The organism is Klebsiella sp. HMSC25G12 (assembly GCF_001807705.1).
GTDB classification, from domain to species: Bacteria; Pseudomonadota; Gammaproteobacteria; order Enterobacterales; family Enterobacteriaceae; genus Klebsiella; species Klebsiella variicola.
On the sequence record NZ_KV789908.1, the window covers coordinates 296130 to 351788 of the forward strand.

The following is a 55659-nucleotide window of genomic DNA, read 5'->3' on the forward strand; positions in this document are numbered from 1 at the left end:
AGCCTGCCGGTGTTAACACCGGCAGGCTTTTTCTGTGATGCGGTCAGGCTTACTTGCTGGTATCCAGCTCGTCGAAGCTTTTCACCAGATCGTCAATCGCTTTCATCTGCTTGAGGAACGGCTCCAGTTTATCCAGCGGCAGCGCGGACGGGCCGTCGCATTTCGCGTGGTCCGGATCCGGATGCGCTTCGATAAACAGACCGGCGATACCTACCGCCATACCGGCGCGGGCCAGCTCGCTCACCTGCGCGCGGCGACCGCCGGAGGCAGCGCCAAACGGGTCGCGGCACTGCAGCGCGTGGGTGACGTCGAAGATAACCGGCGAGTTGTTGGAGGCTTTCTTCATCACGCCGAAGCCGAGCATATCCACGACCAGGTTGTCGTAACCGAAGTTAGCGCCGCGGTCGCAGAGGATCACTTTGTCGTTACCGCCTTCGATAAACTTATCGACGATATTGCCCATCTGACCCGGGCTGACGAACTGCGGCTTCTTGACGTTGATCACCGCCCCGGTTTTGGCCATCGCTTCCACCAGGTCAGTCTGGCGCGCGAGGAAGGCCGGAAGCTGGATCACGTCCACCACGTCAGCCACCGGCTGCGCCTGGCTGGCTTCATGAACGTCGGTGATGATTTTCACGCCAAAGGTCTGCTTCAGCTCCTGGAAAATCTTCATCCCTTCTTCCAGACCCGGACCACGATAGGAGTGGATGGAGGAACGGTTGGCTTTATCAAAGGAGGCTTTGAAGACGTAGGGGATGCCAAGCTTCTGCGTAACGGTGACGTAATGTTCACAGATGCGCATCGCCAGATCGCGCGACTCCAGCACGTTCATCCCGCCGAACAGCACGAACGGCAGGTCGTTCGCTACGTTGATATCACCAATGCTAACCACTTTTTGTTTCATAAGTTCGCCTTATCAGGGTGTAACCGGAATGGTTCCAGACTAATGCAATGTAATTTGTTTGTGCGAAATCGTGTTGATCTGCGCGCGGATCATCTCACTGATCGGATCCTCCGGGCACTGCTCAACGAAATAGCTCAGATCCAACAGCGCCACGTGATCGCAGTCCAGCTGGGCGTATATCAGCCCGCGGTCGCGGATCTCATACGGATCTTCCGGGTTAAACTGCAGCAGCGCTTCGCTGGCGCGCAGAGCCAGCTCCATCTGCCGCTCTTCCATCAGCGCCGACTTCAGGGTGTCCAGCAGTTTGCGGATCACTTCGGCGTTGTCGGCTTCGTCGAGATCTTCATTAAACAGTTCCGCCACCGGCCCGATGTTGCCCTTCAGCCATACCTCCAGGGTATGTTCGTCGAGGGTCTCGCCGTTAAACGGATTAATCAGCCACATCTCTTCGCTGGTTTCCGGATCCGCGCGCAACAGCATTTGGGTCGGGAAGATCACCGGCACCACCGGCAGCGCCAGGCGCTGGGCGATCCACAGCAGGATCGCGCCTAACGACACCGCGCTCCCCTGACGGTTTACCAGCACTTTATCCAGCCATAGCGCGTCGGAAAGACGATAAATGCCCTGCGAAGCGCCAAAGCCCCACTCGTCGTAAAACAGCGCCAGCAGGCGTTCTATCTGGCGCTCCTGGTCCCACGACGGCGCAATCTCCTCCTGCGCGAGGCGCAGCAGCCGCTGCAGCTCTTCCTCGACAAAACGCGACGGAAAATCGTCGCGGACCTGTTCAGAAATGAGGACCATGCCATCACACAATGGCGCTTTGTTAAATTCGAAATCCGCTAATGACCCCATGCCCTACCCCAGTATCGGTATTCTTGTGATGGCGAGTTGAATGATAATAAACAACACCACCAGCGCCAGCAGGAACGCGATAAAACGGCTCTGCTGGCTGCGCGGACGACGGCGGCCCAGCGCGATAAAACCTAATGCGATGTAAATGATAACGCCAAACAGCTTTTCAGTCAGCCATGCGCCGTCTTCGGTAAACGGCAGGTAGTGCGTTATCGCCATTAAACCCGCACCGCTGAGAAACAGCAGCGTATCGCTGCAGTGCGGCGCAATTCGCACCCACCGCTGGTTCAGCAGCGGGCTCTGATGATACATCCACCAGTAACGTAAAACGAACAATCCTACCGACACCACCACGCTGGCGATGTGCAGGTAGAGGACAGCCGTGAATAAGTTCATCAGCCAACGTTCTCCATGTCGGGTAAACGTCCGAGAGTCAGACGTTCATTGTCGCCATAGTCGCGACAGGTCGCGACGTCGAGATAGCCCGCTTCGCGGAAGAGGGCGCGAACCGCCTCGCCCTGGGTCCAGCCATGCTCCAGCAGCATCCAGCCGCCGGGCAGCAGATACTGCCGTCCCTCGCGGATAATCTGCGCCAGATCCGCCAGCCCCTGATCGGCAGCGACCAGCGCCGTCAACGGCTCAAAGCGCACATCGCCCTCGGCGAGATGCGGGTCGGCGGCGTCGATATAGGGTGGATTACTGACGATCATGGCAAAACGCTGCCCGGCCAGCGCGGTAAACCAGTCGCTTTGCCGTATCGTCACGTTAGCGATGTCCAGATGAGCGGCATTGCGAAATGCCAGCGCCACGGCGTCCGGCATCACATCCACCGCGGTGACCTCGCAATCCGGACGCTCGCTGGCCAGCGCCAGAGCAATGGCGCCGGTCCCGGTGCCGAGGTCGAGAATACGGCACGGCGCGGCAGGCAGTCGCGCCAGCGCCTGCTCCACCAGACACTCGGTATCCGGTCGGGGGATCAGCGTCGCCGGGGAGACGAACAGCGGCAGCGACCAGAACTCACGCTGCCCAACCAGGTGGGCAATGGGTTCTCCGCGCTGACGTCGCTGCAGGAGCGCCTCCAGCGTCGTCGCCTCGTCAGCGGACAGCGTCGTTTCGCCGAAGGCCAAAATCCAGGTGCGCGCCCGGCCGGTAACATGTCCCAGCAGGATCTCGGCATCGCGTCGCGGGCTGTCGCTTTCACGCAGCCGGGCGATCGCCTGCTGCAGCCAGGCCTGAAAGGTCATCATTCCTGCTCGGACAGCGCCGCCAGCTGATCGGCCTGATATTCCTGAACAATTGGCTCAATCAGCATATCGAGTTTGCCTTCCATGGTTTCATCCAGACGATAAAGCGTCAGGTTGATGCGGTGGTCGGTCACGCGCCCCTGTGGGAAATTGTAAGTGCGGTTACGGTCGCTACGATCGCCGCTGCCCAGCAGGTTACGGCGCGTGGAGGCTTCCGCCTGCTGACGCTTGGCCACTTCGGCGGCGCGGATACGCGCCCCCAGCACTGACAACGCCTTGGCTTTGTTTTTATGCTGGGAACGTTCGTCCTGACACTCCACTACGATGCCGGTCGGCAGGTGAGTAATACGGATAGCCGAGTCGGTGGTGTTGACGTGCTGACCGCCCGCGCCGGAGGAGCGGAAAGTATCGATGCGCAGATCCGCCGGGTTAATGTCCGGCATTTCGGCTTCCGGCAGCTCCGGCATCACCGCCACGGTGCAGGCGGAGGTATGAATACGCCCCTGCGATTCGGTGGCCGGCACACGCTGCACGCGATGGCCGCCGGATTCAAATTTCAGCCGACCGTAAACGCCGTCGCCGCTGAATTTGGCGATCACCTCTTTGAAACCGCCGTGTTCACCTTCGTTGGCGCTGAGGATCTCCACCTGCCAGCGACGCGATTCCGCATAGCGGCTGTACATGCGGAACAGATCGCCGGCAAACAGCGCCGCTTCGTCACCGCCGGTTCCGGCGCGCACTTCCACGAAAGCGTTACGCTCGTCATCGGGATCTTTCGGCAACAGCAGCACCTGCAGCTGTTGCTCCAGCTGGTCGCCTTTTTCTTTGGCGTCACGCAGCTCTTCCTGCGCCATTTCGCGCATCTCCGGATCGTCGAGCATCATCTGCGCAGTTTCGATATCCTCCTGCACCTGACGCCAGTCGGTATAGCAGCGCGCCACATCGCTCAGTTGAGCGTATTCCCGCGACAACGCGCGGAATTTATCCTGATCGGCAATCGTCGCGGCATCGCCGAGCAGCGCCTGCACTTCTTCATGGCGCTCGTACAACGCTTCCAGTTTGGCAACAATAGAAGACTTCATAGGCGTGAATTCACCCTGTCCTGAAAATAAGAGAAAGGTGCGCTATTCCAGCCCGAGGCTGTTGCGCAGAATATGCAGGCGTTCGTCGTCCCCGTCACGGGCGGCCTGCTGAAGAGATTTGGTTGGCGCGTGGATCAGGCGGTTGGTCAGCTTGCGGGCCAGATCCTGCATAATTTCCTGGGCATCACCGCCCTGCTCCAGCGCGGCCAGCGCCTTCGCGGTCAGCTCCTCACGGACCTGCTCAGACTGAGAACGGTATTCGCGAATCGTCTCGCTGGCGCTCTGCGCGCGCAGCCAGGCCATAAATTCGCTGGTCTCCTGCTCGACGATCGATTCCGCCTGCACCGCCGCGGCTTTACGCTGCGCCAGGTTATGCTGAATGATGTTTTGCAGATCGTCGACGCTGTAGAGGTAGGCGTTGGCCAGTTTGCCGACCTCCGGTTCGACATCGCGCGGAACGGCAATATCCACCAGCAGCATCGGCTGGTTACGCCGCGCCTTAAGCGCGCGCTCCACCATGCCTTTGCCGATGATCGGCAGCGGGCTGGCGGTGGAGCTGATAATAATGTCGGCCTCTTTCAGCCGTTCGTCGATATCGCTGAGGGCAATCACCTCGGCGCCCACTTCGTCCGCCAGCGCCTGGGCGCGTTCGCGGGTGCGGTTGGCAATCACCATTTTGCGCACGTGATGTTCGCGAAGATGGCGCGCCACCAGTTCGATGGTTTCACCGGCGCCGACCAGTAACACGGTGACGCTGGAGAGCGATTCAAAGATTTGCCGCGCCAGGGTACAGGCGGCGAACGCGACGGAAACGGCGCTGGCGCCGATATCGGTTTCGGTACGCACACGCTTTGCCACCGAGAACGACTTCTGGAACATCCGCTCCAGTTCGCTGACGTTCAGATGACCGCGGCTGGAATCAGCAAACGCTTTTTTCACCTGGCCGAGGATCTGCGGCTCGCCCAGCACCAGCGAATCGAGGCCGCTGGCGACGCGCATCAGATGGCTGACGGCGTCGTTATCCTGGTGCCAGTAGAGGCTCTTACGCAGGTCTTCTTCGTTGAGGCCGTGATAGTTGCACAGCCAGCGGATCAGCGCTTCCTGCAGATTGTCCTGCTCTTCGACGCTGAGATAGAGTTCCGTGCGGTTGCAGGTCGACAGCACTACCCCACCCTGCACCATCGGCTGAGCCAGCAAGCTCTCCAGCGCCTGATCGAGCGTTTCCGGCGAAAACGTCACGCGTTCTCGCAGGTCGACCGGCGCTGTTTTGTGATTGATGCCAAGAGCTAAAAGGGTCATTGTGAGGGAGTAGTACCAGCGTTGCTAAGGTTAGTCTGAGTGCATCATACAGGATGCGCGTAATCAATAAAAGAGAGGCTCCCCTTTTGGAGTAATAGCCAAAGCAAGACCGCCATTAACGTTAATTTTTTGATTTCAGACAACTTGAACGTAGACGCTATCGCCCGGCGACGCTAGCATTAAGGGTTATAAATGTAACCTGCTACACAAATCGGCCCGCTATTCCCCTGCCGCCGTTTTTCCCTGTAGACATCAAGGATTTGTCATCATTATGAATCGACTGTTCCGCTTGCTGCCGCTGGCCAGCCTCGTCCTCACCGCCTGTTCTCTTCATACGCCGCAAGGGCCTGGCAAAAGCCCGGATTCGCCGCAGTGGCGTCAGCACCAGCAGGCTGTTCGCAGCCTCAACCAGTTCCAGACTCGCGGGGCGTTTGCCTATCTTTCCGATGAGCAAAAAGTCTATGCTCGCTTCTTCTGGCAACAGACCGGCCAGGACCGCTATCGCCTGCTGCTGACCAACCCGCTGGGCAGCACCGAGCTGTCGCTGACCGCGCAGCCAGGCAGCGTGCAGCTGATCGATAACAAAGGCCAGACCTACACCGCCACCGATGCCGAAGAGATGATCGGCCGCCTGACCGGGATGCCGATCCCGCTGAACAGCCTGCGCCAGTGGATCATCGGCCTGCCGGGCGACGCCACCGACTATTCGCTGGACGATCAGTACCGTCTGCGTGAACTTAACTACACGCAAAATGGCAAAACCTGGCACGTCACCTACGGCGGCTACACCAGCGATACCCAGCCAGCCCTGCCGTCTAATGTCGAGCTGAACAATGGCGCTCAGCGCATCAAGCTGAAGATGGATAACTGGATCGTGAAATGATGAGCCGCTGGCCCTCTCCTGCAAAACTGAATCTGTTTTTATATATCACCGGCCAGCGGGCCGATGGTTACCATACCCTGCAGACGCTGTTTCAGTTTCTCGACTATGGCGACACCTTGACCATCGAACCGCGAACTGACGGTCAACTGCGCCTGCTGACGCCGGTGGCCGGCGTGCCGGACGAGGAGAACCTGATCGTTCGCGCCGCGCGTCTGCTGATGCGTGCCGCCAGCGAAAGCGACCGCCTGCCGGCGGGTAGCGGCGCCGATATCAGTGTCGACAAGCGCCTGCCGATGGGCGGCGGTCTGGGCGGCGGCTCATCCAATGCCGCCACCGTGCTGGTGGCGCTCAACCATCTCTGGGGCTGCGGTCTCTCGGAAGAGGAGCTGGCGACCCTGGGCCTTCAGCTGGGGGCCGATGTGCCGGTCTTCGTGCGCGGCCATGCCGCCTTTGCCGAGGGAGTCGGCGAAATTCTGACACCGGTGGAGCCCGAGGAAAAATGGTACCTGGTGGCGCACCCGGGGGTCAGTATTCCGACGCCAGTCATTTTTCGCGATCCGGAGCTACCACGAAATACCCCGCGCCGGTCAATTAATACGTTATTAAATTGTGAATTCAGCAACGATTGCGAGCTTATCGCAAGAAAACGTTTTCGCGAGGTTGATGCAGCGCTTTCCTGGCTGTTAGAATATGCGCCGTCACGCCTGACCGGCACAGGGGCCTGTGTGTTTGCTGAATTTAACACCGAATCCGCTGCCCGTCAGGTGCTGGACACTGCCCCGGCATGGCTAAATGGCTTTGTAGCGCGCGGAGTTAACCTCTCGCCGCTCAAGCAGGCCCTGCTCTGAATCCTGCGCCGTGATGGCGCAACGATAACGAGTCAACCGGGGAAATTGAGTTACGGTGACAACGTCACCCTGTTCCAGACGTTGCATCGTGCTCTTTAAATACACCGACTGGATCGAATGGCGCCAGCCCGCACATTATTGGCCCACTCATCCACCACTGGACGCATGCCTGAGGTTCTTCTCGTGCCTGATATGAAGCTTTTTGCTGGTAACGCCACCCCGGAACTAGCACAACGTATTGCCAACCGCCTGTACACTTCTCTTGGCGACGCCGCTGTAGGTCGTTTTAGCGACGGCGAAGTCAGCGTACAAATCAATGAAAACGTACGCGGTGGTGATATTTTCATCATCCAGTCCACTTGTGCTCCCACCAATGACAACCTGATGGAACTGGTTGTTATGGTTGATGCTCTGCGTCGTGCTTCGGCAGGTCGTATCACCGCCGTTATCCCTTACTTCGGTTATGCTCGCCAGGACCGTCGTGTTCGTTCTGCTCGTGTGCCAATCACCGCGAAAGTGGTGGCAGATTTCCTGTCCAGCGTCGGCGTTGACCGCGTGCTGACCGTTGACCTGCACGCAGAACAGATCCAGGGCTTCTTCGATGTGCCAGTTGATAACGTGTTCGGCAGCCCAATCCTGCTGGAAGATATGCTGCAGCTGAACCTGGACAACCCGATTGTGGTTTCTCCGGACATCGGCGGCGTCGTGCGTGCCCGCGCTATCGCTAAACTGCTGAATGATACCGATATGGCTATCATCGACAAGCGCCGTCCGCGCGCCAACGTCTCCCAGGTGATGCATATCATCGGCGACGTGGCTGGTCGTGACTGCGTGATGGTCGACGATATGATCGACACCGGCGGCACCCTGTGTAAAGCGGCAGAAGCGCTGAAAGAGCGTGGCGCGAAACGCGTATTCGCTTATGCAACGCACCCGATCTTCTCCGGTAACGCTATCCAGAACATCAAAAACTCTGTGATTGATGAATTTGTCGTTTGCGATACCATTCCGCTGGCACCCGAAATTAAAGCGCTGGATAAAGTGCGTACTCTGACGCTCTCCGGTATGCTGGCTGAAGCTATTCGCCGTATCAGCAATGAAGAATCTATCTCTGCTATGTTCGAACATTAATCGAGCCGAGCATAAAAACCCGCTGCGGCGGGTTTTTTTGTCTCTGAATTTTTAATTCTTCCACAAAATCATTCGGCATGCGTCAAGGCGGCAAGTGAATGAATCCCCGGGAGCGTACAGGCAGTACGTGACCGGGGTAAATGAACGCAGCCAACACAGAGGCATCCCGAAGGATGACGTGGAAATGACCAATGCCTCCTTCACCTGCCATTTAGTTGACAGATGATGCGCTCATGGATGAAACATTATTGTGAACAGATTATTTTCCTCACATGTGATGCCTTTCCGCGCCCTCATCGACGCTTGTTGGAAAGAAAAGTACACCACCGCCCGCTTTACCCGCGATCTGATCGCCGGGATCACCGTCGGGATCATTGCGATTCCGCTGGCGATGGCGCTGGCGATTGGCAGCGGTGTGCCGCCGCAGTACGGCCTCTATACCTCAGCGGTGGCAGGGATTGTGATCGCCATAACCGGCGGGTCGCGCTTTAGCGTTTCCGGCCCGACCGCCGCCTTTGTGGTGATCCTCTATCCGGTTTCCCAGCAGTTTGGTCTGGCGGGGCTACTGGTGGCGACGCTGATGTCGGGGATCTTTTTAATTCTCTTTGGTCTGGCGCGCTTTGGCCGTCTGATCGAATATATCCCGCTGTCGGTGACTCTCGGTTTCACCTCCGGGATCGGTATCACCATCGGTACCATGCAGATTAAAGATTTCCTCGGCCTGCAGATGCCCCATGTGCCGGAGCATTACCTGCAGAAAGTGGCAGCGCTGGCGATGGCCCTGCCAACGATTAACCCCGGCGATGCCGCCATCGGCGTCGTCACTCTCGGCACTCTGATCCTCTGGCCGCGGCTGGGTATCCGTCTGCCGGGCCACCTTCCGGCGCTGCTGGCCGGCTGCGCGGTGATGCTGGTGGTTAATTTGCTCGGCGGCGATGTCGCCACAATTGGCTCGCAGTTCCACTATCAGCTGGCAGACGGCACTCAGGGCAACGGCATTCCACAGCTGCTGCCGCAGCTGGTACTCCCCTGGGATATGCCGGGTTCAAACTTTACCCTGAGCTGGGCCTCGCTGCAGGCTCTGCTGCCTGCCGCCTTCTCCATGGCGATGCTCGGCGCCATTGAGTCTCTGCTGTGCGCGGTGGTGCTTGATGGCATGACCGGTACCAAGCATAAAGCCAACAGCGAGCTGATTGGCCAGGGGCTGGGTAATATCGTTGCGCCGTTCTTCGGCGGGATCACTGCCACCGCGGCGATTGCCCGCTCGGCGGCGAACGTCCGCGCCGGCGCCACATCGCCGGTGGCCGCCGTGATCCACGCCCTGCTGGTGATCCTGGCGCTGCTGATCCTCGCCCCGCTGCTCTCCTGGCTGCCGCTGTCGGCGATGGCCGCCCTGCTGCTGATGGTGGCATGGAATATGAGCGAGGCGCATAAAGTGATCAACCTGCTGCGCCACGCACCGAAAGACGACATCGTGGTGATGCTGATGTGCATGTCGCTGACGGTGCTGTTTGATATGGTGATTGCCATCAGCGTCGGGATCGTGCTGGCCTCGCTGCTGTTTATGCGCCGTATCGCGCGCATGACCCATCTGGCGCCGGTCAACGTCGAGGTGCCAGACGATGTGCTGGTGCTGCGGGTGATTGGGCCGCTGTTCTTTGCCGCCGCCGAAGGCTTGTTCAACGACCTGGAGACCCGGATCGCCGGCAAGCGCATCGTGGTGCTGAAATGGGACGCGGTGCCGGTTCTCGACGCCGGTGGTCTGGATGCCTTCCAGCGCTTTGTGAACAAGCTGCCGGAAGGCTGTGAATTGCGCGTATCTAACCTCGAGTTTCAGCCGCTGCGCACGTTAGCGCGCGCCGGCGTCAAGCCGCTGCCCGGACGCCTGAGCTTCTACCCCGATCGTCAGGCCGCGCTGGCTGACCTGTGATCACCCGGCGGCAGGCCCCTGCGCCTGCCGCATCAAGGCTCCGGTCGCCTGCTGCAGCCAGCTCAGCACCGCCGGCGTCATCCAGGTGCCCTTCATCAAATGCGGCTCCTGCTCCATTGCCCGACGAAACTTCTGCAACGTCTGCGGCCGGGTACCGGCGTAGGACTGAAACAGTTCAAGCCACGCCCGGGCCAGCGCCTGACCCGACGCCGAGTCCGGCGCTACGCCCTCCCGGCACGCCTGATGCAGCTTCGCCACCAGCGCAGGCCACTCCTGTAGCCGGTCGAAATAGTGTCGGCGGGTGAACGCCATCTCCTCGTCGTCGAGGTAACGAGCCCAGATGGCCAGTTTGCTTTCGGCAAAGGCCTCGGTGATAAAGGCGATGATGGCCGGGGTGACGCCGGTCTGTTCAACCATTTGCGGCTCGGCGGCATGCATCTCGTTCAGGCGGGTCAGAAACTCCGGGCGCCCTGCCGTATCCTGCTCCAGGCGCTCCATCCAGCGCGTCGCCAGACTCATCGCCTGCGGACTGTCCGTCGGGCAGCCGCTCGCCATCAGCGTCTGCACCTCCTCTGTTAGCTCGCGCCACGCCTGCGCGCGCTGTTCATCCTGTGCCGCAAACGGCAGCGCGGCTAACTCCTGTTGACTAAACCAACGATCGTACATTTTCATTAACTCCAGCGTCTGTAGCCAGGACTCCAGATCGGGTTCATTGCCGCCCGCCAGCGCCTCGCGCAGCACCAACAGCCGGTCGCGCAGCCTGCCGACATCGCGCAATTGGGCGTTGAGCGTCTCTATCTGCTGCGTCAGCAGCTCGGGTAGCGACAGCGTTTGCCGATCGAGATAGTCCTTGATGGTGGCGAGCGTCAGCCCGGCCTGCGCCAGCGCCTTTATCATATGCAGGCGCTGAACCGCGGACAGGTTATAGAGCCGATAGCCCGCCTCGCTTCTGGCCGAAGGCGTTAACAGCCCCGTCTGTTCATAATGATGCAGCGTACGCACCGTCATTCCGGCGCGCTTCGCCAGCTCTCCCACCTGAATTAACATGACTGCTCCTCTCTGTGGCCAGGTCCGCTACTCTGCTGCCTGACGTAACGTCAGGGTCAAGCGAAAACCTCATTAGCTATTCATTTTGGTGGCAACCTTAGCAGCACGGAGGTCAGGACGGAATGGGGTCGTATGGTGATGGGGAAAAGAGGAGGAAATAACGAGAGTCACAGGAAAACGCATCGGCCTTCAGGGGCCGATGCGGGAAATCATGCTACGGTTAGCTGTGGCGATGCTGATTACGACGGCAGCGTTTATCATAGTGGCGCACCCACCAGTAGCGGTCGCTGACCTGCTCGTGGCCGCCAATACGGGCACCGGCCAGCCAGAGCACGGCGCCAACGAAGATGCTTAAGATTGCGCCATGTGCAAAGAATTGCGGCAGGTTAAGCTGCGGAAGCTGGTTCAGAATGGAGTAACCTACCCCCACAACCATCACCACCAACCCTAAGCCCATGAGTACGTTACCGAGTAACGAAGCGTTTTTGCGTTTCATGTGTCACCTCCGGACTTTGGGTTGCCAGGGAATATCCCCAAATCTTATAGGTGTAGTATAGACAGGGTCCCTGCCCTGGAGTGCGCCCACGATCACATTAGTGAACACCGATTAGACAAATATTTACAAATAAGCCTCTGAACAATATCAAATTCTAATGATTCAGGTGGGTAATCATCAATGCTGGTATTGTCTCGTGGGCAGAACTTTGTCAAGCGCGCCCGCAGACAGTACACTACGCGGCAGAGAATGCCCCATGCAGGAAAGAAAACGTGACCATTAAACTGATTGTCGGCCTGGCCAACCCCGGTGCGGAATATGCCGCCACCCGGCACAACGCTGGCGCCTGGTATGTAGATTTACTGGCGGATCGCCATCGTGCGCCGCTGCGCGAAGAGAGCAAGTTCTTCGGCTACACCTCGCGCATCAATCTGGCGGGCGAAGACGTTCGCCTGCTGGTTCCTACGACGTTTATGAACCTCAGCGGTAAAGCAGTGGCTGCAATGGCGACCTTTTATCGCATTAACCCGGATGAAATTCTGGTCGCCCATGATGAGCTGGATTTGCCGCCCGGGGTGGCGAAATTCAAGCTTGGCGGTGGCCATGGCGGCCACAACGGCCTAAAGGACATCATCAGTAAGCTCGGCAATAACCCGAACTTTCACCGCTTACGCGTCGGGATCGGCCATCCGGGTGACAAAAACAAGGTTGTCGGCTTTGTACTCGGCAAACCGCCGGTCAGCGAGCAGAAACTGATTGATGATGCTGTCGACGAAGCGGCGCGCTGCACCGAAATCTGGTTAAAGGACGGGCTGACCAAAGCCACCAACCGCTTACATGCCTTTAAGGCGCAATAAGCCGTTGTCGTGCGGCATTTTTGCCGCGCACCGTGTATAATAGGCAAAGCTATTCAATTTTCTGCAATCTGTTGCTTATAACAGATTGATTATCCAAAGATTAAGGTGATTTAAATCATGGGATTCAAATGCGGTATCGTCGGTTTGCCCAACGTCGGCAAATCCACCCTGTTCAATGCGCTCACCAAAGCGGGTATTGAAGCGGCCAACTTCCCCTTCTGTACCATTGAGCCGAACACCGGTGTCGTACCGATGCCCGATCCGCGTCTGGACAAGCTGGCTGAAATCGTCAAACCGCAGCGCATCCTGCCGACGACGATGGAATTCGTTGATATCGCGGGCCTGGTGAAAGGCGCGTCCAAAGGTGAAGGTCTCGGCAACCAGTTTCTGACCAACATCCGTGAAACCGAAGCCATCGGCCACGTAGTTCGCTGCTTTGAAAATGACAACATTATCCACGTTAACAACAAAGTGGATCCGGCTGACGACATCGACGTTATCAACACCGAGCTGGCACTCTCCGATCTGGACACCTGCGAGCGCGCTATCCACCGTGTGCAGAAGAAAGCTAAAGGCGGCGATAAAGACGCTAAAGCTGAGCTGGCGGCGCTGGAAAAATGCCTGCCGCAGCTGGAAAATGCCGGCATGCTGCGTTCACTGAAAAACCTGACCGACGAAGACAAAGCAGCGATTAAATACCTCAGTTTCCTGACGCTGAAGCCGACCATGTATATCGCCAACGTCAATGAAGACGGTTTTGAGAATAACCCTTATCTCGATAAAGTCCGTGAAATTGCCGCCGCCGAAGGTTCTGTGGTCGTCGCCGTTTGCGCCGCCGTTGAGTCCGATATTGCCGAGCTGGACGACGCTGACCGCGACGAGTTTATGGCCGAGCTGGGTCTCGAAGAGCCAGGCCTCAACCGCGTGATCCGCGCCGGTTACGAGCTGCTGAATCTGCAGACCTACTTCACCGCAGGGGTGAAGGAAGTTCGCGCATGGACCATCCCGGTCGGGGCAACCGCGCCGCAGGCAGCCGGTAAGATCCACACCGACTTCGAAAAAGGTTTTATCCGCGCGCAGACCATCGCCTATGAAGACTTTATTACCTACAAAGGCGAACAGGGTGCAAAAGAAGCCGGTAAAATGCGTGCAGAAGGCAAAGACTACATCGTGAAAGATGGCGATGTGATGAACTTCCTGTTCAACGTCTGATCCCGCTGGCTGGCGTTTTCGCCACCACCACGCCATAAAAAATCCACGCTCCGGCGTGGATTTTTTTTACCCGGACGACACGCTACTCCACAATATGGGTCTCTTCAGCCGCCTCATAGCCATCAACGATCTGCACAATTTTCTTTAATTCGCCCTCGATGAAAGCCGGGGTGGCGCTTTCCCCTGAGGCCGGGTGATGAAGCTCCACCGAGATGCCGCTGGCGGCATTGGTCAGTGACAGGCTGATCTCCTGCTGGCTCGCTGCGGACGATGGTCGCCCGATTTGCTGCACGATGGCCGCCGCCGCCGCGCGCGTATCAACGTCTGCGAGATGCCCCCACCTCATTTCAACATGTCCCTGCTGCCCTGCCTTTATCACCTGCAGCGTATAGCCGCTTCTTGCCGTTGCCATGTCTTTTCCTCCGGTTTCGTTGCCCGGGCGTCACATTATCAGCCCGGTTCTATCAGCAAAGTTCGTTCACTTGCGCCTTGCCGTTAATGACTCTTTTCCACATAGGTCTGCATGTTTTCTTTGGTCACTAACTCAAACGGGATCCAGACATGAGACTCGACCTTTTCTCCTTTAATCAGCTTCAGCGCTACCGCTAAGGCCGTTTTGCCCTGACCGACGGCGTCCTGGAAGACCGTCACCTGGATCTTATCGCTGGCCAGGGCTTTCAGCCCGTCCGGCGTGGCGTCGATCCCCCCGATCAACAGCTTCTTCTGGCTCTTCTCCAGCGCCATCGCCGCGCCAATCGCCATCTCATCGTTGTTCGCCGCCACAATATCAATCGCTTCCCCGTTGCCTGTCCAGTTCTGCATCAGATCCATTCCCTCGCTGCGGGAATAGTTGGCTGGCTGTTTCTGCACCACTTTCATTGCCGGATATTTGGCCACCACCTGCTCGACGTCTTTGGTGCGCTGCAGCGCGCCGGCGTCAGTGAGATTGCCGATCATGATGGCGACATTGCCTTTGTAGTTCGCCAGCTTCGCCAGCGCCTCCATCTGCAATGTGCCGGACTCCCGCTCGTCCGAACCGACAAACACCACGCCAGGCGGTAACGTTTTATCCCCCGGCGTCCGGTTCACATACACCAGCGGCATTTTGGCCTGCTGTGCCATCTTCGTCAGCTGCGGGGTGCTGGCGGAGTCCACCGGGTCGACGATGATCGCGTCCACGCCGGAGGCGATAAAGCTCTGCACCTGATCGGCCTGACGTCCGGTGTCGCCGCGGGCGTCTTCAAACTGCACGTCGACATGACGGGCGCGGGCCTCTTTCTCAATGGACTGGCGGATAATGGTGAGAAAGTTTTGATCGAAGTAGGCCATTGAGACGCCGATCTTCTCCGCCAAAGCCGAGGCGGAACAGGCCAGTAACCCCACTAACAGGATGATTTTACAGTGCTTCATAGCATGCCCTCAGAGGTCGAAATGAAATTTTCAATATAAAAACAAATGGTATATTTAAATCATTTTCAGACTACGAAGGGCGTTCGGTTCTTGCAATCATGATGTAAAGAAAATGTTGCCATGCGCACATTTTATTTCACCGCCTCACTCACTGAGGGCTCACCGGTAGGGGGGATCGCCGCGGGCGGCGCCTGCTTTCGCTTCAGCAGGGCATACTCCACGATCAGTTGTTGCAGATGCAGCTCCGCGAGGCTTCCCCGGGCGGCAGGCCAGGGTTGATCAACGGGAAGCGCGGCCAGCTGGCGTAGCTCCTCCTCCAGCGGAACGGCGCGGTTAAACGACTGCATGATGGCAAACACTGCGGTTTTCAGTTCGCTCACCGTGAGGTATCTCCCCTTCTGCTCGTCGAGGGTATTGAGCTGGCCGGCGAGCCGCTGCAGCTGCTGCATTCCCTCGGACCAGCCGGTGAGGTTTTCCGCGGGCAGTGCGGCAGCGCTCAACTGCTGCCGCCACTGCTGCGCCAGCGGTTGTGCTTGATCCGGCCAGCGACTCAAGGCCTGCCGGACCAGCTGGTCGCCGTAGCTTACCGCCCAGTCCGGCGCCAGGCGGGCGAGCTCGCCAAGCTGGCGCTGCGTCTGAGGCAGATCCACCGGCATCAGGGGAGATGCCCCCGGCAGGCCCGGTATCACATTTTGGGTCACCGAAATGGGCGGTAAATCGGACTGACGCAACGCCAGCCATCCACCGACGGCGATGCCCGTCACCGCCAGCATGGTGACCATCCCGGCGACAAACGGCTTCCAGCGCGGCGCGGTTGCCGGAGAAGACGCCACCACTGGCGCGGGTCGCTTTGCAGGTAAAGGCGGCGCAAGCGGCTCAGCCTTTGGTCTACGTTTTAGTTCTGGCACTGGTTCAACCTTTGCCGCATCCTCTTCGCTGACCAGAGCGCCGGGAAGTTCCGCGTCAGACACCGCCACCGGCGGCGCGGTGGGGAGCGCTGGCGCAGGGTCGAGATTCTCGAAGCGGCTTACCGTGCTGTGCAACAGCGCCCGCAGGTCGCTCAGCGGGTTTTCAGGCGCGATCTCAAGGCGCTGGAGCACTGCGTCGAAGCTTTGCAGCGAACGTTCAGCCAGACCAAGCGACTCGAGATCCGCCGGGGCGAGACTCAGAGTGCGGATCACCTGCCGCAGCCGCTTGCTCAGGGTGCGGAAGATCTCTGTCCGGGCCGGGAGCGCCTGCGGCCACAGGTTTTTCCCCTGGTGGGCCAGCAGCGACTCCATTAGCGACAGCCCCTCGTGGATCCCTACCAGCCCGCCCAGCCTGGCGCGGGCCAGCGTATACCAGGCGACAGTCTGCAGATCCGCGCCGTGATGCTCCAGCAGCGAGCGGGCAAGCTGCTCGGCATACGGCCAGTTAATATCCGGCCGCGCCGGGTGGCTGAGCTTGTTCATTTCCGCACGCAGGGCAATAAAATCAGCCAGCGTGCGCGGGTCGCCACCGGTTTTATAGTGGCGTTCGTCGTGTGTTGTCATCATGATGTTTTTCAGCGAGAGATTAGAGGGCGGAGCGGGCGTCAAGATACTGCTGGCGTTTGAGGTGGCGGATCAACACCCTGCCCTCGGGCATAAACTCTGTGCCGTAACGCACCAGGCCAATATCCTTCAGCTCCGCATCAATGGCATAGCGCAGTTCGCCGGGCGCATGCTGATCGAGCATCACCACCGCGATCCGCTGCAGGCGCGGTTCGTACTTCAATAATACCGCCGACAACGTGCTCATCAGCTGATGCGCCGACGCCGGCATGCCCTGGAGGATAGCGGTCATATCCGGCAGGCCGTAGTCCGGCAGATGCGCCAGCGTTCCGGCCCGACAGTTGAGGATGCGCTGCATGTTATCGAGCACCGACAGGATGACCTGATCCGTTTCGCTGACAGTATTCAGGTCAAGCCCGCCGGCGAAGTTGCCGTACAGGATGTCATACAGGGAGGGACGAGGCATTTTCACTTCTCCTTAAGCGGGTGCAGCGTCAGTTGATTTTGGCTGGCTTCGATAATGCGCGGCCTCGCCGGGTCATGATCGTCCCGGGTGAGTACCAGCCGCCAGCTGTTTTGCGTCAGATGGAAACATCATGTTATTTTTCACTGGCTACTTATCATAAAGGGAAAAATTAGGAGCTGGTAATATCCAGGGGTAAATAATATCTGAATTCAAATCTTACCGTCGTTCATTACCCACGAGAAGGCTGCTAAAAAGAAAATTCATCATATCCTCTCTTTTAATTCCCCATTGAATTTAATTAGCGAATTAGTCTCTCCGTCAGGCTTATTTATATTGATCTTAAATATAAATAATAAAAATATCATCGCAATCGATATAGCTTCATTAGCGCCGAGGCCAAAGCCTCCCCCGGCATCAGAGAGTTGCCCGGAGGAGTACCCCGCCCCACCCGGCCATTGCCAGGCGCTGAATTACCCCGTATTTTGGTTTTCCGCTCCGCTGTGGGCGGGTATCAGGGCGAACGAGAGAGAGAAAATGAAACCGCTATTTGTCTATGGGACGCTCTGTCCCGGTCGCAGCAATGCGCACATTCTGGAGGCGATCGGGGGCGAGTGGCGTCCCGGCTACGTCACTGGCACCTTTTACGCGCGCGGCTGGGGCGCAGCCGCCGATTTTCCGGGGATCGTCCTCAACGCTCACGGCCCACGGGTCAACGGCTATCTGTTCCTGTCCGATCGTCTGGCGGCGCACTGGCCCATGCTGGACGACTTTGAGGAGGGGTACGATCGGGTGCCGGTGGAGGTGACCACCGACGATGGACAACAGGTCAGCGCCTGGATTTATCAGCTTCAGCCCCGGGAGTAATCCCCGCCGCGAACGCGCTGTACAATACAGCAGCCCAGCGCGTTCACGGCTTTGCGGTCAGTCCGCCAGGCTTTCCGCCACTGGAGTCACCAGCGCCTTCTTCTCAGCCCAGCAGGCAACGTTATCGAGCACCAGTTGCGCCATCGCCGCGCGGGTACTCCAGGTGGCGCTGGCCATATGCGGTGTGACGACCACATTACTGCGCTGCAGCAGCCCGGCCGGTACCGCCGGTTCATGGCTGAAGACATCCAGCCCCGCCCCGGCGATAATCCCGCTCTCCAGCGCGGCAACCAGCGCGGGCTCATCAATCACGCTGCCGCGCGAGATATTGATGAGGATCCCTTTCTCCCCCAGCGCCGCCAGCACCGGCTGGTTAATGAGCCCCTGGTTTGCCGCCGTTCCCGGCGTGCAGATAACCAGAAAATCACTCTCCGCAGCCAGGGTCAGCAGATCTTCCCGCCAGGCATAATTTAGCGCCGGGAGACGCTTGCGGTCATGATAAGCAATCTGCATGGCGAACCCCTCGCAGCGCCGGGCGATGGCCTGGCCGATGCGCCCCATGCCCACGATGCCGACCCGCGAACCGGAGACTTTTTGCGTCCACGGAAAACCGCCCGCCGCCCACTCGCCCGCTTCGATAAACTTGTGGGCGGCGACGATCTGCCGCGAGGTCGCCAGCATCAGGCCCAGCGCCAGATCCGCCACATCGTCGGTTAACACCCCCGGCGTATGGCTGACCCGCACCTGGTGCTCAGCGGCCGCCTGCACATCCACGCCGTCATAGCCGACGCCAAAGACGGCGATCAGCTCCAGCGCAGGCAGGCTGGCGATCAGCTCTCGCGTCACGGTGGCTTCGCCGTTGGTGATGAGCACGGTAAAGGTGCCGGCCAGCGCGCGAAAGTCGGCGTCAGTGAGTGCGGTCAGCTCCACGAGGTGATAGCGTCGCGCCAGTTCCGCGGTCAGGGCATCCGGGAGCGAAGCCTGTTTTAACACGTTCAGTTTCATAGCTTATCTTCTTTCAGAGTGTGGAAGGCGGAGGGTTTCTGGCCGCTCCGGGAGACGATGATGCCGATAATCCCGCCAAGGGCCAGCGCCACGGCGACGATCAACAGTCCAGAGTGATAGCTGTTGGTCAGGTCCTTAATCTTCCCGAGCAGCGGCGGCAGGCCTAAGCCGACAAAATTGGCGATGGTGTTGATAAATGCAATGGAGGCCGCGGCCGCCACGCCCGCCAGCTTCTCGGTGGTCACCGCCCAGAACACCGGCGTTAGCGCGAAATTGAAGCCCACGGTGAGCACCAGCAGCAGATAGGCAACCAGCAGGTTGCCGGCATAGATGGCGACAGCCAGCGAGAGACCGGCCAGAATCAGCGGCAGCCCCATATGCCACGCCCGCTCGCCGGTCAGATCCGAATGACGGCCATTGAGGTACATAAACAGGCAGGCGAAAATAAACGGCACCGCGGACAGCAGACTAATAACCACATCGCTCTGCTCGCTGGCCATACTTTTGAGGATCAGCGGTAAGAAAAGCGTGATACCGATGGAGCCGAACGCCTGCAGAAACCAGACCAGACTCAGCAGGAGTACCACTTTATTTTTCAGCGCACTGAACCAGGAGGCGTGTTGATTGACTACCGCGCCGCGGTTATCAGCGGCAATCTGCGCCGTCAGCCAGCCTTTCTCCGCCTCAGAGAGCCAGGCCGCCTTTTGCGGGCTGGAAGGCAGCAGCCAGAGCACCAGCGCCCCCAGCACGATGGCGGGAACGCCTTCAATGGCGAACAGCCAGCGCCAGCCGGCGACATCGGCAATGCCATGCATATTTAAAATCAGCCCCGAGACGGGCAGCCCGATGATCGACGCCAGCACCGATCCCATATAAAAGAACGACATCGCCCGCGCCCGGTTGCGCTTCGGAAACCAGCAGGAGATATAGTAAATAATCCCTGGGGTGAATCCCGCCTCCGCCATGCCGAGTAAAAAACGCATAATATAGAGCTGGGTCGGCGTCTGGACGAACGCCATGCCGGCGCTCACCATTCCCCAGGTGATCATTATTCTGGCGATCCAGATCCGCGCCCCCACCCGGGTCATGATCAGGTTGCTGGGAATTTCGAAAATAATATAGGAAATATAAAACATGCCGACCCCAAGGCCGTACATGCTGGCCGTTAATCCCAGATCGGCATTCATTTGCAGCGCGGCAATAGAAATATTGGTTTTATCAAGATTGGCGACAAAATAGCAGATAATAATAAAGGGGATGATTTTGCTGTTTAGCTTTTTTAATGTAGAAGTACAGAGTTCAATGCTCATAATAATAACCCCATGACTTTGCCTCGGGCAGGGGAAGACCGCCCGCACCAGGCAAAGATTGATATTAAGAATCGCAGCAGGTATTAACCGGGGACTACCACTCGGCGACCACGCCATCGGCAAGGCGCCAGACGGGGTTCCGCCAGTCAGGAGCGCGTCGGCTCATCTCGATCACTTTCTCTTCGTCGATGTCGACCCCCAGCCCCGGCTTCATTAACGGCTTAAAGTACCCCCCCTCCATATTGAAATCGGCTTTGTTTTTCACGAAGTCGAGTAACTCGGCGCCCTGGTTATAGTGGATCCCCATGCTCTGCTCCTGGAAGACAGCAATGTAGGAAACAAAGTCCACGTGCAGACAGGCGGCCAGCGCGATGGGGCCTAACGGGCAGTGCGGGGCCAGCGACACGTCCGCCGCTTCCGCCATACCGGCGATTTTGAAGCATTCGGTGATGCCGCCGGCGTGAGAGAGATCGGGCTGCAGAATAGCCAGGCCGCCGGCCTCCAGCACCCGCTTGAACTCAAAGCGCGAGAACATGCGCTCGCCGGCGGCCAGCGGGATCGCGGTTTGCGCCGCCAGCCGCGGGTAGTACTCAGCCTGCTCGGCCAGCACCGGCTCTTCGATAAACAGCGGCCGATAGGGTTCCAGCTCTTTAATCAGCAATTTCGCCATCGGCGCGCTGACGCGGCCATGAAAATCGAGGCCAAATTCAATGTCGTTGCCAAATGCTTCGCGGATCTGCGCCACCGTGTTCACCGCCGCATCCACCGTGCGCGAACTGTCAATCATCCCCATTTCCTGACAGCCGTTGAGTTTGAAGGTATCAAACCCCATCCCGCGCAGCGTGTTAATCCCGGCAATGACCTCGGCAGGTCTATCTCCTCCCACCCAGCTGTAAGCTTTGATTTTATCGCGCACCAGGCCGCCCAGCAGCTGCCAGACCGGCGCATTTAACGCCTTCCCTTTAATGTCCCACAGCGCCTGGTCAATACCGGCGATCGCGCTCATCAGGATCGGTCCGCCGCGATAAAAGCCGGCGCGGTACATAACCTGCCACAGATCGTTGATCCGCGCCGGATCCTGGCCAATCAGATAGTCCCCCAGCTCATGTACCGCCGCCTCCACGGTGCGCGCCCGGCCTTCGACGATCGGCTCGCCCCAGCCGACTATCCCCTCGTCGGTTTCAATCTTGAGGAACATCCAACGCGGGGGTAAACGCCAGGTGGTCAGTTTGGTTATTTTCATTTCACAGCCTCTTGATACGCCCTAACAAATGCGGCGGCCTGCTCTGCGGTCCGCGTTACCGGCTGACCGGCGCGATAGAGATCGCTGCCCAGCCCCGCGCCCGCACAACCGGCCTCGATCCATTGCGCCAGGTTTTCCGGCGTGACGCCGCCGACGGCAAATACCGGCACCGACGCGGGCAAAACCGCTTTCAGCGCCCTGATGTAGTCGGGGCCAAACGCCGAAGAGGGAAAAATCTTCAGCGCCTGCGCCCCGGCCTCCAGCGCGGTAAACGCCTCGCTTGCCGTCGCGCAGCCGGCGCAGACGGTCATCCCGTGCCCGACGGCCCGGCGGATCACCGCCGGCTGCACATTGGGGGTCACCACCAGCCGCGCCCCAAGCTGCGCCAGCCGATCGACCTGCGCTTCCTGCAGCACCGTTCCGGCGCCAATCAGCGCCTGCGCGCCGTAGGCCTCGACCACGGCCGGGATGCTCTGCTGCCATTGCGGTGAATTGAGCGGGATCTCCACGGTGTCGAACCCGGCGGCGATCGCCGCACCGACGTGCGCCAGCGCCTCGTCAGGGGTGATGCCGCGCAGAATAGCGATCAGCGGAAGTGAGGTTTGCCACTGCATGTACGATGCTCCTTATACCAGCCAGAAAGGCATCGTCGCCCGACACTGTCGTCACCTGGCGGCCCAGCAGCTGAAATGCCTGCTGATAGCGCGCGGAGAGGGACGGGCCGGCAACGATCGCGATAGCCTGTTCGTCGGCAATGAAGGCGCGCATGCTGGCCACCTCCGCGCCAATTAACAGGCCGGATAGATACTCGCTCACCTGCTCCCGGGCCAGCGCCCCCAACAGGTGCGCGGCGCGGGTCTCAAAAAGCTGTGGCAACACCGCGGGCGTGGCCAGGCCGCGCGCCAGTCCGGCGTGAAACGCCGCCGGCGCAGCCTGCTGCTCGGGTAATCCCGCACCGATCAGGGAGTGCGTCAGCAGCAGATGGTGCAGTTCGCCGGTCATCACCGTGCGAAAGTCCTCAATCCGCCGGCCGTCGGTTTTGACCCATTTGCAATGGGTGCCGGGCATGACGTACACCGCCGCAGGGGCCAGCAGGCGTGCGCCGAGGAGCTGTGTCTCTTCGCCGCGCATGACGTTGTGGTGGTCTTCGCGGGAAGTGCAAAGCCCGGGGACAATCCAGATCCCTTCATCTACGGCGGTCAACTGGTCGCCAATGGCCGTGAAATCGGCGGGAAGCGGTAAATAGGGCGCGTTCTTCCAGCCCACGTTGCTGCCTACCATTCCCGCCATGACCACCGGGGTACGCCCCTCGCGCCAGCCATGGATTTGTGTCGCTAACACCGCTGCCGGCGATTGACCGTTCAGGCGGGCGATCCCCGCCGCCGACTGTCGGCTGTCGAGGCAGCGTTCGCCCTCAAACAGCCAGGCGCGAAAATTGGTCGATCCCCAGTCAACAGCGATGTAGCGAGATGTCATGTGATTTCCTTCAGTCTTCGTGTCGAGCTGGCGATCATGGTGAGCGCCGCCTGCTCTGCCGCGTTGCTGTCCTGATGGCGAATCGCATCGAACAGCGCTTTATGTTCCTGGAGCGTTTGCGGCATGTTGGCCTCATCCCCCATCCAGGTCCGTTCAAATATCGCGCGCTGCAGCGAGCTAATCGCCACGCTGAGCTGCTGCAGCACCGGGTTATGCACTGACGCCAGCACCGCTTCGTGATAGCGAATGTCGGCTTCATTAAAGGCATCGCGCTGCTGGTTGTTGGCGATCATGTCATTCAGCGCCGCCTCAATCTGCGCCAGATCGCTGGAGGTGGCCCTCTCTGCCGCCCAGCGGGCTATCGCCGGCTCCACCAGATTACGCACTTCGCTCATCGCCGCGATGAGCCCCGGGTCTTCATCCTGTTCCAGCGCCCATTGCAATACGTCGCTGTCGAGGAAATTCCACTGGCTGCGCGGCGCGACGAAGGCGCCGCGATAGCGTTTCATCTCAATCAAGCGCTTCGCCTCCAGCGAGCGAAAGACTTCGCGGATGATGTTGCGGGAGGTGGCAAACTCCTCGCACAGGTCAGCCTCCGCCGGCAGCGCCGCGCCGGGAAGATATTTGCCGCTCACAATCTGGCGGCCCAGGGTCACCATCAGCCGATCGGTTTTAGTCAGGTTCATAGCGTGTCCTTAACGGGGTTATGCCCGGTTACTTTACTCCGTTCAGCGCGTTTCCACCCAGTCTGGTAGTACAAACGTGAACCTGTTCATCCTTGCCTGTGACACATAGTAGTACTATTAATAAAAATTGTACTACAATACAGATCACAAAAAAGACAATCCATCACAAAAAAGGATCGTCGACATGCCAAAAATGGTGGCGACGATCCTTCGCCGGGGACGGGAAAGATGGGCCTGCGAGGCTGGGTTAACGCGGCTTCGGCGGGGGGCTGTCAGGCTAATCGGGGTAACGAACAGTGGGTAGTCTGGCGTCGTTTCGGCCAATGCAGGTATACTTGGCAGATGTTTCCTCAGTTTCAGACACGCAGATGACAAAACTCACCTTACAAGAGCAGATGCTCAAAGCCGGCCTGGTCAGCAGCAAAAAAATGGCTAAAGTCCAGAGGACGGCGAAAAAATCCCGCGTTCAGGCCCGTGAGGCCCGGGAAGCGGTGGAAGAAAATAAAAAAGCTCAGCTGGAGCGCGATAAGCAGCTCAGTGAGCAGCAAAAGCAGGCGGTGCTGGCGAAAGAGTATAAAGCCCAGGTGAAGCAGCTGATCGAGATGAACCGCATTACGGTCGCCCGGGGCGATATCGGCTTTAACTTCACCGATAATAATCTGATCAAAAAAATCATGGTCGACAAGATCACCCAGACCCAGCTGATTAACGGCCGTCTGGCGATTGCCCGCCTGGCGGTGGATAACAAGCCCGAAGGTGAATATGCGATTATTCCGGCGGTGGTGGCCGAGAAAATCGCCCAGCGCGACGCCAGCAGCATCGTGTTGCACAGCGCCCTGAGTCAGGATGAGCAGGATGAAGACGATCCGTACGCCGACTTTAAGGTGCCCGACGATCTGATGTGGTAACCCCGGTTCTCTCGCCGCGGGCGATCAGAACGGGCTCGCCTGCAGGATATGCATCGGCTCATGGCTGACGGGGTGGACAAAGCGCAGTTCGCTGGCGTGCAGCATCAGCCGCGGAGCCTGTTCCGTGCCGGGCAGCTCCCGGCCACCGTACAAATCGCAGCCAAGGATCGGATAGCCCAGCAGCTGGCAGTGGATGCGCAGCTGATGGGTACGTCCGGTCTCCGGGGTAAGCGCCACCCGGGTTAACGCCAGCGCCCTCTCCCCATCCCGTGACTGATACAGGCGGTCAATGACCCGATAGCGCGAACGCGCCGGTTTGCCGTGCCGGGCGCAGAGCGACATGCGCGGGAAACGGGCCGGATCTTTGGCGATTGCCGCCTCCACTATCCCCTCATCTTCCGCCAGGTGGCCGCACAGCAGCGCCGTATAGACCTTTGCCACCGTGCGCTGGCTGAACTGTTGGCACAGCAAGGCGTTAACGTCTTTGTTGCGGGCCACCACCATCAGACCGGAGGTACCGAAGTCCAGGCGGTGCACCAGGGTGCAGCCCGGAAAGCGCTGAACCAGCCGGTGATGCACGGAGTCAAGGTTGCGCGGATCTTTGCCCGACAGGCTCAGCAGCCCGGCGGGTTTATTGATCAACAGCAGGTGTTCGTCCTGATACAAGAGGGTGATCTGTTCGCGGCACGGCGGCGCGACAAAGGTATCGATAATGGTGGACATCAGGCGGCCCGAAGAAGGAGTGGCTGGCGATAGTACCCCATTTTGGCCGCCGGCACGATGCTGGCGCACAATCCGCCCTCGCGGCGGCGTCATTTATCACCCACACTTATCGCAAAGGCATGGCCTGCACAGGCAATGTGCTTTACACTGCGCGCTGCAAAATTTGTGTTAACCAACGAGTAATACGGTAATGGCGATGAACGGAACAATCACAACGTGGTTTAAAGATAAAGGTTTTGGATTTATCAAAGATGAAAACGGCGAAAATCGTTATTTTCACGTGATTAAGGTCGCCAATCCTGATCTTATCAAGAAAGACGCGGCGGTGACTTTCGAACCTACCACCAACAATAAAGGGCTGTCGGCCTACGCGGTGAAGGTCATTCCGGAGAGCAAATATATCTATATCGCCGGCGAGCGGCTGAAGCTGACCTCCATCAAATCCTATGTGGTGTACCATGAGGAGGAGCCGGTCGAGACCCGCGTCGATAAAGAAAACGCGGTGCTGTCGGTCGGGCTGCTGATGAACAGCATCCGGCCAAAATCCACAGTGCAGCCGGGAGAGATGCGTTCGGTGAAAAAGCTGGCGATCACCACCTTTCAGGGGACAACCCTGATCTTCTCGGAAGACGAAATCGATATCGATGCCACGGTAAAACTGCTTAAGGTGTAAGCCCCGGCGCGCGGTTTCCCGCGCGCCCGAAGACCTGCCCGATAGACTACCCGCCATCGCCCCTCGCCGGACGGGGCGATGGCGCCAGACAGCCGATAAGGATGCCGCCGCCATGCCCGTAAATTTTGACTTCAACGATCTCTACGCCTTTCGCGCCCTGATGGAATATGGCAGTTTTCGGCTGGCCGCTGAATCCATCTGCCTGTCGCAGTCGGCCCTTAGCCGACGCATCGAAAAGCTGGAGACGGCGCTGGGCAACCGGCTGTTCGAACGTACCACCCGGCGGGTGACCCTCACGCTGTATGGGCAAAATTTTGCCGAACGTTCGGAGCAACTGCTGGCCCATGTCGAGACGGTGCTGGCGGATATCAGCCAGGTCAGCAAGGCGCGCACCGGGCTGGTGACGGTGGCGACGGTGCCCTCCGCCGCCTACTACTTTATGCCGGAAATCATCCGCAGCTTTCAGGCGCGTTATCCCCAGGTGCGCATCCGGTTGATTGACAGCAGCGTCGGGAATGTGATCGAGGCCGTCAGCAGCGGACAGGCTGACTTTGGCCTCTGTTTTGCCAAAAACCTGCCAGCCAGTCTCGAATTCACGCCTCTTGCCGACGACCGCTATGTGGCCGCCTGTCGGTACGATCATCCGCTGGCGCGCAAGACGCACCTCAGCTGGCAGGCGTATTTTGAACAGGATTATATTGGCCTGGATCGGGTCTCGGGCAACCGGACGCTGCTCGACCGGGAGCTGGCGCATCTGACGCCGGCGCGGCCAAGTATCTGCGAAACCCGCCACGTCACCACGATGCTGGGGATGGTGGAAGCGGGCATCGGCATTGCCGCCGTGCCCGCGATGTCGATGCCCGCCGGGGAGCATTCCGTTCTCCGCGCTGTGCCGCTCACTGACCCGGTGGTCACGCGCACGGTAGGCCTGATCCGCCTCAGCGGCCGTATTCAGTCCTACGTGGCGGCAGAGCTGGAGAAGCTGATTATTGAACAGTATCCTTCTGGCTGACCGGCGTGGTGGCGGCCACGCTTCGCATGCCGGTGGCGTGGATGGTCTCCTGCGCCGCCGGTGAGGCCAGATACGCCAGCAGCGCCTTGCCTTCCTGCGGGTGGTCGGCGCTGATAGTCACCGCCCCGGCAAAGCGGGTGATGTACTGCAGGTTATCCGGCAGTTCGCCAACGAAGGTCACGCCAGGTACCGGCAGCAGCTCGCTCACCTGCTGAAAACCGATCGCATACCGTCCCTTCGCCACTTCCGAGGCTACCGGAATGCGCTCCACCATCTGCGCTTTGCTCTGCATCGCGTCATCAATGCCCAGGGTGTGGAACAGCGTCGAGCTAACATAGCGTCCGCTGGCGCTGTCGGAGTACGCGACCGACGGCGCCGCCAGCAGCGTCGCCCGCAGCTGGTCTGCGCTGTGGATAGCCGGCAGCGGCGCCCCCGCCTTCACCACCACGCCGATCGGCGAGTCGGCCAGCTCCCGGCGCGAACTCGGTTGCGTACGGCCCGCTTTCTCGAGGCTGGTTAGCGCATCCCCGACCATAATCACCACGTCCGCGTGTTCGCCCCGCGCCAGGCGGTTAGGGATCGCCTGCGGCGTTTTCCCCATCGACGGGCCGGGGATCACCACGAGGTGGTTGCCAGTTTGTTTTTCCCACGCCGGGGCCAACTTTTCCAGCGCCGCTTTGAAGCCGCCGGAGATCATCACGGTGACCTCTGCGGCCAGCGCGCTGCCGCCGGTGGCGGCCAGCAGCAGCGTGGCCAGCAGTGTTCCTGTCGTTTTACGCATCATCTTCTCCCTGATTAACGTGCCGTCTGCAGCGCAACGGCGCTACGGCGATAGAGGTAGCAAGTGGCCAGCAGGCCGCAGATGGCGGCAAAGCTCATCCAGTAGCCGGGAGACGCTTTATCACCGGTATACTCGATCAGCGCCGTGGAAATCACCGGCGTGAAGCCGCCAAATACCGCCGTCGCCAGGCTGTAGGCCAGCGAGAAACCTGCCACGCGCACTTCGGCAGGCATAATTTCGGTCAGCGCCGGGATCATCGCCCCGTTGTACATGCCGTAGATAAACGACAGCCACAGCAGCACGCTCAGCATCATCAAAAAGCTCGGCGCGTTCGCCAGCAGGGTCAGTGCAGGCCAGGCGGTAGCCAGCGCCAGCAGGGTCATGGCAATCAGCACCGGCCGGCGGCCAAAGCGGTCAGACAGCGCCCCGCCCACCGGCAGCCAGAAGAAGTTGGAAATCGCCACCAGCAGCGTAACCAGCAGGCTGTCAGAGGCGCTGAGCATCAGCACCTTTTTACCAAAGGTCGGCGCATAGACGGTGATCAGATAGAACGCGGTGGTGGTCATCGCCACCATCATCATCCCGGCGATAACCACCTGCCAGTTCGCCAGCAGCGTGGCGAACACCTGGCGCATCGCCAGATGATGGCGGCGGGCGGTAAACTCCTGGGTCTCCTCCAGCTTACGGCGCAGGATGAAAATGAACGGAACGATCAGGCAGCCGAAGACGAACGGAATGCGCCAACCCCAGTCGCTGATGGCGCTCTGCTCCAGCACCGCATTGAGGGCAAAGCCCATCGCGGCCGCCACCATAATGGCAACCTGCTGACTACCCGACTGCCAGCTGGTGTAAAAGCCTTTGCGGCCCGGCGTGGCGATCTCGGCCAGATAGACCGACACCCCACCCAGCTCGGCGCCAGCGGAAAAGCCCTGCAGCAGACGGCCAATCAGCACCAGCAGCGGTGCCCACAGGCCAATGGTCTGGTAAGAGGGGATCAGCACGATCAGAAAGGTGCCGGTGGCCATGATCGACAGGGTGACGATCAGCCCCTTGCGCCGCCCCACCTTGTCGATGTAGGCGCCAAGCACGATAGCGCCGATGGGGCGCATCAAAAAGCCGGCGCCAAAGACCGCGAAGGTCATCATCAGCGAGGCGAATTCACTGCTCGCCGGAAAAAAGGTATGTGCGATGTAGGTGGCATAAAACCCGAACAGGAAAAAGTCGAACTGTTCGAGAAAGTTACCGGACGTGACGCGCAGGATGGCGCCGATCCGGTCACGGGTACTCATCAGTGAGGTTGTCGAATGCATGCAGGTCTCCAGTTTGTTATCCACGCGTTGTCGCGCGCCTGTTGCTGAAGACTGAAACAGAACCGGGAACGAAATAAGCGTAATAAACGCATCCATTAATGCATTTTACGCATGAATAACATTTAACTAATTAACATTACTTTTACATACAATCATTTAACACATCCCGTGCTAACCACGCCGCGGGTGACGGCGAAAAAGTCAGTTTTCCGTTTTGTGACCGAGGCCAGGGTAAGTCGCCGCGGGTTGACGGCATAAAAACCCTGGCCTGGGGTGAGGATACACGCTGCCGGCCGCAAAGCGCGTCAGGAAGCGGAAGCGGCAGACTCCCCCACCAGCGTCTGCAACAGAGCGATCAGCCAGCGGGTAGCCTCGCGTTTCCCGCTGCGTTGGTGGGCGTAAATCTTGACGTCAAACGGCGGAACCGGAAACGGCAGCGGGAAAATGGTCAGCCGGGCGGCGCGGGCCATCGTCTCCGCCGCTCGCCGGGGCAGCGCCATCAACAGGTCGCTCTGCTCAATAATGAAGGGCGCGCTCAGCATCGAGGGGGTTTTCATCGCCACCTGCCGCGAATAGCCCTGCCGCTCCAGCTCACAGTCCAGCACCCCCTGCTGCTCATTCCACGGGGTCACCACCAGATGACGGGCAGCAAGGTAGGCGTCCAGGGTCAGCGCCGTCCGGTCGGCCTGGCTGATGACCACATATTCGTCCCGCAGCCAGTTAATCTCCTCAAGATCGGGATGGGCTGGCTCATCAGGGGTATTGAACCCGAGGGCCAGGTCGACCTCGCCCGCCAGCAGCTCGGTCAGCGCCGGGCTGTGGGGCAGATAACGGAGTTCAAACCGCAGCCCGGGCGCCTCACGCTGCAGGTGGTGCATCAGCGTCGGAAAGACGCAGAACGCGGTGAAATCGGTGATCGCAATCTGCATGCAGTCGGTGCTGGCGGCCGGCACAAACGCCGCCGGCGGCGTCAGCTCCTGGTTGAGAAACTTCAGCGCCGAAGCAATAGAGGGCGCCAGCTGGCTGGCATAGACGCTGGGGCACATCCGGTGGCCTTCGCGATAGAACAGCGGATCGTTGAGGGCGCTGCGCAGCCGGGAAAGCGCATGGCTCAGCGCCGAGGTGCTCATTGCCAACTCTTCCGCCGCCAGACGCACCGAGCGGGAGCGATAGACCGCGTCAAAGACCGGCAGCAGGTTGAGATCAATCCGGCGCAGGACAGGATGCATAATATTCATCGTTTGCTGATTTCATTGCACTTAATTCTTTTCACAATACCGCTTATCCTCTGGGTCAGCAATTTTGCTCTCTTTTGACTATTGATACAGGACGCCCCATGAGCATCACGATCCGCCAGGCCACCCCGGACGACGCCACCGCTATTTACGACATGATTTATGAACTCGCGGTCTACGAGAAAGCCCCTGAAGAGGTGGTGACGACGGCAGAGGAGATCAGAGAGACGCTGTTTGCCAGCGGCAGCAAAACCGAAGCGCTGATCTGTGAGGTGGCGGGCAAAGCGGTGGGCTACGCGGTGTTCTTCACCAGCTATTCCACCTGGCTTGGACGCAATGGTATCTATATGGAGGATCTGTACGTCACCCCCGACTATCGCGGGATCGGCGCCGGAAAAGCGCTGCTGAAAACCATCGCGCAATATGCTGTACAGCGTCAGTGCGGGCGTCTGGAGTGGAGCGTGCTCGACTGGAACCAGCCGGCGATTGATTTCTATCTGAGCATTGGCGCGCAGCCGCAGGATGAATGGGTGCGTTATCGCCTCACGGGCGATGCGCTGCGGGCCTTTGCGGAGTAAAGCGGCTCGCCAGCAGGTCGGCGCCAGGCGTCGACCTGCTGGCCGCGGATCAGGCTTCAACCGCGCTATTCTGCAGCTGCGGACCGGCCAGCGCCAGACGCGCGCCCGCTTCGGTATCACTGTACTGCTTAAAGTTATCCATAAACAGCTGAGCCAGGCTCTCGGCCTTCTCCTGCCACTTATCCGCTGAGCTCCAGCCATTACGCGGATCCAGCACCGCGCTGTCTACCCCTGGAATGCTCTGCGGGATCGCAAGACCGAACACCGGGATGGTCTCATCGCGCAGCGGGCCGGTAGTGCCGTTGAGGATCGCGCTAATGATGCTGCGGGTATCGCGCAGCGACAGGCGTTTGCCCTCGCCGTTCCAGCCGGTGTTGACCAGCCAGGCTTCCGCACCGGATTCCGCCATCTTCGCCGCCAGGACGCTGGCGTACTGGGTTGGGTGAAGCAGCAGGAACGCCGCGCCATAGCAGGCGGAGAAGGTCGGCGTCGGCTGGGTAATGCCGCGCTCGGTACCCGCCAGCTTCGAGGTGAAACCCGACAGGAAATGGTACTGCATCTGCTCGGTGGTCAGACGGGAGACCGGCGGCAGGACGCCAAACGCGTCGGCGGCAAGGAAAATCACCTTCGACGGATGGCCCGCGCGGGACACCGGCTTGACGATATTGTCGATATGCGACAGCGGATAGGAGACGCGGGTGTTTTCGGTTTTGCTGCCGTCGGCATAATCCACGCTGCCGTCAGCGCGCACCACCACGTTTTCCAGCAGCGCATTGCGGCGGATGGCGCCATAAATCTCCGGCTCCGCCTGCGGGTCGAGATTGATGGTCTTGGCGTAGCAGCCGCCTTCAAAGTTAAACACGCCGTCATCGTCCCAGCCGTGCTCGTCATCGCCAATCAGCTGACGATGCGGATCGGTCGACAGGGTGGTTTTGCCGGTACCGGAGAGGCCGAAGAACAGCGCCACGTCCCCTGCTTCGCCACGGTTGGCCGAGCAGTGCATCGACGCGATGCCTTTCTGCGGCAGCAGGTAGTTCATGACCGAGAACAGCCCTTTCTTCATTTCGCCGCCGTACCAGGTACCACCGATGAGCTGAATACGCTCGCTGAGATTAAAGGCGACGAAGTTCTCGGAGTTCATCCCCTGCGCCTGCCAGTTGGCATTGGTGCAGCCCGCGCCGTTGAGCACCACGAAGTCTGGCGTAAAGCTGGCCAGCTCGTCGGCGCTCGGCACGATAAACATGTTTTTGACAAAGTGAGCCTGCCACGCCACCTCGGTAACGAAGCGTACGCCAAGGCGGGTATCCGGGCTGGCGCCACACCAGGCGTCGATGACATACAGTTTTTTACCGCTCAGCTGGCCCGCGACCAGGCTTTTCAGGCTGCGCCACACGTCTGGCGATAACGGTTTGTTGTCATTGCGGCCGAGGCCGGAGTCTGCCCACCAGACGGTGTCGCGAGTCTGTTCGTCGCGGACGATGTATTTATCGCGCGGTGAACGGCCGGTGAAGATCCCGGTATCAACAGCCACAGCGCCAGAGTCGGTCATCACGCCGCGGGCCGCGCCGGTCAGTTCAGGAGCGGTTTCATGTGCAATAAGCAAATCGTAATCAGGGTTGTAAAAGAATTCGCCGCTTGCATTAATCCCCAGCTCCTGCAGAGCCATTTTAACTGATTCAATTTGTTGTGACATGGAACTCCTGACAAACTATTTAAGGTAAGAGGCCTGGGGTATTCATTGCTTTCGTCATCGTCGCCGGCGATTTAATAAGATAAGTCCTGGACAATAAAATAAAGCAATAAATAACCGTGAGTCGCGATTTCATATCGTGCTCATGTAGGGTCGCCGATATGCATTCATAAATCTCAACTTTCCAAAAAATGTTAACACCTGTCGATAATTATGTTAATTGCATAGTTTCTATGCGCTATGCTAAAATTGCATAGCCTTTATTGCGTTTTTGAGGACTGGATCGGTGTTGGCAAATCTGGAAGTTAAATGGCTGTATGATGTGATTGCCCTTGAGGAGTCACGCAGCTTTACCCTGGCGGCCAAAGCCCGCAACATCTCTCAGTCCTCGTTCAGTCGACGCATCCAGTCGCTGGAGGCCTCCCTCGGATTCAGCATCTTCGATCGTAGCGCCAACCCCCTGCAATTGACCAACCGCGGGAAAATTTTTGTCGGCTATGCGCGAAATATGCTCGATGACATGGATTTTCAGATCAGTCGTATTAAGGGTTTAAATAACACGACCCAGAAAATAAGAATCGACGCGGCCCCTTCGCTGTCGGTGTTATTACTGCCGGAAATCATCGCCGGTTACACCGACCGTAAAAATAAGACTTTTCATGTTGAATCGATTAACGTCAACGACGCCGTATTTAACCTGAAAGAGGGAAAAAGCGATTTTATCCTCTCCTTCTATAATGAAGAATTAATGAACTATCCGTTTATTAATCATAAAATTTTTGATTCTTACCTGCACCTGGTCTCCCCCTGCGACGAACATGGCCGCCCGCTGTTTCATTTACATCGCGGCGTGCTGCCGCTGATGAAATACGCCAACGACAGCTATATGGGGCGCCAGGTGAACCAGGTGATCGACCGCACGCCGGAGATCACCTTCTCCCTTACCTTCGTCTCTTCCATGAGCGAGCTGCTCAAGCGCATGATCCTCAATGGCGACGGCGTGGGCTGGCTGCCGCAATACTCTATTCAGCGCGAACTGGACGAAGGCCGACTGACGATCCTCGATGACCGCCTGTCGCTGCCGATCGGCGCCTGGCTCTACCGCTCCGGCTCGCGGCTTAACCAGGCCGCCGAACGTTTCTGGCAGCACATTAAAACCCGTAACGAACCGCGGGAATAACCCCCTCAGCCGCTGATCCCCAGATATGCCTTACGCACCTCCGGGTCGTTGAGCAGCGCCTGGCCGCTGCCGCTCAGGCGGATCTGACCGTTCACCATCACATAGGCGCGGTCCGACAGGTTGAGGGCATGGCGGGCATTCTGCTCCACCAGAAACAGCGTCATCCCCTGGGCCGTCAGCTCGCGCAGGATCTGAAAAATCTGCTTCACCACCAGCGGCGCCAGCCCCAGGCTCGGCTCATCCAGCAGCAGCAGGCGCGGTCGGCTCATCAGCGCCCGGGCGATGGCCAGCATCTGCTGCTCGCCGCCGGAGAGGGTCATCGCCCGCTGTCCCCGCCGTTCTTCCAGCCGGGGGAACAGCTGATACATCCGCGCCTTGTCTTCGGCCTGATAGCGGTTGCCAATAGCAATGGTCCCCATCAGCAGGTTCTCCTCGACGGTCATATCGGGAAAGATGCGCCGCCCTTCCGGGGCCTGGGCGATGCCGTTGCTGGCGATAAAGTGGGTCGATTTCCGGCTGATCGCCTCCCCGCGATAGAAAATCTCCCCGCCGGCAATGCGCGGCTGGCCGAAGACCGACATCAGCAGCGTTGATTTACCGGCGCCGTTGGCGCCGATCAGCGCCACCGTCTCCCCCTCGTTGACGGTGAGGGAGACCTGCTTCAGGGCCTGGATCGGCCCGTAGAAGACATCCACCTCATCAAAGGCAAGCAATGGCTGGCTCATCGGCGCGTCTCCTCTTCCTCAGCGCCAAGATAGGCGGCAATCACGCTGGCGTTGGCCTGGATCGCCTGCGGCGCGCCGCGGGCGATGACGTCCCCGTGATCGAGGACGATGATATGATCCGAAATCTCCATCACCATCCCCATATCATGCTCGATCAGTAGCACCGTGATGCCGTGCTGCTGGCGCAGAAAGCGAATAATCCGGCTCAGCGCCTGGGTTTCCACCGGGTTGAGGCCGGCGGCCGGCTCGTCCAGACAGATCATCTCCGGGCGGGTACACATGGCGCGGGCGATCTCCAGCCGCCGCTGCTGTCCATAGGAGAGGGTCCCCGCCAGACGGTTGGCGCAGTCCACCATCTCCACCACCTCCAGCCAGTAAAAAGCGCGATCCAGCGCCTGACTCTCCGCCTGCCGATACCCACGAGTATTGAGGATCCCGGCCAGCAGATGGCGGTTAACCTGGGTATGCTGGGCCACCAGCAGGTTCTCAATCACCGACATCTCGCGGAATAAACGTATATTCTGGAAGGTGCGCGCCAGGCCAGCGCGGTTCACCAGATGGGTGCCACCGAACATCTTGTAATAGATCCGCCGCCCCAGTTGCGCCGGGTGGAGAAAATCGTCCGGGTGAAGCTTCTGCCCCAGCACCTGAATGACATCGGTAACCTTTTCCCGCGCCCGCAGCACGATGCTCCCCCCCGTCGCCCGGTAAAAACCGGTCAGGCAGTTAAACACCGTGGTCTTGCCCGCGCCGTTGGGGCCGATCAGGGCGGTGATCGACCCCCGCTCCACCTCCAGATTGACATCATTCAGCGCTTTGATGCCGCCGAAATGCATCATCAGATGCTCAACGCGTAAGATGCTGTCGGTCATGGCGCGACTCCTTTTCGCAACGCGACCCCGCTGCGGCTGGTGCGCACCAGGCCGCGCGGCCGCCAGATCATCATCACCACCATCAGCACGCCGAACAGCAGCACCCGATATTCGTCAAAACCGCGCAGCAGCTCCGGGGTGACCGTCAGGACAAACGCCGCCAGCACCACTCCCAGGGTGGAGCCCATTCCCCCGAGCACCACAATCGCCAGGATCAGCGCCGACTCAAAAAAGGTGAACGACGTCGGGTTAACAAACCCCTGATAGCTGGCGAAGAACACCCCGGCGATGCCGGCGGTCGACGCGCCGAGCATAAACGCCGAGAGCTTCACCAGCACGTGGTTGAGCCCCATCGCCCGACAGGCGATCTCATCCTCGCGCAGCGCCTCCCAGGCGCGGCCGATGGGCATCCGCGTCAGACGATGTTTCACCAGCAGCACCAGCATCACCACCAGGCACAGCACGGCGTAGAGAAAGATGAATTTCAGGTTGGGGTTGTAGCTGACGTGGAAAAACTCATGGATGGGGATGCCGCCATCCCTGGCCCGGCGGGTAAACTCGAGGCCAAACAGCGTGGGCGACGGCACCGGTACGCCGTTGGGCCCCCCGGTGAAGCTCACCCAGTTGTTAAGCACCAGGCGAATGATTTCGCCAAAGCCGAGGGTGACGATGGCCAGGTAGTCGCCATGCATGCGCAGCACCGGAAAGCCCAGCAACGCCCCGGCGAGGGCCGCCATCACCGCCCCCAGCGGCAGCATCGCCCAGAAGCCGAGGCCCAGGTACTGGTAGCCCAGCGCCAGGCCGTAGGCGCCGATGGCGTAGAACGCCACATAGCCCAGATCGAGCAGGCCCGCGAGGCCCACCACAATGTTCAGCCCCAGGCCGAGCAGAACGTAGATCAGGCCGAGGATCGCCACGGTCAGCAGGTATTTGCTGGCGAGAAATGGAAAGGCAATGGCCAGGACCGCCAGCAGCGGCATTATCCAGCGCAGCCGCGAGCGGTATCCCGGCGGCCGGACGTACACCCCGTCATCCGCCCCCTCAAAGCGGGCAATAAAGGCTTTTCCCCGACGGCTCTGCAGCAGCAGGCTGAGCGCCAGCCTGCCGGCCATCACCACCGCCACGAGGATCGCCACCCGCGCGGGCGCGAGGGTAAAACCATACCCTTTGAGCACCACGCCGACGATCGGGCCAAAGACAATTAACGCGCAAAGACCGGCCAGCACGCTGTCGATCAGCGCGCTTTTGATATCCCGCGCAGGCTGGCGCGTAAATTCACCCATAAAGCCTCCTTAGACCTTGGCCACCAGCGGACGTCCCAGCAGCCCCTGCGGGCGAAAAATCAGGATCGCCACCAGCAGCGCAAAGGAAAAGACATCTTTGTAATCCGAATTCACCAGCCCGGCGAACTGGGCTTCGGCCACCCCGAGCAGCAGTCCGCCCAGCATCGCGCCAGGCAGCGAGCCGATCCCGCCCAGCACCGCGGCGGTGAAGGCTTTGATGCCGATAATAAATCCGATATAGAAGTCGAAGGTGCCGTAGTTCATGGTCACCAGCACGCCGGCCAGACCGGCCATCGCCGCGCCGATGACAAACACCAGGGAGATCACCCGGTCGGTATTGATGCCTAGGATCGCCGCCATACGCCGGTCCTGCTGGGTAGCGCGACAGATGCGCCCCAGCCGGGTGTACTGGATAATCCAGGTCAGGGTCAGCATCCCCACCAGCGCCGCGACGAGAATAAACACTTTGATCCAGGTGATCTGCACCACCCCATCGCCCACCGTCATGCGCAGCGCGCCGCTGAGCAGCGTCGGGATCCCCTGCTGGTTCGGCCCCTGGCTCAGCTGGACATAGTTCTGCAGGATCAGCGACATCCCGATAGCCGAGATCAGCGGCGCCAGTCGCGTCGAGTTGCGCAGCGGCCGGTAGGCGATGCGCTCGATCGCCCAGCCATATACGCCAGTGACCACGATGGTGAACACCAGGGTGGCGAAAATCAGCAGCGGAAAGGAGTGGATCCCGAAGAAAGAGAGCAGCGCCAGGCCGATGGCGCACAGATAGGCGGAGACCATATACACCTCGCCGTGGGCGAAGTTGATCATGCCGATGATCCCATACACCATGGTGTAGCCGATGGCGATTAAGCCGTACACTGCGCCCAGCGTCAGCCCATTGATCAGTTGTTGCAGAAAAAACGCCGTCATAGCCCCTCCAGCCGCCAGGCAGACGGCCGCCGGGTTCCGTTCCCGGTCGACCGCCGTGATGTGACGATTCGCAAGTCAAAAGGACAGAGCGTCCTCAGGTCGTGGCCGATCAGAGCTGATGATATTTGCCCTTGTCGTCCCACTGATAGACCACGTAGTCGGACACCTTGAGGTCGCCTTTGCCATCCCAGGCTTTCTTACCCATTACCGTATCGACGTCGTGGCTCTTCAGCCAGTCGCTGGCTTTGGCGTTATCGGTACCCACGGCGTTCCAGGCCGCGGCAATGGCCTGAATGGAGGCGTAGGCGTAGAGGGTATAGCCTTCTGGTTCAAAGCCGCTGGCGCGGAACTTCTCGATCACCGCTTTGCCTTCCGGGAGAGTGCGCGGGTCCTGACCAAAGGTCATCAGCACGCCGTTGGTGAACTGCGGCCCGCCGGCGGCCGTCACCAGCTCCTCGGTGACGATACAGTCGCCGGAGAAGAATTTAGCCTGCACCCCCTGCTCGCGCATCTGACGCACCAGCGGGCCCGCTTCCGGATGACAGCCGCCAAAGTAGACCACGTCCGGCTTGAGGGCGCCGATCTTGGTCACCAGGGCGTTAAAGTCTTTTTCACCGCGGGAGAGGCCTTCGTACAACACTTCTTTGGTGCCCCGCTTCGCCAGCGCCGCGCGGGTGGCATCGGCCAGCCCCTGACCATAGGTGTCTTTATCGTGGATGACGGCAATTTTCTTCGCCTTCAGCACGTCCAGCATATAGTTGGCGGCAATCGCCCCCTGCTGATCGTCACGACCACACATGCGGAAAAGGTCCTTCATGCCGCGCTCGGTGATCTGCGGGTTGGTCGAGCCGGGGGTAATGGTCAGGATCCCGGCTTCGTCATATACCTCGGAGGCCGGCATCGTTGAGGAAGAGCAAAAGTGCCCCACCACGGCGGAGACTTTCGCTTCATCCACCAGCCGGTTGGCCACCGCCACCGCCTGCTTCGGTTCGCACGCGTCATCCCCCTGCACCAGCACAATCTTTTCGCCTTTGATACCGCCGGCGGCATTGATATCGGCCACCGCCTGTGAAGCCCCTTTCCAGTACTGGGCGCCGTAGGTGGCGTTGGGTCCGGTAAAGGGCCCGGCGACGCCGATCTTCACGTCTGCCTGGGCGTAAAAGGCCATGCTCATACAACCTGCTATCACAACATGAAGCGTCATTGTTTTCAGTTTCAAAGACATTCGGATATTCCTCAGCGATGTAAAGCCTGGCGTCATGGAATGACGCAGAAAATATCACTTACCGTGTGGTGCCGACGTTGGCGCAGCGCCAGGACGGCCAGGGTGGAAGAAGCAAAAATCCCGCCAGGTAGAGAGGTCGCGCCAGAGAGCGGACGCCCCGGTCAGTGCGCACGCGACGGCAACCCGTGCCGCATCCGGCAAGGGCGCATTCCCTTTCAGGTCAGGAGATCGGTTGCCATCACGTGGCGAGCCGGACAACGCGGTATCCGTACCGACCCGTGAGCTAAACATAGATGCAGTTAGCGGTCGCTGCGCGCCAGCGTGGTGCAAAAATGCGAATATGATCAACAGTGGTGATTATTTTGTTGCGGTAATGTGAAGATGATAACAGGAGAGCCCGTTAAAGGCTCTCCTGTGGCCTGGCGGCCGCTCAGAGTTGACTGGTGAACGTTCGGGAGATCACATCCTGCTGCTGCTCGCGGGTCAGCGCGTTAAAGCGGACCGCATAGCCGGAGACGCGGATCGTCAGATTCGGATACTGCTCCGGGTGTTCTATCGCATCGAGCAGCTTTTCCCGGTTCAGCACATTGACGTTAAGATGCTGTCCCCCCTCCACCGTCTCCTCGTGGTGGAAGTAGCCGTCCAGCAGCCCCACCAGGTTGTTTTCCTGCGCCGACGGGGCTTTGCCGAGGGCCGCCGGCACGATGGAGAAGGTATACGAGATGCCATCTTTGGCGTAGGTAAACGGCAGTTTCGCCACCGAGGTCAGCGACGCCACCGCCCCTTTGCGGTCGCGGCCATGCATCGGATTGGCCCCCGGGGCGAACGGCGTCCCCGCCCGACGTCCGTCCGGCGTATTGCCGGTTTTCTGTCCGTATACCACGTTGGAGGTGATGGTCAGGATCGACTGGGTCGGCACCGCCTGGCGCCAGGTGGGGAGCGCCTGAATTTTGCGCATAAAGCGCTCCACCAGGTCGCAGGCGATGGCATCGACCCGATCGTCGTTGTTGCCGTACTGCGGATAATCGCCTTCAATGACAAAGTCCACCGCCAGCCCGTGGTGATCGCGCACCGGCTTCACCCGGGCGTACTTTATCGCCGACAGCGAATCCGCCGCCACCGACAGGCCGGCGATGCCGCAGGCCATCGTGCGGTAGACGTCGCGGTCGTGCAGGGCCATCAGCGCCGCCTCGTAGCTGTACTTATCATGCATACAATGGATGATGTTCAGCGCGCTGATGTACTGCACCGCCAGCCAGTCCATAAAGTGGTCGAGGCTGGCCATCACGGTGTCATAGTCCAGCACCTCATCACGCAGAGGGTCGGTTTTCGGCCCCACCTGGATCTTCAGTTTCTCATCCACCCCGCCGTTAATCGCGTAGAGCAGCGTTTTGGCGAGATTGGCGCGGGCGCCGAAGAACTGCATCTGCTTGCCGATCACCATCGGGCTAACGCAGCAGGCGATGGCGTAGTCGTCGCTGTGAAAATCGCTGCGCATCAGATCGTCGTTCTCATACTGCAGCGACGAGGTGGCGATAGAGACCCGGGCGGCATATTTTTTAAACGCCACCGGCAGCGCCTGCGACCAGAGCACGGTCAGGTTCGGCTCCGGCGCCGGCCCCATGGTGTGCAGGGTATGCAGGTAACGGAAGGTGGTTTTACTGACCAGGGTGCGGCCATCCAGCCCCATACCGCCCAGCACCTCCGTCGCCCAGATGGGATCCCCGGAGAACAGCGTGTCAAATTCCGGGGTGCGCAGGAAACGCACCATGCGGATCTTCATGATGAAGTGGTCAATGAGCTCCTGGGCCTGCTGTTCATTGAGCCGACCCGCCCGCAGATCGCGTTCGATATAGATGTCGAGGAAGGTGGCCGTGCGCCCCAGCGACATGGCACCGCCGTTCTGCGACTTCACCGCCGCCAGGTAGGCGAAGTACAGCCACTGCACCGCCTCCCGGGCAGTGCGCGCCGGGTGGGCGATATCGCAGCCGTAGCGGGCCGCCATCTCCTGCATCTGCTGCAGCGCGCGCCGCTGTTCGGCCAGCTCTTCGCGCAGGCGCAGGGTGGCCTCCAGCGCCTCGCCGCGCTCAAGGGCTGGCTGCAGGTCGGCAAACTGCAGCTCACGTTCGCGAACCAGATAGCGGATACCGTACAGCGCGACGCGGCGGTAATCACCAATGATCCGTCCGCGGCCATAGCCGTCCGGCAGCCCGGTCAGCACCCCCGACTTGCGACAGCGCAGCATATCCGGGGAATAGACGTCAAATACCCCCTGATTGTGGGTCTTGCGCAGCGCCGTAAACTGATACTCAAAGGCGGGATCCATTTCGCGGCCATAGGCCTCGAAGGCGCTTTTGATCATATTGATGCCGCCAAAAGGATGCAGGGCGCGCTTCAGCGGCTGGTCCGTTTGCAGGCCGACGATCTTTTCCAGCGGCTGGTTGATATAGCCCGCCGCGTGGGCGGTGATGGAGGTGGCGACATTGGTGTCGAAATCCACCGGCGCATGGGTGGCGTTCTCGACGCGGATCCCGGCCATCACCTGCTCCCAGAGGGCGGTGGTCGCTGGCGTCGCGTCGGCGAGGAAAGACTCATCGCCCTCGTAAGGGGTGTAGTTATGCTGAATAAAGTCGCGGACGTCGATCTGCGTTTGCCACGCCGTACCGCGAAAGCCCTGCCAGGCCTCGGCGTATCGTACATCCTGGGTATCGATATCTACTTTCATGAACATCGTCTCTCTACAGAATAAAAAGTCAGGCCAGCGCCGCCGTGTGGATCCGCCCTAAGCGGATCGCATCTAGGGCAATCATGCGCTCTTCATTGGTAGGTATAACCGCGCAGCGCACCCGGCTGGCGTCGGCGGAGATCAGGCGTTCGCCGACCGAATTCAGCTGTTGGTTGCGGGCGACGTCCATCTCAAGGCCAAAGACCGCCAGCCGCTCGCTCACCAGCCGACGGATTAGCACCGAGTTCTCGCCAATCCCGCCGGTGAAAATAATGCCGTCGAGACGCTGCAGCGCCGCGGCGTGACCGGCAATATGACGGGCGATGCGATGGACAAAGGTTTTAATCGCCAGGCGGGCGCGGGCATGGCCCTCATGCCACGCCTGCTCCAGCACCCGCAGGTCGGAGGAAAGGCCGGAGATCCCCAGCAGGCCGGAGGCGGTGTTGGCCACCCGCTCCAGGTCGCTGAGGGTCTGCCGGGTCTCCCCGGCAATCCACGCCATGGCGCCGAAGTCGACATCGCCGCTGCGGGTGCCCATCATCAGCCCCTCCAGCGGCGTCATTCCCATCGAGGTGTCCACGCTGCGGCCGTTGCGCACCGCGCAGATCGAGGCGCCATTGCCCAGGTGGGCGATCACCAGGCCGCTCTCCTGCTCCGGCAACCCGAGCAGCGCCAGGGCGCGCCGGGACACATAGCGGTGCGAGGTGCCGTGGAAACCGTAGCGGCGTACCCCGAGGTTCTGGTAATACTCCCACGGCAGACCATAGAGAAAGGCTTCCGGGGCCAGGGTCTGGTGAAAGCTGGTATCAAAGACCGCCACCTGCATCACTTGCGGGAACAGCCGCTGCGCCGAGGCGATGCCGCGGAGACTGGCGTAGTTATGCAGCGGGGCCAGGGACGATACCTGGCGAATGTTATTGATAACCTCCTCGCTAATAATGACCGACTCGGTGAAGAGGTCGCCGCCGTGGGCAACGCGGTGGCCAATCAGGGCCACGCTGTCGATGAGGTCGCGTTGGGCTAATGCCCCGGCAATCGCCTGCAGGGCGCCTTCATAGCCGCGCTGCGCCAGCGCCACCGGCTCGCCGCCGTTGAGCGAGAGAAACGCCCGTTCCGCGTTGATGCCCTCGGCCACGCCGTTCAGCAGGCAGTCGCAGCTGGCGGCGTCCAGGACGGAAAATTTGATCGACGACGAGCCGCAGTTGATCACCAGTACTACCGGAAATTCAGTCATGTTGTACTCCGCGTGGCCTGAGCCGGATTAGAACAGTTTGTAAACGATGTTGAGGATGGTCAGCAGACCAATGGCGGTCACAAAGAGGTTATCGAGACGTCCACGGTATTTGGCCAGCGAAGGCGCTTTACGAATGGCGTACATCGGCAGCAGGCACAGCAGCGAGGCGATAATCGGCGCGCCCATGGCCTCAATCAGATCGAGGATATTGGGGTTGGCATACGCCACCACCCAGGTCGAGCCCATGATGAACACCATGCTCAGGGTATTGAGCTTGCCGCTGGAGACCCGGGTTTTATCCCCTTTATAGCCGAAGCGCAGGATCAGACCGTTCAGCCCCTCGAGGGTGCCGAGATAGTGGCCGAAGAACGATTTGAAGATGGCCACCAGGGCGATGATCGACGCGCCATACTCCAGCAGGGTGGCAAACGTGGATTTGGTGCCCGACATCGAGGCAAAGTGGTTCGCCAGATAGGAGAGCACCGGGATATTTTGCGCCTTGGCGTCCGCCATGTTCTGCGGCGAGAGGGTAAACAGGCAGCTGAAGGCGAAGAACATCACCACCGCCACCATCAGCATGCTGGCCCGGGAGATGATCTGTGAGCATTTGCGTTCGGTATACTCCCGGCCAAACTGCGCTTCATACTCTTCGCGTTTGGAGACCACAAATGAGGAGACGATCGGCGAGAAGTTAAAGGAGAACACCATGATGGAGATGCCCAGCCATACCGTCACCAGAATGCCGTCGTGACCGGTTAAGGCGATATCGCTGAGGTTGACCTGCTCAATCACCGCGCTATTCCAGTAAGGGATCAGGGACAGGGAGATCACCACCAGGCTGGCGATAAACGGCCACACCAGATAGCTCATCACCTTGACCATCAGGTCTTTACCAAACCAGATGACAAACGCCATCAGCAGCAGCAGGAGCAGCGCCACCACCCCGCGGTTGAGGGCCGGCATCTGCAGCTGGTTCTCCCAGAAGGTCATAAAGGTATTGGTGATCGTGACGCCATAAATCCACAGCAGCGGGCAAATGGCGAAGAAGTACAGAAAGGTGATCACCACCCCGCCGGTTTTGCCAAAATGCTCTTCCACCGTTTCGGTGATATTGCCGGAGGGGTTAGCCCCCGACAGGCATAGCCGGGCCAGCGCCCGATGGCAATAAAAGGCGATGGGATAGGCCAGCACCAGCATCACCAGGATCGGGATCAGCCCGCCGAAGCCAGCGCGAATAGGGAAAAACAGCACCCCGGCGCCGATAGCGGTGCCAAACAGGCCCAGGGTCCAGGTGGTGTCAGATTTACGCCAGGACGAAAGGCTTGTCTGGCTGGATGCAATGCTCTCAGTCGTACTCATATCCTGTCCTCACTTATGTATTGAATTAAGCGTCAACAAAACCCGTAATTTGCGATACCCGCGAGAGATCGATATTGCCCCCGGAAATCAGGCTGACCGTTTTGCGGTTCTGGATATAGCTGTCTAGTTTGCCGCTTAATAACGCGGCGCAGGCCAACGCCCCGGCCCCTTCGGTGATCACTTTATTGCGCTGAATTAAGGCGACCATGCTCTGGCGAATGTCGTCCTCACTGACCAGGACGATGTCATCCACCAGCTGGCGGGCGATTTCATAAGTCAGTTTCCCTGGCCGGGCGACATCGCAACCATCGGCTAAGGTGCCGGCGTGGCGATGGCTGGTGATCTCCCCGGCATACCAGGAGGCGGCCATCCCGTGAACATTTTCTGACTGCACGCCAATAATGCGGATCGTCGGGTTAATGGATTTAATCGCAATCGCGATGCCGGCAATTAATCCCCCGCCGCCAATCGGCACGATGACATTATCCACGTCATACAGATCTTCTAATATTTCGAGACCAATCGTTCCCTGCCCGGCAATAACCTGCGGGTCGTCATAGGGGGGAATAAAAATACGGCCCTCAAGTTCAACAATATCGCTGGCTTTGGCGAGGGTATCGTTAAAGTTATCGCCATGCAGGACTACCTCTGCCGAATAATCGCAGGTGGCGGCGACTTTCGATTTCGGCGCCCCTTTCGGCATCACCACTTTCCCGTCAATGCCGAGCATGGCGCAGGAGAGCGAGACCCCCTGCGCATGGTTGCCCGCCGAACAGGCCACCACCCCTTTGCGTTTTTCCGCCGCGGTTAAACCGCAGAGCTTATTAAACGCGCCGCGAATTTTAAATGAGCCCGTGCGCTGCATATTTTCGAATTTAAGGAATATTTCCCCCTGGCAGCGTTCGCTAAAATAATTCGAGCGGGGCATGCCCGTTTTATATATTTTTCCCGCCAGGCGTTGCTTCGCCTCGAGAATATCGTCAATGGATACCGGAAGATCGTAGGTAATATGCATGATGGCCTCTGTATCTTAATATAAAGTCAATGACCGGGCGTCATCCTGCTGATAACAGCGAGGACGTGTGTTGGGTTATTTAATCAATATCAGTCAGGCAATTTCTATTGGCTGCCAGTGGCGGTTTCCCTGCCCCGAAGAGTACTGTTTCGCCATCTCCACCAGCGACGCCGCCGCGGTTTTAAGCCGGTAATTCTTCGACCATACCGCCGCATAGCGCGCCACCGGCAAGGCCTCTTTAATGGGGATGGTGACAAACTGGCTCGAGCCGAACGGCGTGGTCATGTCGCAGGGGATCACCGTCAGAAAATCGGCATTGAGTACCAGGTTATAGATCGTCACCACCGAATCGGTATTGACGATATTTTCGCGGCGGATGCCGCTGCGCTGCAGGGTGGCCAGCAGTTCGCTGTAATAGCCCATATTGGTCTCCGGCAGCACCCACTGCTCATGCTGGAGCGAGGCCAGGCGGACGGTGCCGTTGCCGATCCGCGCCCGGTTCGCCACCAACACAAACTCAGACTCAAACAGCGGCTCGACGTGCAGGTCCTGCAGCTTCATCTCATCGCTCAGCGTCCCGATGGCGAAGTCGAGGCGGCCGTCGCGGATCGCCGGCAAAAAGGCGGAGAGCTGCGCCTCATACATTGAGACCCGCGCCTTGGGGAAGGTCATTTTGAACTGATGCACCATCTCCGACATAAAGGTAAACCCCACCAGCGAGGGGAAACCAAAGGAGACATCCACTACCGTGCTGTTGGTCAGGGCATTCATTTCATTGACCATATTTTTCATTTCACGGGTGATTGTCTCTGACCAGTTAAGAAATACCTGCCCGGCCTCGGTGAGCGAAACGCCGGTATTTCGCCGAACGATTAACTCGCTGCCAAAATAGCTTTCCATGTCGCCAATGATTTTACTGACCGCCGGCTGAGTGAGTCCTAACGCTTTTGCTCCAGCCCCGATTGACCCACTGCGGATCACTTCCTGGAAAACCACCAGATGCTGAGTTTTAGGCAGAGAAAAAGTATTCATCACGTCTCACTTTCATTCCTTTGTTGACGGCGGAAAGTGTAACAAATCGCGATCACCGGGTTATGTGAGAGCTCTCACAAAGGCTCCGCCGCGGCGGATGAGCAGGCGTCACAAGTCAGAATAAATAAATTAAAATCAATACATTACAAGCAACATGAACGCTATTTGCACGTCTTTTGCCGTGGCCGAATGCGGGGATAAAAATAATTGATGGCAATAACATCGACGGCAAAATGGCGATAAAAAATACGCCTTTTGCACGCTATTTGACCAACATTGCCAGGGTGAGAAGAAAGCCGAAAATTAAATTAATGCTGTAAACAATAAAAAGCAGACGTAATAAACGCCGTTATTTAACGACAAGCCGGTCGGGCATCACATTTTATCCCCGGCGGTTGGGCAAAATGCGCGGTCATTATTTACACGATAGAAACATTGACTTCACAATTTTTCTTTTGGGTTGCGATAGGCAGCGCTGTTTTTTTCGCCATATCGCAGGCGGTCATACTTTGATTAAAATCAACCCTGGTAATTTATCTTTTACGGTGGCCGCTTGAGAGTCATTTGTGTTGCCGATCACAAATCCATAAAACAACTTCCCGGCCTCTCTTCCATAGCAACTGATTAACCAGCTTTTCACTATGCAAATGCAAATAACGTATTTGCCCTCCCCGCAGGCGCTCTGTAGTTTGAGCCAGGATCCCGGCGCCACTTTATCCGGGTCAGGACTTTATTATTCAGAGTGTTGAATTCCGCCATGATTAAATTAACGCATCTTTTTAAAACCTATCCAGGCAGCGCCCAGCCGGCCATTCGCGACCTCAGTCTGGATATTGATCATGGCGAATTCTGCACCTTCGTCGGCCCGAGCGGCTGCGGAAAAACGACTATCCTGCGGATGATTAACCAGCTGGATATTCCCGACAGCGGCGACGTCTATATTCAGGGGGTCCGCCTCGCTGACGCTGATATTATCCAGATCCGCCGCCAGATCGGCTTCGTGATGCAAAGCGCTGCGCTCTTTCCCCATCGTACCGTGGCGCAAAATATCGCGACCGTGCCGCGGCTGGCGGGCTGGAGCAAAGCGCGCATCCGCGCGCGGATTGACGAACTGGTGGCGCTGATGTCGCTCGATAGTCATCTGCTGCACCGCTATCCGCATCAGCTCTCCGGCGGCCAGCAGGGGCGTGTGGCCATCGCCCGCGCTATCGCCGCCGACCCGCCCATTTTACTGATGGATGAGCCCTTCGCCGCCATCGACCCGGTGGTCCGCGAACGCCTCCAGGATGAGCTCTTGCTTCTGCAGCAGCGGCTGCAGAAAACCATTGTATTAGTGACCCACGACATCAATGAAGCGATCCGCCTCGGCGATAAAATCGCCATTTTCCAGGAAGGCGGCGTGCTGGCGCAGTTTGATACTCCCGACCGTATTCTGGCCCACCCGGCGAGCGAGTTCGTGCGCCGCTTTATCGGCCCGGAACCCAATCTGAAGCGGCTGGGCATGATACAGGTCGGCCAGTTGCCGCGTCACGATGTCCCCCTGCTCGACGAAGCGCTGACGCCGATCGCCAGCGCCCATCCACCGCTGGCCAGCCCGTTGCGTCTGGTGCTTGACCGCCAGCGACGCCCGCTGCACTGGTTTGATCCGCAGCGGGGCCTCACCCTGCCGGTGGAGCGCCCGCTCGCCAGCAGCCACAGCCTGCGTTTTGCCTACAGCGCGCTGCTCGACGTGGCGACCGGCGTGCTGGTGCATGTGGATGACGAAGGACAATACCAGGGGGCGGTATCCCACACCCTGCTGCAGCAGGTGCTCGACGGCGCGGTGGGGGTGCGATCTCATGATTGACTGGAGCTGGGTTATCGATAACCACGCGATGATCGGCGATCTGCTCTGGCAGCATGCGCGGATGGTCCTGCTGGCCCTGCTGTTCGGCTCCCTGCTCACCGGCGGCCTGTTAGCGGTGACCTTACGCTGGCCCGCGACAGCGCAGCCGCTCATCACCCTGTGCGGCGTGCTCTTTACCATTCCCTCGCTGGCGCTGTTTATTTTATTGCTGCCGTTTACCGGGCTGTCGCTGACCACCTCGCTGATTGGCCTGACGCTGTACTCCCTGCTGATCCTGCTGCGCAACGTGCTGGCTGGCATGGAGAAGCTGCCGCAGGCGGCGCTGGAGTCCGCGCGGGCGCTCGGCTACACCCGCGGGTTCCGCTTCTTCGATATCGAGCTGTGGCTGCTGCTGCCCTCTCTGTTTGCCGGGCTGCGCATTGCCTCGGTGACGCTGGTCGGCCTGGTCACCGTCACTGCGCTGATCGGCCAGGGCGGGCTGGGGCAGCTACTGCTGGCGGGTTTTAATCAGGACTTTCTGACGCCGATAGTCGTTAGCCTGGTCCTGAGCCTGCTCCTGTCGCTGGTCTTTGACGGGCTGATTGCCCGTCTCGGCGACTGGCTAGCGCCGTGGACGGAATGATGACCCTGCTTCTTGCTACTTTTCACTGGCTAACCCAGCCGGAGCACTGGCTGGGTGACGAGGGCATCTTGCTGCGCCTGGGCCAACACCTTTATTACGTGCTGGTCAGTATGGCCGTGGCCTGCGCCATTGCCCTGCCGCTCGGCATCGCGCTGGGCTACTGGCGCAAAGGCGCCTTCGTGGTGATTAACCTGTTTAATCTTGGCCGCGCCATCCCTTCGTTAGGGCTGATTTTATTATGCATCATCGTTTTTGGCTTTAACGATATCCCGGTGCTGGCGGCGCTTATTGCGCTCTCGATCCCGCCCATCCTCACTAACACCTGGGTGGGGATTTATCACGCCGATCGCCCGCTGTGCGATGCGGCCATCGCGCTGGGCATGACCCCCTGGCAAAGCCTGTGGCAGGTGCGGATCCCCCTGGCGGCGCCGCTGATCCTCGCCGGGGTGCGCACGGCGCTGGTTCAGCTTATCGCCACGGCGGTGGTCGCGGCCTATGCCGGTCTGGGCGGGCTGGGACGTTTTCTGATCGACGGCCTCGGGCAGCGGGATATCCCGCAGGTGATCGGCGGCTCGCTGGTGGTTTCCCTGCTGGCGATAGGCGGTGAACTGCTTTTCGCCCGCTGCGCCGGCCGCCTGGTTCATCGCCGTATTGCCGCGCCTTATTAGCGTGAAACTGACATGACCCCAGCGCCTGGGGCTGATTAACCTGAAAATAAAAGAGGTATTATGAAGCAATTATTTGGCAAGGCCGTCACCGCCCGTCGATTTCGTCTCTCGCTGCTGGCCGCCGGGCTCTTCAGCCTGAGCGTTAGCACCTTTGCCGCCAGCGTCACGGTGGGCGGGGCCAATTTTACCGAAAGCTCCATTCTCGCCAACATCTACGCCAGCGCGTTAAAGAAAAACCATATCGAGGCCAACACCCGTCTCAACCTTGGCAACCGGGAAATTATTATTCCGGCGCTGCAGAGCGGTGAGATCGATATCGTCCCGGAATATCTTGGCGCCCTGCTCAATTTCTATAACGGCAAGACCGAGGCCACCAGCCAGCAGGCCGTTAGCGCTGAGCTGGCCCAGGCCCTGCCCGCCGATTTCACCCTGTTGACCCCGGCCCCGGCCACCTCGATCACCGCCTGGGCGGTACGTGCCGAGACCGCGGAGAAATACCATCTGCGCACCCTCTCCGACCTGAAGCCCGTCGCCCCGCAGTTGGTGATCGGCGGACCACCGGAGCTGGCGGTACGCGCCCTGGGCCTGCCGGGGCTGAAGCGCGTCTATGGCCTTGAGTTCAAAGCGGTGAAATCGCTGGACATGGGCGGGCCGCTGACCCGGCTGGCGCTCAATTCGGGCAAAATCGACGTCGCGACGGTCGTCTCCACCCAGGGCAACCTGGCGAAGGAGAAATGGGTGGTTCTGGAAGATGATAAACATGAGCAACCGAGTCAGAACGTGGTGCCGCTGGTGCGCAAAGCCAGCCTGACGCCGGAGATCAGCGCCGTGCTCAATGAGGTTTCCGGCAAGCTGGACAATGCCACGCTGATTGCCCTCAACCAGCAGGTGGATCTCCAGCATAAAGATCCGGCAGCCGTCGCCGAGCAATGGGTTAATGCCAACCTCCCCCAACACTGACCGTCACCCCGCCACGGATGGCGTTCAGCCGCGAGTCCACGCTATGTCTACCCGACACATGATCCTGAACCTGTTCTTTTATAACCCGCAGGGGGATTACCGTTTCTCCTGGCGTCACCCTGACGCACCAGAAGCGGAAATATTTACCCTCAACTATTACGCCAGTCTGGCGCGCAAGGCCGAAGCGGCGACCCTCGACGCTATCTTTGTCGCCGACCATATCGCGGTGTGGGATACGGTGCCCAGCGGCCTGACCCACTATGCCAACGCCCGGCTTGAACCCCTGACGCTGCTCTCCGCCCTCGCCGCGGTGACGGAGCATATCGGTCTGATGGCCACCGCGTCGACCTCCTATAACGAACCCTATAACCTGGCGCGCTACTTTGCCTCGCTGGATTTCCTCAGCAATGGCCGGGCCAGCTGGAATGTGGTGACGTCGTGGCTGGAAGAAGAGGCGGCAAACTTCGGTCTGGAGCAGCTTCCCCGCCACGGCACCCGCTACCAGCGGGCCAATGAATTCATCGACGTGGTCACTCGCCTGTGGGATTCCTGGGAAGATGGCGCGGCGATCTTCGATAAAGCGCACGGATTATTCGCCGATGCCGGCAAGGTGCATCACCTCGACTATCAGGGCGAGTACTTTCGCGTGCGCGGCCCGCTCAACGTCCCTCGCCCGCCGCAGGGCCATCCGCTGCTGGTGCAGGCCGGCTCTTCAGAGGCGGGAAAAGCGCTGGCCGCCGCCTGGTCTGATATGCACTTCGTGTTTATTCACTCGATCGCCGAGGGGCTGGCCTATCGCGAAGAGATGAACCAGCGGCTGCGCCAGCACGGGCGCGATCCGGCCCATTTCAAAATTATCGCCGGGGTCCTGCCGGTGGTGGTGAACTCCAGCGAGGAAAAGGCGGCCCGCCAGCGGCTGAACGAGCAGCTGATGAGCGACCAGATGGCTATCGACCTGCTCTCCTCTTATCTTCGGATGGATCTCAGCACCCTGCCACGGGACCAACCCCTGCCTCCGCTTCCCGATGAAGAGAGCTTTGATGGCATCCGCACGGCGCTGAAGCTTATCCGCCAGTACGATCCGCGGCTCACCCTGCTGGAGTTGGGGAAATTGTTATTACAGAGCTCCGATAGCTGGCTGCTGCTGGGCAGCGCCGAGGAGATTGCCGCCACCTTAACGGAGACCTGGCAGGCGGGCGCCGCCGATGGGTTCAACCTGATGTTCCCGCTGCTGCCGGGAGACTTTGACCGCTTTGTTGACCAGGTGGTGCCGATTCTGCAGCGTAACGGCGTCATGCGCGATCGCTACCCGCCCGGCACCCTGCGTGAAAAGCTCGGTCTGCCCGCAGTGGAAAACCGCTTCACCGCGCCGTAGCCCGACGTGGCCCGCCCCGGCACAGACCGCTGGCCGGGGCATTTTACCTATAGCTGGCTGACTCCCAGCGCCGCGGCCTCATCCCGCCACGCCAGCAGCGGCGCATAGGCCTCCCGCGGCATATCGCTATAGCCGCAGATCAGCAAGGCATCGCACAGGGGACGATAGCGCGCATCGCTCACTAACTGCTGGAGCGCCTCGCGCAGGCTATTCAGCGTCGCCGCCGGAGTGGCGCCGGCGGTGATCAGCGGCAGCCCTGGCGCGGCCGGGCTCCAGCCGATCGCCACCAGGCCTGCCAGGGCCTGCGGCTGATGGCGCTGCAGCAGCGCGTAGGTCACGCAGTCGATGGCGGCGATATCGGCGTTTTCCTGCTGCAGCTCGCGCAGCGACTGCCGATGGCTGCCGCTGAACGCCACCGCCGAAAAAAATCGCCCCTCCCGGGAGAGCGGCGCGACCATTTTACGCAGCACGTTGTAGCCGGACTGCGAGTGCTCGGCATTGCACGCGGCCCGACGGCCAAAAAAGTCCCCCAGCATCCGATGACTATCCGCTTCGCGGGCCACCAACAGACTGCGGTAGCGGCGCCCTTCACAACCGGGCGCGGCGTAGTGGAAACAGCCCACCGTCTGCACCTCCGGCAGCTGGGTCACCAGCGGGTAGCCGCAGGTCTGGCTCAGCAACAGCGTCGGCTGGCGCCAGTGGTCCAGCAGATCCTCGGGGTCAGCCGCCGGAGGATCTCCCGTCACGGTCACGCCGCGTTCGGCCAGCAGCGACTGCACCGCCTGCCACAGGGCCTGGGTCTGTTGACGGTGGATGGCATACATCGGAAAGGTCATGCGTTCAGCCATGTTCTCCTCCCGCTTGCGCCTGCTCGCCAAAGCCCGGATGGGCGTTCACCGCCACCGCCCGGCGGCCAAAATGGCGTCGCCACTCGCCGTACCCACGCACCAGGAACCCCTGATTACGCTGCAGATAAGCCGTCTGGCGATGCAGATACAGCTGACGTAAAGCGTACCAGGGGACCCCTGGCAGGTCATGATGCACCGCATGGTAGTTGAGATTGAGGAACAGCACCCGCCAGGGGAGCCCGGCCTCGTTGATCACCGAGCGGGCCAGCGGGTCATCCGCGGCGCGGTGTTCGAGAAAAGAGCGCACTTTGGTCAGGGCCAGCGCCGGGTAGCTCACCGCCAGCACAAACCACAGTGGGGAAAAACCCTGCGCCGCCATCCAGGTCAGCAGGCCCGTCAGCAGCAACAGATGCAGACTCCACATGGCGATAGCGCGGCGGTCACCCTCGCGGAAAGCCCGCAGCGCGCGGTTCAGGGTGTGAATAATATCCATCAGCGGCGCCAGCAGCAGACGCCCCCAGAAGGTGTTGCGCAGGTGGATAAGACGGCGCTGCCAGGCAGAGAAGCGCTGCCAGCTTTCCGCCGTCACATAGTACGATTCGGGGTCGTCCTCGGGGTGCGTCAGCAGATGGTTGCGATGGTGCGCCAGGTGGCTGTCGCGGTAGATGCCATAGGGATACCAGACCGCCAGCGGCAGCGTCCCCAACAGCTGGTTAAACCATGCCAGCCGGGTGGGATGCCCATGGATAAGCTCGTGCTGTAAGGACATATACCAGGTGGTAAACCAGATCAGCAGCAGCGTGGCCGGCATCAAACCCAGCGTCTGCCAGCCCGCCACGCAGGCAAACCAGCCGCCGTAAACCGTCACAATCAGCAGCCATGTCGGCAGCTCGCTGCGCCACAGCCAGCTGCGCGCCAGCTGGCGGATCAGGATGCGCTGTTGATCATCCACATAGACAGCCGTCTTCTTTTCCGTCACTTCCGATACCTTGCCGTGTTGCCTCATTCCCTCCGAAGATGTGAGATAACACGTTAAATAACAAAGTATTTAATTTACTTAGCTTTGCCAAAAAGCGCGTTTGTATTCACCGCTTTCATCAACACCTGAAACTGCGGATTAAATTCATCAAAGATTGGCAGCGCAGCGGCGCCCAGCGCGGCGGTATCGGTGCCGGTCATCCCCATTTTGACACGCTGCGCCGGCAGGTAACGCCCGCGCACAGACTGATACAGCGGCGGCAGCCGCGCCAGCACTTTCTCCAGCAAGGGGGCGGGCATCATACCGCCCACCACCACCGTCTCGGCATCGAAGACGCACTCCAGCAAATTGATCGCCTGACGCAACGGCGCCAGGATGCTGGTGATCCACTGGTCGAAAAGCGCAGCGTCCACCGACAGCAGATCTTCCGGCAGCGCGCGATAGGGGTCGAGGCCGCAAAACTCATAGGCCGCCTGCAGCGAAACATAGCGCTCAAGGCATCCCTCATTCCCGCAATAGCAAGGGCGACCGTTCGGCGCGACCACAATATGCCCGACCTCACCGGCGTTATGGGCATGGCCGGTATACACATGACCATCGGTAAAAATACCGGCGCCCAGACCGGTGCCAATATAGAGATAGACAAAAGAGTTGAGCTGCCGCGCCACGCCGTGAAAGCGTTCGCCAATGGCGGCCACCGTGGCGTCGTTTTCGAGAGTCACCGGCAGGCCGCTGAGTCGCCCGAGCTCCGCCGCTACATCGACCCCTTCCCAGCCGTTGAGCGTCGTGGGCCCCGTCGACGAGATCCCTTCCACGCCAAAGGGCCCCGGCATCACGACCCCCATCCCCAGCACCCGCGACCAGTCCAGCGTCGGCAGCGCACGGATCTCATTCAGCACCTCAGCGAGGCGGGCAAAGGTCGCACCAGGCTGGGGCTTTTGCACCAGAATGAGTCGGCGAAAATGGACCTCGCCGGCCAGATCCACCAGCACCACAATCAGCGTCTGATGATCAAGATGGATGCCAATTGACCAGGCGCTGGCGGGATTGAGGCTCACCGGCACCGCTGGCTGTCCACGGCCGCTGGCGCGCCGCGGTTGGTGGCTGGTCAGGAGATCCATCTGCTCCAGCTCCGCCACAATATTCGACACGGTCTGCGGGGTCAGCGCGGTCAGCCGCGCCAGCTCGGCGCGGGTCAGCTCGCCATGTAAACGCACCGCCTCAATGATCACCCGGCGGTTATGCACCCGGGCATGTTCAAGGTTTGTACCTGATGTTTTCATCGTTTCCCTTCCAGGCTGGACTGGTGAAATTTTAGCCGGCATCACAGATCTGACAACGACCCGCGCAGGCGGGTCTTCGCGATGGCATACCCTTTGCTACGCTTAGTGCTGGGGCCCCTCGGGAGATGTCGCCGATATTGTCGCCCTGATTAAATCAATCAAATTGATTTAATAAATCATAACCCCTTTCAGTACAGCACAGCGGAGAGCAAAGATGAAATACCACAGCGCACTACGGGTCAACGCCTGTCTGCTGGCGATGCTCGTTATCAGCGGGAGCGTCAGCGCAGCGACCCAGATTAATGCCCTGTTCATGACCCAGGCGGCCTATAGCGAAAACGACATTCGCGCGATGACCAGTGACTTCGAAAAGCAACACCCTGACGTGAAGGTCAATCTCGAATTCGTCCCCTATGAAGCGCTGCACGACAAGATCGTCGCCGCCCGCGGCGCAGGGGGTAACGGCTACGACGTGGTGCTGTTCGACGCGATCTGGCCGGCGGAGTTTAGCCGCTTCGATCTGCTGCAGGATGTCTCCTCACGGATTGCCGCCGACGAGCGCGAGAAGATTTTCCCCGGGGCGATGAATACCGTGGTGTATCAAGGCAAAACCCTCGGCATGCCGTGGATCCTCGACACCAAATATCTGTACTACAACAAAGCCATGCTGGACAAAGCGGGGATCAAAACGCCGCCTGCCAGCTGGCAGCAGGTAATGGACGACGCCAAAGTGCTTAAGGACAAAGGGATTGTTAAATATCCTCTGGTCTGGAGCTGGTCGCAAGCGGAAGCGCTGGTCTGCGATTACACCACCCTC

The 55659-nt window shown here is 59.7% G+C and carries 56 protein-coding genes and 1 pseudogene (1 of these 57 cut by a window edge); 20 read left to right on the forward strand and 37 right to left on the reverse strand.

The window, feature by feature from the left end; all coding sequences use genetic code 11:
• Positions 1–49: 49 nt before the first annotated feature.
• Genes kdsA through hemA form a run of 6 tightly spaced genes read right to left on the reverse strand, consistent with a single transcriptional unit; the run spans position 50 to position 5381 of the window.
• Entirely contained in the window at positions 50–904 is an 855-nt protein-coding gene (kdsA, locus tag HMPREF3096_RS20015; RefSeq protein ID WP_002910393.1) for a 3-deoxy-8-phosphooctulonate synthase, read from the reverse strand.
• Between the two features lie 39 nt (positions 905–943).
• Positions 944–1756: an invasion regulator SirB1 gene (gene sirB1, locus HMPREF3096_RS20020; RefSeq protein WP_008804390.1), complete on the reverse strand. Its 813-nt coding sequence runs from the start codon at positions 1754–1756 to the stop codon at positions 944–946.
• A gap of 3 nt (positions 1757–1759) precedes the next feature.
• Entirely contained in the window at positions 1760–2152 is a 393-nt protein-coding gene (gene sirB2 / locus HMPREF3096_RS20025) for an invasion regulator SirB2 (protein ID WP_008804389.1), read from the reverse strand.
• Positions 2152–3000, reverse strand: a complete 849-nt coding sequence (gene prmC, locus HMPREF3096_RS20030) for a peptide chain release factor N(5)-glutamine methyltransferase (RefSeq protein ID WP_038421415.1) — start codon at positions 2998–3000, stop codon at positions 2152–2154. Before prmC ends, sirB2 begins: the two co-directional genes overlap by 1 nt.
• Positions 3000–4082 carry a peptide chain release factor 1 gene (gene prfA / locus HMPREF3096_RS20035; protein WP_008804387.1) on the reverse strand — a complete coding sequence of 361 codons (1083 nt, stop codon included), beginning with the start codon at positions 4080–4082 and terminating at the stop codon, positions 3000–3002. Before prfA ends, prmC begins: the two co-directional genes overlap by 1 nt.
• Positions 4083–4124: 42 nt before the next feature.
• Positions 4125–5381, reverse strand: coding sequence for a glutamyl-tRNA reductase (gene hemA / locus HMPREF3096_RS20040; protein WP_012541339.1), 1257 nt, complete (start codon positions 5379–5381; stop codon positions 4125–4127).
• A gap of 271 nt (positions 5382–5652) precedes the next feature.
• Between hemA and lolB the strand changes: the two genes are divergently transcribed.
• From lolB to dauA, 4 genes are all read left to right on the forward strand, one after another.
• Positions 5653–6264 (forward strand): lipoprotein insertase outer membrane protein LolB, encoded by a 612-nt coding sequence (gene lolB, locus HMPREF3096_RS20045; RefSeq protein ID WP_008804385.1) that lies wholly within the window; start codon positions 5653–5655, stop codon positions 6262–6264.
• Positions 6264–7112, forward strand: coding sequence for a 4-(cytidine 5'-diphospho)-2-C-methyl-D-erythritol kinase (gene ispE / locus HMPREF3096_RS20050; RefSeq protein WP_012541338.1), 849 nt, complete (start codon positions 6264–6266; stop codon positions 7110–7112). Before lolB ends, ispE begins: the two co-directional genes overlap by 1 nt.
• Before the next feature lie 183 nt (positions 7113–7295).
• Positions 7296–8243 (forward strand): ribose-phosphate diphosphokinase, encoded by a 948-nt coding sequence (gene prs / locus HMPREF3096_RS20055; protein ID WP_002910407.1) that lies wholly within the window; start codon positions 7296–7298, stop codon positions 8241–8243.
• Positions 8244–8493: 250 nt separating this feature from the next.
• Positions 8494–10173, forward strand: coding sequence for a C4-dicarboxylic acid transporter DauA (gene dauA, locus HMPREF3096_RS20060; protein WP_071582957.1), 1680 nt, complete (start codon positions 8494–8496; stop codon positions 10171–10173).
• Here the strand turns inward: dauA and HMPREF3096_RS20065 are convergent, their stop codons facing one another.
• Both HMPREF3096_RS20065 and ychH read right to left on the reverse strand, forming a co-directional pair.
• Positions 10174–11220 carry a MerR family transcriptional regulator gene (locus HMPREF3096_RS20065; protein WP_012541336.1) on the reverse strand — a complete coding sequence of 349 codons (1047 nt, stop codon included), beginning with the start codon at positions 11218–11220 and terminating at the stop codon, positions 10174–10176.
• A 220-nt stretch (positions 11221–11440) separates the two neighbouring features.
• The gene (gene ychH / locus HMPREF3096_RS20070) at positions 11441–11716 is read right to left on the reverse strand and encodes a stress-induced protein YchH (RefSeq protein ID WP_002910437.1); all 276 of its coding nucleotides are present in this window, start codon (positions 11714–11716) and stop codon (positions 11441–11443) included.
• A gap of 272 nt (positions 11717–11988) precedes the next feature.
• Here ychH and pth point away from each other — a divergent pair, with 272 nt between their 5' ends.
• Together pth and ychF are read left to right on the forward strand one after the other, a co-directional pair.
• A complete protein-coding gene (pth, locus tag HMPREF3096_RS20075; RefSeq protein ID WP_040968631.1) occupies positions 11989–12573 on the forward strand; it encodes an aminoacyl-tRNA hydrolase in 585 nt (194 codons plus the stop codon).
• Between the two features lie 117 nt (positions 12574–12690).
• Positions 12691–13785, forward strand: coding sequence for a redox-regulated ATPase YchF (gene ychF, locus HMPREF3096_RS20080; protein WP_008804380.1), 1095 nt, complete (start codon positions 12691–12693; stop codon positions 13783–13785).
• A gap of 82 nt (positions 13786–13867) precedes the next feature.
• Here the strand turns inward: ychF and HMPREF3096_RS20085 are convergent, their stop codons facing one another.
• The 5 genes and pseudogenes from HMPREF3096_RS20085 to HMPREF3096_RS29665 all read right to left on the reverse strand — a co-directional run.
• Complete coding sequence (locus tag HMPREF3096_RS20085) at positions 13868–14197, reverse strand: DUF1869 domain-containing protein (RefSeq protein ID WP_008804379.1); 330 nt, start codon at positions 14195–14197, stop codon at positions 13868–13870.
• A gap of 83 nt (positions 14198–14280) precedes the next feature.
• The gene (locus HMPREF3096_RS20090; RefSeq protein WP_063105840.1) at positions 14281–15195 is read right to left on the reverse strand and encodes a sugar ABC transporter substrate-binding protein; all 915 of its coding nucleotides are present in this window, start codon (positions 15193–15195) and stop codon (positions 14281–14283) included.
• A 131-nt stretch (positions 15196–15326) separates the two neighbouring features.
• Positions 15327–16730, reverse strand: coding sequence for a VasL domain-containing protein (locus HMPREF3096_RS20095; RefSeq protein ID WP_070544559.1), 1404 nt, complete (start codon positions 16728–16730; stop codon positions 15327–15329).
• 19 nt (positions 16731–16749) lie between these two features.
• Positions 16750–17193 (reverse strand): type VI secretion system baseplate subunit TssE, encoded by a 444-nt coding sequence (gene tssE, locus HMPREF3096_RS20100; protein ID WP_004152261.1) that lies wholly within the window; start codon positions 17191–17193, stop codon positions 16750–16752.
• A 2-nt stretch (positions 17194–17195) separates the two neighbouring features.
• Positions 17196–17312 (reverse strand): annotated as a pseudogene (locus tag HMPREF3096_RS29665) (type VI secretion system lipoprotein TssJ); the annotation flags it as partial.
• A 415-nt stretch (positions 17313–17727) separates the two neighbouring features.
• Here HMPREF3096_RS29665 and HMPREF3096_RS20105 point away from each other — a divergent pair.
• Positions 17728–18057, forward strand: a complete 330-nt coding sequence (locus HMPREF3096_RS20105) for a gamma-glutamylcyclotransferase family protein (RefSeq protein WP_008804357.1) — start codon at positions 17728–17730, stop codon at positions 18055–18057.
• Between the two features lie 57 nt (positions 18058–18114).
• On the opposite strand, the gene HMPREF3096_RS20110 is transcribed toward HMPREF3096_RS20105, so the two are convergent.
• The 6 genes from HMPREF3096_RS20110 to dgoR all read right to left on the reverse strand — a co-directional run bounded on the left by HMPREF3096_RS20110 (position 18115) and on the right by dgoR (position 23777).
• Entirely contained in the window at positions 18115–19062 is a 948-nt protein-coding gene (locus HMPREF3096_RS20110; RefSeq protein WP_008804356.1) for a 2-hydroxyacid dehydrogenase, read from the reverse strand.
• Positions 19059–20372, reverse strand: a complete 1314-nt coding sequence (locus HMPREF3096_RS20115; protein WP_043875087.1) for an MFS transporter — start codon at positions 20370–20372, stop codon at positions 19059–19061. The genes HMPREF3096_RS20110 and HMPREF3096_RS20115 overlap by 4 nt, the downstream gene beginning before the upstream one ends.
• Before the next feature lie 94 nt (positions 20373–20466).
• A complete protein-coding gene (dgoD, locus tag HMPREF3096_RS20120; protein WP_070544560.1) occupies positions 20467–21615 on the reverse strand; it encodes a galactonate dehydratase in 1149 nt (382 codons plus the stop codon).
• Positions 21612–22229 (reverse strand): 2-dehydro-3-deoxy-6-phosphogalactonate aldolase, encoded by a 618-nt coding sequence (locus tag HMPREF3096_RS20125; protein ID WP_023340379.1) that lies wholly within the window; start codon positions 22227–22229, stop codon positions 21612–21614. Before HMPREF3096_RS20125 ends, dgoD begins: the two co-directional genes overlap by 4 nt.
• On the reverse strand, positions 22174–23091 hold the full coding sequence (locus tag HMPREF3096_RS20130; protein ID WP_023340380.1) for a 2-dehydro-3-deoxygalactonokinase: 918 nt from the start codon (positions 23089–23091) through the stop codon (positions 22174–22176). Before HMPREF3096_RS20130 ends, HMPREF3096_RS20125 begins: the two co-directional genes overlap by 56 nt.
• On the reverse strand, positions 23088–23777 hold the full coding sequence (gene dgoR / locus HMPREF3096_RS20135; protein ID WP_022066201.1) for a D-galactonate utilization transcriptional regulator DgoR: 690 nt from the start codon (positions 23775–23777) through the stop codon (positions 23088–23090). The genes HMPREF3096_RS20130 and dgoR overlap by 4 nt, the downstream gene beginning before the upstream one ends.
• Positions 23778–24145: 368 nt before the next feature.
• Between dgoR and HMPREF3096_RS20140 the strand changes: the two genes are divergently transcribed.
• Complete coding sequence (locus HMPREF3096_RS20140) at positions 24146–24685, forward strand: DUF2058 domain-containing protein (protein ID WP_044613699.1); 540 nt, start codon at positions 24146–24148, stop codon at positions 24683–24685.
• Positions 24686–24709: 24 nt separating this feature from the next.
• Here the strand turns inward: HMPREF3096_RS20140 and HMPREF3096_RS20145 are convergent, their stop codons facing one another.
• On the reverse strand, positions 24710–25408 hold the full coding sequence (locus HMPREF3096_RS20145) for an RluA family pseudouridine synthase (protein WP_032730682.1): 699 nt from the start codon (positions 25406–25408) through the stop codon (positions 24710–24712).
• Positions 25409–25598: 190 nt separating this feature from the next.
• On the opposite strand from HMPREF3096_RS20145, the gene HMPREF3096_RS20150 reads away from it, so the two are divergent.
• Positions 25599–26081, forward strand: coding sequence for a cold-shock protein (locus HMPREF3096_RS20150; protein WP_012541308.1), 483 nt, complete (start codon positions 25599–25601; stop codon positions 26079–26081).
• Between the two features lie 112 nt (positions 26082–26193).
• Positions 26194–27093, forward strand: a complete 900-nt coding sequence (locus HMPREF3096_RS20155) for an L-proline-binding transcription factor PsrA (protein ID WP_008804348.1) — start codon at positions 26194–26196, stop codon at positions 27091–27093.
• On the opposite strand, the gene HMPREF3096_RS20160 is transcribed toward HMPREF3096_RS20155, so the two are convergent.
• The 3 genes from HMPREF3096_RS20160 to HMPREF3096_RS20170 all read right to left on the reverse strand — a co-directional run bounded on the left by HMPREF3096_RS20160 (position 27068) and on the right by HMPREF3096_RS20170 (position 30422).
• Complete coding sequence (locus HMPREF3096_RS20160) at positions 27068–27877, reverse strand: substrate-binding domain-containing protein (protein WP_176747754.1); 810 nt, start codon at positions 27875–27877, stop codon at positions 27068–27070. The genes HMPREF3096_RS20155 and HMPREF3096_RS20160 overlap by 26 nt on opposite strands.
• Positions 27878–27888: 11 nt before the next feature.
• The gene (locus HMPREF3096_RS20165) at positions 27889–29184 is read right to left on the reverse strand and encodes an MFS transporter (protein WP_032432118.1); all 1296 of its coding nucleotides are present in this window, start codon (positions 29182–29184) and stop codon (positions 27889–27891) included.
• A gap of 305 nt (positions 29185–29489) precedes the next feature.
• On the reverse strand, positions 29490–30422 hold the full coding sequence (locus HMPREF3096_RS20170; RefSeq protein ID WP_012541307.1) for a LysR family transcriptional regulator: 933 nt from the start codon (positions 30420–30422) through the stop codon (positions 29490–29492).
• A 98-nt stretch (positions 30423–30520) separates the two neighbouring features.
• Here HMPREF3096_RS20170 and HMPREF3096_RS20175 point away from each other — a divergent pair, with 98 nt between their 5' ends.
• Complete coding sequence (locus HMPREF3096_RS20175) at positions 30521–30997, forward strand: GNAT family N-acetyltransferase (protein WP_008804344.1); 477 nt, start codon at positions 30521–30523, stop codon at positions 30995–30997.
• Between the two features lie 49 nt (positions 30998–31046).
• Here HMPREF3096_RS20175 and pckA read toward each other — a convergent pair whose 3' ends face one another.
• Complete coding sequence (pckA, locus tag HMPREF3096_RS20180; protein ID WP_012967799.1) at positions 31047–32690, reverse strand: phosphoenolpyruvate carboxykinase (ATP); 1644 nt, start codon at positions 32688–32690, stop codon at positions 31047–31049.
• Positions 32691–32973: 283 nt separating this feature from the next.
• Between pckA and HMPREF3096_RS20185 the strand changes: the two genes are divergently transcribed.
• Complete coding sequence (locus tag HMPREF3096_RS20185) at positions 32974–33867, forward strand: LysR substrate-binding domain-containing protein (RefSeq protein WP_008804342.1); 894 nt, start codon at positions 32974–32976, stop codon at positions 33865–33867.
• Positions 33868–33872: 5 nt separating this feature from the next.
• Here HMPREF3096_RS20185 and HMPREF3096_RS20190 read toward each other — a convergent pair whose 3' ends face one another.
• From HMPREF3096_RS20190 to HMPREF3096_RS20210, 5 genes are all read right to left on the reverse strand, one after another.
• On the reverse strand, positions 33873–34592 hold the full coding sequence (locus tag HMPREF3096_RS20190) for an ABC transporter ATP-binding protein (RefSeq protein ID WP_023290181.1): 720 nt from the start codon (positions 34590–34592) through the stop codon (positions 33873–33875).
• Positions 34589–35464 carry an ABC transporter ATP-binding protein gene (locus HMPREF3096_RS20195; RefSeq protein ID WP_004148803.1) on the reverse strand — a complete coding sequence of 292 codons (876 nt, stop codon included), beginning with the start codon at positions 35462–35464 and terminating at the stop codon, positions 34589–34591. Before HMPREF3096_RS20195 ends, HMPREF3096_RS20190 begins: the two co-directional genes overlap by 4 nt.
• Positions 35461–36747, reverse strand: a complete 1287-nt coding sequence (gene livM / locus HMPREF3096_RS20200) for a high-affinity branched-chain amino acid ABC transporter permease LivM (protein ID WP_012967797.1) — start codon at positions 36745–36747, stop codon at positions 35461–35463. Before livM ends, HMPREF3096_RS20195 begins: the two co-directional genes overlap by 4 nt.
• Before the next feature lie 9 nt (positions 36748–36756).
• Entirely contained in the window at positions 36757–37671 is a 915-nt protein-coding gene (locus HMPREF3096_RS20205) for an ABC transporter permease subunit (RefSeq protein ID WP_070544562.1), read from the reverse strand.
• Between the two features lie 109 nt (positions 37672–37780).
• On the reverse strand, positions 37781–38839 hold the full coding sequence (locus HMPREF3096_RS20210; RefSeq protein ID WP_162494489.1) for a branched-chain amino acid ABC transporter substrate-binding protein: 1059 nt from the start codon (positions 38837–38839) through the stop codon (positions 37781–37783).
• 289 nt (positions 38840–39128) lie between these two features.
• On the opposite strand from HMPREF3096_RS20210, the gene HMPREF3096_RS31005 reads away from it, so the two are divergent.
• A complete protein-coding gene (locus HMPREF3096_RS31005) occupies positions 39129–39275 on the forward strand; it encodes a hypothetical protein (protein ID WP_032431965.1) in 147 nt (48 codons plus the stop codon).
• 51 nt (positions 39276–39326) lie between these two features.
• Here the strand turns inward: HMPREF3096_RS31005 and pflB are convergent, their stop codons facing one another.
• The 5 genes from pflB to tdcA form a co-directional block, all read right to left on the reverse strand.
• Entirely contained in the window at positions 39327–41621 is a 2295-nt protein-coding gene (gene pflB, locus HMPREF3096_RS20215; RefSeq protein ID WP_012541300.1) for a formate C-acetyltransferase, read from the reverse strand.
• A 28-nt stretch (positions 41622–41649) separates the two neighbouring features.
• Positions 41650–42855, reverse strand: coding sequence for a propionate kinase (gene tdcD / locus HMPREF3096_RS20220; protein WP_070544563.1), 1206 nt, complete (start codon positions 42853–42855; stop codon positions 41650–41652).
• A 27-nt stretch (positions 42856–42882) separates the two neighbouring features.
• The gene (gene tdcC, locus HMPREF3096_RS20225) at positions 42883–44214 is read right to left on the reverse strand and encodes a threonine/serine transporter TdcC (protein WP_012967794.1); all 1332 of its coding nucleotides are present in this window, start codon (positions 44212–44214) and stop codon (positions 42883–42885) included.
• 25 nt (positions 44215–44239) lie between these two features.
• On the reverse strand, positions 44240–45229 hold the full coding sequence (tdcB, locus tag HMPREF3096_RS20230; RefSeq protein ID WP_002910762.1) for a bifunctional threonine ammonia-lyase/L-serine ammonia-lyase TdcB: 990 nt from the start codon (positions 45227–45229) through the stop codon (positions 44240–44242).
• 93 nt (positions 45230–45322) lie between these two features.
• Entirely contained in the window at positions 45323–46261 is a 939-nt protein-coding gene (gene tdcA / locus HMPREF3096_RS20235) for a transcriptional regulator TdcA (protein WP_048964636.1), read from the reverse strand.
• A 176-nt stretch (positions 46262–46437) separates the two neighbouring features.
• On the opposite strand from tdcA, the gene HMPREF3096_RS31010 reads away from it, so the two are divergent.
• From HMPREF3096_RS31010 to HMPREF3096_RS20260, 6 genes are all read left to right on the forward strand, one after another.
• Entirely contained in the window at positions 46438–46581 is a 144-nt protein-coding gene (locus HMPREF3096_RS31010) for a hypothetical protein (RefSeq protein ID WP_165451769.1), read from the forward strand.
• A 437-nt stretch (positions 46582–47018) separates the two neighbouring features.
• A complete protein-coding gene (locus HMPREF3096_RS20240) occupies positions 47019–48107 on the forward strand; it encodes an ATP-binding cassette domain-containing protein (protein ID WP_032700915.1) in 1089 nt (362 codons plus the stop codon).
• Positions 48100–48729, forward strand: coding sequence for an ABC transporter permease (locus tag HMPREF3096_RS20245; protein WP_012967792.1), 630 nt, complete (start codon positions 48100–48102; stop codon positions 48727–48729). The genes HMPREF3096_RS20240 and HMPREF3096_RS20245 overlap by 8 nt, the downstream gene beginning before the upstream one ends.
• Positions 48729–49397, forward strand: coding sequence for an ABC transporter permease (locus tag HMPREF3096_RS20250; protein ID WP_004203269.1), 669 nt, complete (start codon positions 48729–48731; stop codon positions 49395–49397). Before HMPREF3096_RS20245 ends, HMPREF3096_RS20250 begins: the two co-directional genes overlap by 1 nt.
• Before the next feature lie 60 nt (positions 49398–49457).
• A complete protein-coding gene (locus tag HMPREF3096_RS20255) occupies positions 49458–50357 on the forward strand; it encodes an ABC transporter substrate-binding protein (protein WP_063105824.1) in 900 nt (299 codons plus the stop codon).
• Between the two features lie 58 nt (positions 50358–50415).
• Positions 50416–51732 (forward strand): LLM class flavin-dependent oxidoreductase, encoded by a 1317-nt coding sequence (locus tag HMPREF3096_RS20260; protein ID WP_228258350.1) that lies wholly within the window; start codon positions 50416–50418, stop codon positions 51730–51732.
• 47 nt (positions 51733–51779) lie between these two features.
• Here the strand turns inward: HMPREF3096_RS20260 and HMPREF3096_RS20265 are convergent, their stop codons facing one another.
• The 3 genes from HMPREF3096_RS20265 to HMPREF3096_RS20275 form a co-directional block, all read right to left on the reverse strand.
• Positions 51780–52580: a phosphate/phosphite/phosphonate ABC transporter substrate-binding protein gene (locus HMPREF3096_RS20265; RefSeq protein WP_070544565.1), complete on the reverse strand. Its 801-nt coding sequence runs from the start codon at positions 52578–52580 to the stop codon at positions 51780–51782.
• A complete protein-coding gene (locus tag HMPREF3096_RS20270; protein ID WP_008804327.1) occupies positions 52573–53559 on the reverse strand; it encodes a fatty acid desaturase in 987 nt (328 codons plus the stop codon). The genes HMPREF3096_RS20265 and HMPREF3096_RS20270 overlap by 8 nt, the downstream gene beginning before the upstream one ends.
• Positions 53560–53633: 74 nt before the next feature.
• The gene (locus tag HMPREF3096_RS20275) at positions 53634–54842 is read right to left on the reverse strand and encodes an ROK family transcriptional regulator (protein ID WP_008804326.1); all 1209 of its coding nucleotides are present in this window, start codon (positions 54840–54842) and stop codon (positions 53634–53636) included.
• Between the two features lie 214 nt (positions 54843–55056).
• Between HMPREF3096_RS20275 and HMPREF3096_RS20280 the strand changes: the two genes are divergently transcribed.
• Positions 55057–55659, forward strand: partial view of an extracellular solute-binding protein gene (locus tag HMPREF3096_RS20280; protein ID WP_008804325.1) — the beginning only. Its footprint extends 642 nt past the window's final position; 603 of the gene's 1245 nt are visible here — the first part of the coding sequence; it begins with the start codon at positions 55057–55059; its stop codon lies off the right edge, out of view.

Excerpts from the sequence above, each read along its gene's own strand:
- kdsA (WP_002910393.1), bottom strand. The coding sequence starts at position 904 with ATGAAACAAAAAGTGGTTAGCATTGGTGATATCAACGTAGCGAACGAC.
- sirB1 (WP_008804390.1), bottom strand. The coding sequence starts at position 1,756 with ATGGGGTCATTAGCGGATTTCGAATTTAACAAAGCGCCATTGTGTGAT.
- sirB2 (WP_008804389.1), bottom strand. The coding sequence starts at position 2,152 with ATGAACTTATTCACGGCTGTCCTCTACCTGCACATCGCCAGCGTGGTG.
- prmC (WP_038421415.1), bottom strand. The coding sequence starts at position 3,000 with ATGACCTTTCAGGCCTGGCTGCAGCAGGCGATCGCCCGGCTGCGTGAA.
- prfA (WP_008804387.1), bottom strand. The coding sequence starts at position 4,082 with ATGAAGTCTTCTATTGTTGCCAAACTGGAAGCGTTGTACGAGCGCCAT.
- hemA (WP_012541339.1), bottom strand. The coding sequence starts at position 5,381 with ATGACCCTTTTAGCTCTTGGCATCAATCACAAAACAGCGCCGGTCGAC.
- lolB (WP_008804385.1), top strand. The coding sequence starts at position 5,653 with ATGAATCGACTGTTCCGCTTGCTGCCGCTGGCCAGCCTCGTCCTCACC.
- ispE (WP_012541338.1), top strand. The coding sequence starts at position 6,264 with ATGAGCCGCTGGCCCTCTCCTGCAAAACTGAATCTGTTTTTATATATC.
- HMPREF3096_RS20065 (WP_012541336.1), bottom strand. The coding sequence starts at position 11,220 with ATGTTAATTCAGGTGGGAGAGCTGGCGAAGCGCGCCGGAATGACGGTG.
- ychH (WP_002910437.1), bottom strand. The coding sequence starts at position 11,716 with ATGAAACGCAAAAACGCTTCGTTACTCGGTAACGTACTCATGGGCTTA.
- ychF (WP_008804380.1), top strand. The coding sequence starts at position 12,691 with ATGGGATTCAAATGCGGTATCGTCGGTTTGCCCAACGTCGGCAAATCC.
- HMPREF3096_RS20085 (WP_008804379.1), bottom strand. The coding sequence starts at position 14,197 with ATGGCAACGGCAAGAAGCGGCTATACGCTGCAGGTGATAAAGGCAGGG.
- HMPREF3096_RS20090 (WP_063105840.1), bottom strand. The coding sequence starts at position 15,195 with ATGAAGCACTGTAAAATCATCCTGTTAGTGGGGTTACTGGCCTGTTCC.
- HMPREF3096_RS20095 (WP_070544559.1), bottom strand. The coding sequence starts at position 16,730 with ATGATGACAACACACGACGAACGCCACTATAAAACCGGTGGCGACCCG.
- tssE (WP_004152261.1), bottom strand. The coding sequence starts at position 17,193 with ATGCCTCGTCCCTCCCTGTATGACATCCTGTACGGCAACTTCGCCGGC.
- HMPREF3096_RS20105 (WP_008804357.1), top strand. The coding sequence starts at position 17,728 with ATGAAACCGCTATTTGTCTATGGGACGCTCTGTCCCGGTCGCAGCAAT.
- HMPREF3096_RS20110 (WP_008804356.1), bottom strand. The coding sequence starts at position 19,062 with ATGAAACTGAACGTGTTAAAACAGGCTTCGCTCCCGGATGCCCTGACC.
- HMPREF3096_RS20115 (WP_043875087.1), bottom strand. The coding sequence starts at position 20,372 with ATGAGCATTGAACTCTGTACTTCTACATTAAAAAAGCTAAACAGCAAA.
- dgoD (WP_070544560.1), bottom strand. The coding sequence starts at position 21,615 with ATGAAAATAACCAAACTGACCACCTGGCGTTTACCCCCGCGTTGGATG.
- HMPREF3096_RS20125 (WP_023340379.1), bottom strand. The coding sequence starts at position 22,229 with ATGCAGTGGCAAACCTCACTTCCGCTGATCGCTATTCTGCGCGGCATC.
- HMPREF3096_RS20130 (WP_023340380.1), bottom strand. The coding sequence starts at position 23,091 with ATGACATCTCGCTACATCGCTGTTGACTGGGGATCGACCAATTTTCGC.
- dgoR (WP_022066201.1), bottom strand. The coding sequence starts at position 23,777 with ATGAACCTGACTAAAACCGATCGGCTGATGGTGACCCTGGGCCGCCAG.
- HMPREF3096_RS20140 (WP_044613699.1), top strand. The coding sequence starts at position 24,146 with ATGACAAAACTCACCTTACAAGAGCAGATGCTCAAAGCCGGCCTGGTC.
- HMPREF3096_RS20145 (WP_032730682.1), bottom strand. The coding sequence starts at position 25,408 with ATGTCCACCATTATCGATACCTTTGTCGCGCCGCCGTGCCGCGAACAG.
- HMPREF3096_RS20150 (WP_012541308.1), top strand. The coding sequence starts at position 25,599 with ATGGCGATGAACGGAACAATCACAACGTGGTTTAAAGATAAAGGTTTT.
- HMPREF3096_RS20155 (WP_008804348.1), top strand. The coding sequence starts at position 26,194 with ATGCCCGTAAATTTTGACTTCAACGATCTCTACGCCTTTCGCGCCCTG.
- HMPREF3096_RS20160 (WP_176747754.1), bottom strand. The coding sequence starts at position 27,877 with ATGATGCGTAAAACGACAGGAACACTGCTGGCCACGCTGCTGCTGGCC.
- HMPREF3096_RS20165 (WP_032432118.1), bottom strand. The coding sequence starts at position 29,184 with ATGCATTCGACAACCTCACTGATGAGTACCCGTGACCGGATCGGCGCC.
- HMPREF3096_RS20170 (WP_012541307.1), bottom strand. The coding sequence starts at position 30,422 with ATGAATATTATGCATCCTGTCCTGCGCCGGATTGATCTCAACCTGCTG.
- HMPREF3096_RS20175 (WP_008804344.1), top strand. The coding sequence starts at position 30,521 with ATGAGCATCACGATCCGCCAGGCCACCCCGGACGACGCCACCGCTATT.
- pckA (WP_012967799.1), bottom strand. The coding sequence starts at position 32,690 with ATGTCACAACAAATTGAATCAGTTAAAATGGCTCTGCAGGAGCTGGGG.
- HMPREF3096_RS20190 (WP_023290181.1), bottom strand. The coding sequence starts at position 34,592 with ATGAGCCAGCCATTGCTTGCCTTTGATGAGGTGGATGTCTTCTACGGG.
- HMPREF3096_RS20195 (WP_004148803.1), bottom strand. The coding sequence starts at position 35,464 with ATGACCGACAGCATCTTACGCGTTGAGCATCTGATGATGCATTTCGGC.
- livM (WP_012967797.1), bottom strand. The coding sequence starts at position 36,747 with ATGGGTGAATTTACGCGCCAGCCTGCGCGGGATATCAAAAGCGCGCTG.
- HMPREF3096_RS20205 (WP_070544562.1), bottom strand. The coding sequence starts at position 37,671 with ATGACGGCGTTTTTTCTGCAACAACTGATCAATGGGCTGACGCTGGGC.
- HMPREF3096_RS20210 (WP_162494489.1), bottom strand. The coding sequence starts at position 38,839 with ATGGCCTTTTACGCCCAGGCAGACGTGAAGATCGGCGTCGCCGGGCCC.
- pflB (WP_012541300.1), bottom strand. The coding sequence starts at position 41,621 with ATGAAAGTAGATATCGATACCCAGGATGTACGATACGCCGAGGCCTGG.
- tdcD (WP_070544563.1), bottom strand. The coding sequence starts at position 42,855 with ATGACTGAATTTCCGGTAGTACTGGTGATCAACTGCGGCTCGTCGTCG.
- tdcC (WP_012967794.1), bottom strand. The coding sequence starts at position 44,214 with ATGAGTACGACTGAGAGCATTGCATCCAGCCAGACAAGCCTTTCGTCC.
- tdcB (WP_002910762.1), bottom strand. The coding sequence starts at position 45,229 with ATGCATATTACCTACGATCTTCCGGTATCCATTGACGATATTCTCGAG.
- tdcA (WP_048964636.1), bottom strand. The coding sequence starts at position 46,261 with ATGAATACTTTTTCTCTGCCTAAAACTCAGCATCTGGTGGTTTTCCAG.
- HMPREF3096_RS20240 (WP_032700915.1), top strand. The coding sequence starts at position 47,019 with ATGATTAAATTAACGCATCTTTTTAAAACCTATCCAGGCAGCGCCCAG.
- HMPREF3096_RS20245 (WP_012967792.1), top strand. The coding sequence starts at position 48,100 with ATGATTGACTGGAGCTGGGTTATCGATAACCACGCGATGATCGGCGAT.
- HMPREF3096_RS20250 (WP_004203269.1), top strand. The coding sequence starts at position 48,729 with ATGACCCTGCTTCTTGCTACTTTTCACTGGCTAACCCAGCCGGAGCAC.
- HMPREF3096_RS20255 (WP_063105824.1), top strand. The coding sequence starts at position 49,458 with ATGAAGCAATTATTTGGCAAGGCCGTCACCGCCCGTCGATTTCGTCTC.
- HMPREF3096_RS20260 (WP_228258350.1), top strand. The coding sequence starts at position 50,416 with ATGATCCTGAACCTGTTCTTTTATAACCCGCAGGGGGATTACCGTTTC.
- HMPREF3096_RS20265 (WP_070544565.1), bottom strand. The coding sequence starts at position 52,580 with ATGGCTGAACGCATGACCTTTCCGATGTATGCCATCCACCGTCAACAG.
- HMPREF3096_RS20275 (WP_008804326.1), bottom strand. The coding sequence starts at position 54,842 with ATGAAAACATCAGGTACAAACCTTGAACATGCCCGGGTGCATAACCGC.